Annotated in this window: 48 protein-coding genes and 1 other RNA gene (1 of these 49 running past the window's edge); 37 read left to right on the forward strand and 12 right to left on the reverse strand. The window is 54.4% G+C overall.

Annotated elements, in window-relative coordinates:
- The 11 genes from R6W86_RS08135 to R6W86_RS08185 form a co-directional block, all read left to right on the forward strand.
- A partial coding sequence (locus R6W86_RS08135) for a DUF3473 domain-containing protein (protein WP_410328862.1) occupies nt 1-492 on the forward strand: 492 nt, incomplete at its 5' end.
- A 20-nt stretch (nt 493-512) separates the two neighbouring features.
- Nucleotides 513-1,670, forward strand: coding sequence for a glycosyltransferase family 2 protein (locus R6W86_RS08140; RefSeq protein WP_410328863.1), 1,158 nt, complete (start codon nt 513-515; stop codon nt 1,668-1,670).
- 3 nt (nt 1,671-1,673) lie between these two features.
- Complete coding sequence (locus tag R6W86_RS08145; protein ID WP_410328976.1) at nt 1,674-2,351, forward strand: FkbM family methyltransferase; 678 nt, start codon at nt 1,674-1,676, stop codon at nt 2,349-2,351.
- 10 nt (nt 2,352-2,361) lie between these two features.
- On the forward strand, nt 2,362-3,492 hold the full coding sequence (locus R6W86_RS08150; RefSeq protein WP_410328864.1) for a glycosyltransferase: 1,131 nt from the start codon (nt 2,362-2,364) through the stop codon (nt 3,490-3,492).
- Nucleotides 3,489-4,604, forward strand: coding sequence for a glycosyltransferase family 4 protein (locus R6W86_RS08155; RefSeq protein ID WP_410328865.1), 1,116 nt, complete (start codon nt 3,489-3,491; stop codon nt 4,602-4,604). Before R6W86_RS08150 ends, R6W86_RS08155 begins: the two co-directional genes overlap by 4 nt.
- Entirely contained in the window at nt 4,601-5,947 is a 1,347-nt protein-coding gene (locus R6W86_RS08160) for a phenylacetate--CoA ligase family protein (protein WP_410328866.1), read from the forward strand. Before R6W86_RS08155 ends, R6W86_RS08160 begins: the two co-directional genes overlap by 4 nt.
- A complete protein-coding gene (locus tag R6W86_RS08165) occupies nt 5,944-6,618 on the forward strand; it encodes an N-acetyltransferase family protein (protein ID WP_410328867.1) in 675 nt (224 codons plus the stop codon). The genes R6W86_RS08160 and R6W86_RS08165 overlap by 4 nt, the downstream gene beginning before the upstream one ends.
- A 57-nt stretch (nt 6,619-6,675) precedes the next feature.
- Nucleotides 6,676-7,647: a polysaccharide deacetylase family protein gene (locus R6W86_RS08170; protein ID WP_410328868.1), complete on the forward strand. Its 972-nt coding sequence runs from the start codon at nt 6,676-6,678 to the stop codon at nt 7,645-7,647.
- A gap of 48 nt (nt 7,648-7,695) precedes the next feature.
- The gene (locus R6W86_RS08175) at nt 7,696-8,583 is read left to right on the forward strand and encodes a glycosyltransferase family 2 protein (protein WP_410328869.1); all 888 of its coding nucleotides are present in this window, start codon (nt 7,696-7,698) and stop codon (nt 8,581-8,583) included.
- A gap of 621 nt (nt 8,584-9,204) precedes the next feature.
- Entirely contained in the window at nt 9,205-10,470 is a 1,266-nt protein-coding gene (locus R6W86_RS08180) for a CoF synthetase (protein ID WP_410328870.1), read from the forward strand.
- The gene (locus R6W86_RS08185) at nt 10,463-11,578 is read left to right on the forward strand and encodes a CapA family protein (protein ID WP_410328871.1); all 1,116 of its coding nucleotides are present in this window, start codon (nt 10,463-10,465) and stop codon (nt 11,576-11,578) included. The genes R6W86_RS08180 and R6W86_RS08185 overlap by 8 nt, the downstream gene beginning before the upstream one ends.
- Before the next feature lie 4 nt (nt 11,579-11,582).
- Here the strand turns inward: R6W86_RS08185 and R6W86_RS08190 are convergent, their stop codons facing one another.
- The gene (locus R6W86_RS08190) at nt 11,583-12,701 is read right to left on the reverse strand and encodes a glycosyltransferase family 4 protein (protein WP_410328872.1); all 1,119 of its coding nucleotides are present in this window, start codon (nt 12,699-12,701) and stop codon (nt 11,583-11,585) included.
- A 196-nt stretch (nt 12,702-12,897) separates the two neighbouring features.
- Nucleotides 12,898-13,941, reverse strand: a complete 1,044-nt coding sequence (locus R6W86_RS08195; protein WP_410328873.1) for a hypothetical protein — start codon at nt 13,939-13,941, stop codon at nt 12,898-12,900.
- A gap of 999 nt (nt 13,942-14,940) precedes the next feature.
- On the opposite strand from R6W86_RS08195, the gene R6W86_RS08200 reads away from it, so the two are divergent.
- The 5 genes from R6W86_RS08200 to R6W86_RS08220 are packed head-to-tail and all read left to right on the forward strand — an operon-like array spanning nt 14,941 to nt 20,478.
- Complete coding sequence (locus tag R6W86_RS08200) at nt 14,941-16,089, forward strand: glycosyltransferase family 4 protein (RefSeq protein ID WP_410328874.1); 1,149 nt, start codon at nt 14,941-14,943, stop codon at nt 16,087-16,089.
- On the forward strand, nt 16,086-17,444 hold the full coding sequence (locus R6W86_RS08205) for an O-antigen ligase family protein (protein WP_410328875.1): 1,359 nt from the start codon (nt 16,086-16,088) through the stop codon (nt 17,442-17,444). Before R6W86_RS08200 ends, R6W86_RS08205 begins: the two co-directional genes overlap by 4 nt.
- A gap of 58 nt (nt 17,445-17,502) precedes the next feature.
- Nucleotides 17,503-18,474, forward strand: a complete 972-nt coding sequence (locus tag R6W86_RS08210; RefSeq protein ID WP_410328876.1) for a glycosyltransferase family 2 protein — start codon at nt 17,503-17,505, stop codon at nt 18,472-18,474.
- A gap of 36 nt (nt 18,475-18,510) precedes the next feature.
- Nucleotides 18,511-19,488 (forward strand): glycosyltransferase family 2 protein, encoded by a 978-nt coding sequence (locus tag R6W86_RS08215; RefSeq protein WP_410328877.1) that lies wholly within the window; start codon nt 18,511-18,513, stop codon nt 19,486-19,488.
- Between the two features lie 48 nt (nt 19,489-19,536).
- The gene (locus R6W86_RS08220) at nt 19,537-20,478 is read left to right on the forward strand and encodes a glycosyltransferase (protein ID WP_410328878.1); all 942 of its coding nucleotides are present in this window, start codon (nt 19,537-19,539) and stop codon (nt 20,476-20,478) included.
- Here R6W86_RS08220 and R6W86_RS08225 read toward each other — a convergent pair whose 3' ends face one another.
- A complete protein-coding gene (locus tag R6W86_RS08225; RefSeq protein ID WP_410328879.1) occupies nt 20,479-22,005 on the reverse strand; it encodes a lipopolysaccharide biosynthesis protein in 1,527 nt (508 codons plus the stop codon).
- A gap of 134 nt (nt 22,006-22,139) precedes the next feature.
- The gene (locus R6W86_RS08230; RefSeq protein ID WP_410328880.1) at nt 22,140-26,699 is read right to left on the reverse strand and encodes a kelch repeat-containing protein; all 4,560 of its coding nucleotides are present in this window, start codon (nt 26,697-26,699) and stop codon (nt 22,140-22,142) included.
- A 109-nt stretch (nt 26,700-26,808) separates the two neighbouring features.
- Between R6W86_RS08230 and R6W86_RS08235 the strand changes: the two genes are divergently transcribed.
- Together R6W86_RS08235 and xrt are read left to right on the forward strand one after the other, a co-directional pair.
- Entirely contained in the window at nt 26,809-27,759 is a 951-nt protein-coding gene (locus tag R6W86_RS08235) for a GNAT family N-acetyltransferase (RefSeq protein ID WP_410328881.1), read from the forward strand.
- 11 nt (nt 27,760-27,770) lie between these two features.
- Nucleotides 27,771-29,318, forward strand: coding sequence for an exosortase (gene xrt / locus R6W86_RS08240; RefSeq protein WP_410328882.1), 1,548 nt, complete (start codon nt 27,771-27,773; stop codon nt 29,316-29,318).
- Nucleotides 29,319-29,335: 17 nt separating this feature from the next.
- Here the strand turns inward: xrt and R6W86_RS08245 are convergent, their stop codons facing one another.
- The 7 genes from R6W86_RS08245 to R6W86_RS08275 form a co-directional block, all read right to left on the reverse strand.
- Nucleotides 29,336-31,339 carry a PA14 domain-containing protein gene (locus tag R6W86_RS08245; RefSeq protein WP_410328883.1) on the reverse strand — a complete coding sequence of 668 codons (2,004 nt, stop codon included), beginning with the start codon at nt 31,337-31,339 and terminating at the stop codon, nt 29,336-29,338.
- 119 nt (nt 31,340-31,458) lie between these two features.
- Nucleotides 31,459-34,140, reverse strand: a complete 2,682-nt coding sequence (locus R6W86_RS08250; RefSeq protein ID WP_410328884.1) for a tetratricopeptide repeat protein — start codon at nt 34,138-34,140, stop codon at nt 31,459-31,461.
- Nucleotides 34,141-34,184: 44 nt separating this feature from the next.
- Nucleotides 34,185-35,564 carry a PEP-CTERM-box response regulator transcription factor gene (gene prsR / locus R6W86_RS08255; protein ID WP_410328885.1) on the reverse strand — a complete coding sequence of 460 codons (1,380 nt, stop codon included), beginning with the start codon at nt 35,562-35,564 and terminating at the stop codon, nt 34,185-34,187.
- Between the two features lie 128 nt (nt 35,565-35,692).
- Nucleotides 35,693-37,828: an XrtA/PEP-CTERM system histidine kinase PrsK gene (gene prsK, locus R6W86_RS08260; RefSeq protein WP_410328886.1), complete on the reverse strand. Its 2,136-nt coding sequence runs from the start codon at nt 37,826-37,828 to the stop codon at nt 35,693-35,695.
- A gap of 48 nt (nt 37,829-37,876) precedes the next feature.
- Nucleotides 37,877-38,824, reverse strand: coding sequence for an SDR family oxidoreductase (locus R6W86_RS08265; RefSeq protein WP_410328887.1), 948 nt, complete (start codon nt 38,822-38,824; stop codon nt 37,877-37,879).
- Nucleotides 38,824-39,639, reverse strand: a complete 816-nt coding sequence (locus R6W86_RS08270; RefSeq protein WP_410328888.1) for a lysophospholipid acyltransferase family protein — start codon at nt 39,637-39,639, stop codon at nt 38,824-38,826. The genes R6W86_RS08265 and R6W86_RS08270 overlap by 1 nt, the downstream gene beginning before the upstream one ends.
- Nucleotides 39,640-39,652: 13 nt before the next feature.
- Nucleotides 39,653-40,573 carry a D-hexose-6-phosphate mutarotase gene (locus R6W86_RS08275; RefSeq protein ID WP_410328889.1) on the reverse strand — a complete coding sequence of 307 codons (921 nt, stop codon included), beginning with the start codon at nt 40,571-40,573 and terminating at the stop codon, nt 39,653-39,655.
- Between the two features lie 118 nt (nt 40,574-40,691).
- On the opposite strand from R6W86_RS08275, the gene R6W86_RS08280 reads away from it, so the two are divergent.
- From R6W86_RS08280 to R6W86_RS08370, 19 genes are all read left to right on the forward strand, one after another.
- Complete coding sequence (locus tag R6W86_RS08280; RefSeq protein ID WP_410328890.1) at nt 40,692-41,441, forward strand: 2OG-Fe(II) oxygenase; 750 nt, start codon at nt 40,692-40,694, stop codon at nt 41,439-41,441.
- Nucleotides 41,442-41,539: 98 nt separating this feature from the next.
- An RNA gene (ffs, locus tag R6W86_RS08285) (signal recognition particle sRNA small type) lies at nt 41,540-41,636 on the forward strand.
- A 150-nt stretch (nt 41,637-41,786) separates the two neighbouring features.
- Nucleotides 41,787-43,625 carry a DNA polymerase III subunit gamma/tau gene (gene dnaX / locus R6W86_RS08290; protein ID WP_410328891.1) on the forward strand — a complete coding sequence of 613 codons (1,839 nt, stop codon included), beginning with the start codon at nt 41,787-41,789 and terminating at the stop codon, nt 43,623-43,625.
- A 3-nt stretch (nt 43,626-43,628) separates the two neighbouring features.
- A complete protein-coding gene (locus tag R6W86_RS08295) occupies nt 43,629-43,952 on the forward strand; it encodes a YbaB/EbfC family nucleoid-associated protein (protein ID WP_410328892.1) in 324 nt (107 codons plus the stop codon).
- Between the two features lie 32 nt (nt 43,953-43,984).
- Nucleotides 43,985-44,587, forward strand: a complete 603-nt coding sequence (recR, locus tag R6W86_RS08300) for a recombination mediator RecR (protein ID WP_410328893.1) — start codon at nt 43,985-43,987, stop codon at nt 44,585-44,587.
- 17 nt (nt 44,588-44,604) lie between these two features.
- Nucleotides 44,605-45,756, forward strand: coding sequence for a ribonuclease D (locus R6W86_RS08305; protein ID WP_410328894.1), 1,152 nt, complete (start codon nt 44,605-44,607; stop codon nt 45,754-45,756).
- Nucleotides 45,753-46,046 (forward strand): YcgL domain-containing protein, encoded by a 294-nt coding sequence (locus R6W86_RS08310; RefSeq protein WP_410328895.1) that lies wholly within the window; start codon nt 45,753-45,755, stop codon nt 46,044-46,046. The genes R6W86_RS08305 and R6W86_RS08310 overlap by 4 nt, the downstream gene beginning before the upstream one ends.
- Nucleotides 46,043-46,489, forward strand: a complete 447-nt coding sequence (locus R6W86_RS08315; protein WP_410328896.1) for a YcgN family cysteine cluster protein — start codon at nt 46,043-46,045, stop codon at nt 46,487-46,489. Before R6W86_RS08310 ends, R6W86_RS08315 begins: the two co-directional genes overlap by 4 nt.
- Complete coding sequence (locus R6W86_RS08320; RefSeq protein WP_410328897.1) at nt 46,489-46,833, forward strand: hypothetical protein; 345 nt, start codon at nt 46,489-46,491, stop codon at nt 46,831-46,833. Before R6W86_RS08315 ends, R6W86_RS08320 begins: the two co-directional genes overlap by 1 nt.
- A gap of 59 nt (nt 46,834-46,892) precedes the next feature.
- Nucleotides 46,893-47,735 (forward strand): AAA family ATPase, encoded by an 843-nt coding sequence (locus tag R6W86_RS08325; protein WP_410328898.1) that lies wholly within the window; start codon nt 46,893-46,895, stop codon nt 47,733-47,735.
- A 22-nt stretch (nt 47,736-47,757) separates the two neighbouring features.
- Complete coding sequence (locus tag R6W86_RS08330) at nt 47,758-48,936, forward strand: vWA domain-containing protein (RefSeq protein WP_410328899.1); 1,179 nt, start codon at nt 47,758-47,760, stop codon at nt 48,934-48,936.
- A gap of 421 nt (nt 48,937-49,357) precedes the next feature.
- Entirely contained in the window at nt 49,358-51,007 is a 1,650-nt protein-coding gene (locus R6W86_RS08335) for a tetratricopeptide repeat protein (protein WP_410328900.1), read from the forward strand.
- The gene (locus R6W86_RS08340; protein WP_410328901.1) at nt 51,004-53,811 is read left to right on the forward strand and encodes a tetratricopeptide repeat protein; all 2,808 of its coding nucleotides are present in this window, start codon (nt 51,004-51,006) and stop codon (nt 53,809-53,811) included. Before R6W86_RS08335 ends, R6W86_RS08340 begins: the two co-directional genes overlap by 4 nt.
- Complete coding sequence (locus R6W86_RS08345; RefSeq protein WP_410328902.1) at nt 53,804-54,280, forward strand: tetratricopeptide repeat protein; 477 nt, start codon at nt 53,804-53,806, stop codon at nt 54,278-54,280. Before R6W86_RS08340 ends, R6W86_RS08345 begins: the two co-directional genes overlap by 8 nt.
- Nucleotides 54,280-54,609: a hypothetical protein gene (locus tag R6W86_RS08350; protein WP_410328903.1), complete on the forward strand. Its 330-nt coding sequence runs from the start codon at nt 54,280-54,282 to the stop codon at nt 54,607-54,609. Before R6W86_RS08345 ends, R6W86_RS08350 begins: the two co-directional genes overlap by 1 nt.
- 27 nt (nt 54,610-54,636) lie before the next feature.
- Entirely contained in the window at nt 54,637-55,293 is a 657-nt protein-coding gene (locus R6W86_RS08355; protein ID WP_410328904.1) for a MotA/TolQ/ExbB proton channel family protein, read from the forward strand.
- 43 nt (nt 55,294-55,336) lie between these two features.
- Nucleotides 55,337-55,867 carry an ExbD/TolR family protein gene (locus R6W86_RS08360; RefSeq protein ID WP_410328905.1) on the forward strand — a complete coding sequence of 177 codons (531 nt, stop codon included), beginning with the start codon at nt 55,337-55,339 and terminating at the stop codon, nt 55,865-55,867.
- A complete protein-coding gene (locus R6W86_RS08365; protein ID WP_410328906.1) occupies nt 55,864-56,352 on the forward strand; it encodes an ExbD/TolR family protein in 489 nt (162 codons plus the stop codon). Before R6W86_RS08360 ends, R6W86_RS08365 begins: the two co-directional genes overlap by 4 nt.
- Nucleotides 56,345-57,379 (forward strand): AgmX/PglI C-terminal domain-containing protein, encoded by a 1,035-nt coding sequence (locus R6W86_RS08370; RefSeq protein ID WP_410328907.1) that lies wholly within the window; start codon nt 56,345-56,347, stop codon nt 57,377-57,379. The genes R6W86_RS08365 and R6W86_RS08370 overlap by 8 nt, the downstream gene beginning before the upstream one ends.
- A gap of 46 nt (nt 57,380-57,425) precedes the next feature.
- Here R6W86_RS08370 and R6W86_RS08375 read toward each other — a convergent pair whose 3' ends face one another.
- Nucleotides 57,426-57,671, reverse strand: partial view of a MaoC/PaaZ C-terminal domain-containing protein gene (locus R6W86_RS08375; RefSeq protein ID WP_410328908.1) — the 3' portion only. 240 nt of this gene lie beyond the right edge of the window; 246 of the gene's 486 nt are visible here — the last part of the coding sequence; its start codon lies beyond the right edge, outside the window; the stop codon is at nt 57,426-57,428.

Consider the following 57,671-nt stretch of genomic DNA (forward strand, 5'->3'; position numbering starts at 1 on the left):
TCCATCTTTCCGGTACACCATGACCGCTATGGCATGCCGGACGCCCCCCGCTGGCCTTACCGCCTGAAGACCGATAACGGTCATGAACTGGCGGAATTTCCCCTGAGCACCCTGAAACTTCCCGGCTATACCCTGCCGATCGCCGGTGGCGGGTATTTCCGGCTGTTTCCCTACTGGTTCAGCCAATGGGGGCTCGGCTCGATCAATCGCCAGGGGCGGCCATTTGTGTTTTACCTGCACCCCTGGGAGGTGGACCCGGAGCAACCGCGGCTCGAGGTCAAATGGCTGTCCAGGTTCCGGCACTACAACAACCTGGATGTCTGCGAGGCACGCCTGAACAGGCTGTTGCAGCGGTTCGATTTTGCGCCCATGGGCGAAGTATTGCGGGAAGCAGGAGTGCTTGAGCCAGCCAGTCTGAACCCCGCAATGCCAATAAACGCTGACGGCCAGGAACAGGCTCTCAGCGCTCAGAAATTCGTAAGGACGTTATAGAACGTCAGGGAAGATTAATCATGCTCTACTTGCTGTTCTGGTTGTCGTTGCTGTTACTCGGATATATCTATCTCGGGTATCCGATGGTGGCAAAACTGATGGCGAACACGGTTGCAGCACCGGTTCGCAAAGACGTCCGTGAAAGGCCGACCGTGTCTGTACTGATTGCCGCCTACAACGAGGCGGCGGATATCGAGGCGACCCTGCGAAACAAGCTTGCCCTCGATTACCCCGCAGACCGGCTGGAAATCCTCGTCATCTCGGATGAATCCGACGATGGCACAGACGATATCGTCCGCCGCGTGGCCGCGGAGGCGAACGTGCCTGTCCGCCTGTTCCGTCAGACTCCCCGCCAGGGCAAAACCGCCGGTCTCAATACGCTGGTCGCCCACGCCACCGGCGAAATCCTCCTGTTCTCCGATGCCAACTCCCAATGGGAGCCGGGTGCGCTTCGGCACCTCGTCAGCAACTTTCACGATCCCGATGTCGGTTACGTCACCGGCAAGATGGTGTACGTGAATGACGACGGTTCCATGGTGGGTGACGGTTGCAGCGTTTACATGAAATACGAGAACTGGCTGCGGGAGCAGGAGACCCTCACCGGATCCATCGTGGGTGTGGACGGCGGAATCGATGCCATGCGCAAGGCGCTCTACCAACCCCTGCGCCCCGACCAGCTGCCGGACTTCGTGCAGCCACTGAAAGTCGTGAAGCAGGGCTACCGCGTGGTGTTCGAACCCCGGGCACTGTTGAAAGAGCCGGTACTCAACGACAGCAGCAGCGAGTTCAGCATGCGGGTGCGGGTCAGCCTGAGGGCTTTATGGGCGCTCAAAGACATGGCGACCCTGATGAATCCGCTGCGTTATGGCTTCTTCGCCATTCAGCTGATCTCCCACAAGCTGCTGCGTTACCTGGCTTTCCTGCCACTTGCAATCTTTACATTGGCAACACTGCTCCTGATGCCAAAGGGCGGAATCTACCCGCTGGCATTTCTGGGACTGGTGGCGCTTTACGGGCTGGCCTGGATCGGCCGGAAGAATGAGAGCGAGGGCCGCAATTTTGGGCCGCTTTACTCTGTGCCTTACTACTTCCTGCTGCTGAATGTGGCATCGCTCAAGGCGGTGATGGCGTTTTTGCGGGGGGAGAAGCGGGTGGTCTGGAAGCCGAGGAAGGGGTAGTTGATGGGAGTGATCAGGGAACAAGCAAAGCGTCTGCCCAAGGGGATAGTACGCCTTTTAAAGATCAACTATTACCGCAGACAGATCCGAAAGGGGGAATTTCGTTCGGAAGAGCGGGAGTACGACGTCCTGAAAAACATAATCCCGGCAGGGGCTAAAGTGGTCGATATCGGTGCCAACGTCGGTTATTACACGCTTCTCTTTTCCAGCTTGGTTGGCTCAAAGGGGCGCGTAATTGCGTTTGAACCAATACCGGAAACATTTGATCTGCTGTCGAACAATGTGACGGCCAGTGCCGCTCAGAACGTCACGTTGATTAACGGCGCCGTATCAACTGATACACAAGAAGTGGACTTCACAATACCGGAAGAGAATCTCTTCCAATCTCATATGGTTCCGGAAGGTGAAATTCATGTGATGTCGTTTCCCTTAAGCAGTTTTCTGCCGAAAAGCTGGAGCCTCGACTTTCTGAAGATTGATGCTGAAGGTTGTGATGAAGAAATAATCAAGAGTTCGATTGGGGTCATTAACTCCCATCGCCCCTTTGTGATGGCTGAGCTGGCACAAGAGAAAGCCAAGGGTCTGGTTGGAGTGCTAGAGAATTACAGCCTCAGGTTTATCGAGGGGTCTCACAACAAGTTCTTTGTTCCCAATGAAAAGCTGGACTTGTTTCCTCTGTAGGACCGTAAAGTTGGAACTCAAAGTGTTGCACCTTATCGACAGTGGCGGGCTCTACGGGGCAGAGAAGATGCTGCTCACCTTGGCCGAGGAACAATTGAACCGTGGCATGTCCCCGCTGATTCTGAGTGCTGGGGAGAAAGGCCAGTCTGAAAAGCCACTTGAAAGCGAAGCACGGGCGCGAGGTATTCCAATTGTCAGCTGGCGCATGAAATCGGGTTTTAACCTGACAGGCGCCAGACAGATCTGGCGTTGGGCGCAGGATGAGGGCTTTGACCTGATGCACTCCCACGGATACAAGTTCAACGTGCTGATGGGGCTTTGGCCCGAATCGATCCGGAAGATTCCTCTGATTACTACCCTACACGGGTATGTCCGGGCACCACGCTTTACCAAATCCTGGCTTTATGAGGGGGTGGACCGACTGGCACTTGGGCGGATGCGGCAGGTTGTGCTTGTATCTGAATCCATGAAAACCCAGGTTCCCGGAGCGATAGGGCGCTCTCTCAAGGCTGCCGTAATCCCGAATGGTCTGGACGCAAGGCGCATCCTGGCGGATGCAGAGGCGGCAGTCCCCGAAAATATTCAGGACTTCGCCAAGACTCACAGCCCTTTGCTGCTGGGGGTCGGCCGGCTGGCAAGAGAGAAAGGGTTTGACTGCCTGATCAAAGCATTCTCAGAGGTGAAACGTTTTTTTCCCTCTGCTGGATTACTGCTGATCGGTGAGGGTTCGCAACGGGCTTTACTGGAACGGCAGACCCATGAGCTTGGCCTGGACGACGCGGTAATGATGCCGGGATATCTAGGTAATGTTCCCGGCATCATGAAGCGTTCAGATGTGCTTTGCATGCCCTCACTCACCGAGGGCTTGCCAATTACATTGCTGGAAGCAATGACCGTGGGCTTGCCAATCGTCGCCTCCAATGTAGGGGAGATCAGTGAAGTCCTTGGTGCCGGCAAAGGTGGCAGAGTTATCCGTGCGGAAACTCCGGGTTCGTTGGCGAATGAGGTGATTTCCGTATTAAAGGAGCCGGAGCAGAGCGCAGACAGGGCGCAATGGTCCAGGCAACGGATTGAAAAGGACTACTCCAGTCATGCCATGGCAGAAAAGTATCTGCAGGTCTATCAGAGGGCTGTGGCATGAAGCTCTGCATTGTGATGGATCGATATGAAAACCCTTACGCGGGTACTGAAAGTCAGGTATTCAAGCTCGTTGAAGGTCTCACCCAACGGGGATGGACCATACGGTTCGCGGTCTTCAGAGCGAGTAAATACAGCGGAAGTGATGCATTTCCCGTTGCGATTGAGGAGCTTGATATTGGACGCATTTCAGATCCCCGCAGCTGGTGGGCGGTTTATCGTTATGGACGCACGCTGGCCAATGACGGATTCGGGGTTGTCCATGTCTTCTTTAACGATGCCTCGGTTGTTTGCCCTCCAATGATGCGACTGGCTGGACTGAAGACCCTGATCTCGCGCCGGGACATGGGGTTTTGGTACTCCGGTGTTTACCTGCGGGCCCTGCGCCTGACCGACCGGTTTGCCCAGGGAGTAGTCTGCAACAGCAAGGCGGTGGCTCACATTACCGCAAAGGTTGAAGGGGTTCCCGAATCCAAGCTTCATGTCATCTACAACGGATACCCCGAGGGAACCGAAGAATGTAGTGCGAGTGGAGACGAGCCCAATACTCAGCACAACCGGAAACAACCGCTCATCATTGGCATAGTTGCCAACCTGCGGCCAATCAAACGGATTGAAGACCTGATTGAAGCGGTTTCGCGAATTCACCATTCCGGCAGAAATGTTGAGCTTCGCATCGTCGGAGGCGGCGATCAAGCTGCCTATCGTCAAAGAGTCGAGAAGCTGGGTATTGCTGAACGAGTCAAATTTCTTGGTAGTCAGCCTGATTCTGAGCGCCATATCCAGGACTTTGATATCGCCGTTTTATGCTCCGAAACCGAAGGTTTCTCCAATTCCATCATCGAGTACATGCGTTGCGGAAAGCCCGTGGTATGCACCGATACGGGCGGCAACCCGGAAATCATTGAGGATGGAGTTAATGGCTATCTGGTTGGCGTCGGGGATGTAGCTTTATTGGCTGACCGGCTCGAAGCCCTGATCGATGATCCGGACAGGCGATTGGCGATGGGACGATCAAACAAAGAGCAAATGGCCAGGCGCTATTCACTGGAAAGCATGCTTAACCAACACATTCGTTTGTACCACCAGATTGAACCAGGGATGGCGGAAGCATGATGGAGTCACTTTCCCGGCACGTTTTTTATCCCCTGTGGGACTTGAAAGACCGAAGCCAGCGGTTGAAGGAATGGCAAGCACTCGAGGAGCAGCAATGGTGGCCAACCGATCGACTAAGAATGCTGCAATGGGAACGATTACAAAAGCTACTGGCACACGCGGCCGAACACAGTCCTTTTTACAGGGATGTATTCAGTAAATACGAAATAGCACCAGCCAGTATTCAGAGTGAAAACGACCTGCTCAGGATTCCGGTAACGACCAAATCGGACATTCGCAACAACCTGGAGCGTTTCATCAGTGACCAGATTGATCGAAACGAACTGGTGAGCGCAAAAACCGGTGGATCAACCGGCGTCTCCCTCCAGCTATATTTCGATGAAGCCTGCCAGGAGCGACGAAACGCAGCCCAGTTAATGGCAGACCGTTGGTCCGGATGGGATCTGGGAATGAAGAAAGCCGCAATTTGGGGTAACCCTCCGGTGCCGTCAACGATGAAACAGAAAATACGCCATCATCTTCTGGACCGAACAATCTACCTGGACACCATGAACCTGAACGAAACTTCCATGGGCGATTTCGTTGAGCGGTGGCGTGCGGAACAGCCCGGTGCAATCTTCGGGCATGCCCATTCGATTTTTATTTTTGCCTGCTACCTGCGCGATCAGGGCATAACCGACCTTGGACCCAAGGGAATTGTGGCCACCTCAATGATGTTGCTGGACCATGAGCGCAAGGTGATTGAACAGGTGTTCGACTGCGCGGTTACCAATCGTTATGGCTGTGAAGAGGTGGGGCTTATCGCGTGTGAATGTGAGCGACATGAAGGAATGCACCTCAATATTCCTCATGTGTACGTGGAGTTTTTGGACGGAGAGAACAAACCCGTCAAACCGGGCGAGCCAGGGAAAATCGTGGTGACGGATCTTAATAACTTTGCGATGCCCCTGATTCGGTACCGAGTGGAGGATGTTGGGGTATACCGCGAGAGGCCTTGTAGTTGTGGACGTGGGCTTCCGATCCTGGAGCGCCTTGAGGGAAGGGTGGCAGATTTTCTTAAGCTTCCTGATGGGGGGCAGGTTGCCGGCATATCATTGGTGGAACGAACTCTTACGAAGGTCCCCGGCATTGAGCAGATGCAGCTAATCCAGGAAGCCGAAGATCAAATCATTATTAATCGAGTTAAGGGTGTCGATTTTACACAGGAAACTGATCGACAGCTGATCAATTCAATGAGGGAAGTATTTGATGAGCGGGTGACGCTAAAGGTGAATGACATCCTGTATATCCCGCAAGAGCCGTCGGGCAAGTATCGATTTTCTATTTGCAGGGTTCAATCATGAACCACGGCGACAAGGTTTGTGCTGACAACAATGGAAGTTCCGAACCGGTGTCTTTAATTGAAAAAGTCGCAAGGCGGTATCGGAGTGATGGACTTTCCGGCGTGAGCTGGATTGCAGTCAAGCGCCTAACTTGCCGGTGGCCAGTACTGTTCTTCTACACCTTTACGGCACCAAATGCCACGCTGACGAATATCAGAGCCAACAACAGATTTGAGTTTGAGGTTTCTTCCGAGGTTCCTTGCGAGAAACACCTCAACCAGTTGGGGCGGACAAGAGTCTTGTTCGATCGGCGTCTCGGTCAGGGGCATAGGTACGTAATCGCTTTCGATGGCGATAACGCCGTAGGCTTGTTGTGGGCGCATGATGGCGATGTTCATTTTGAACAGCAGTACGGATTTAATGTCCCGTTTGGCCGGGACCAGCTGTTTTATTACGACAGCCTGACTCTCCCGGAATGGCGCTGCCAGGGCGTACTTCAAGGAATGCTGGGGGCTCTCGCCAAACATACAATTCAACAGGATGGCAAAGCAGAACTAGCCGCCATCATTGAAACTTCAAACCTTGGTTCTCGGCGCGCCCATGAAAAGCTAGGTTTCAGCAAGCGGCAATTGAACATGTATTGCGGGGCACTCAGTAGGTATCGACCTTTTGTCCTTTGGAGGCGCAAATGAGCAGATGTTTTCCCTGGTGGAACTTCGCGCAATGGGCCGAAGGAGTCAACTAACATCATGAACATCAACACGTTGATCTACCGTATGATAAAGCCGCTTGGAGGCCTGCAGGTGGCTAAGCTGCTAACAGCGAACCACCCGAGAATATTTATGTATCACCGAGTCAACCCGGATGGGTGGGGTGGCGCTATTACCTGCGAAACATTCCGTGAACAGGTAAAGACCATCAAGCGTGATTTCAACCCACTGCCTCTTTCTGAGTTGTTAACCCCCATGATTCAGGGCCGCAGTAGGCGAAACGCAGTTGTCATTACCTTCGATGATGGCTACTACGACTTTTACGATTACGCCTTTCCGATCCTTGCAGAAGAGCAGGTCCCAGTAACGATCTTTGTGGCAACAGGCTTCATTGACGGCGAGGTATGGTTATGGCCTGACCAGATTGCCTTTCTATTGGAGCGTGCGGAGTTGGACACAATCCCGATTGAGGGCCTGGGCGAGGTGTCCATCAAGCCGCAGTGGCAAAGCGCCTGGCATCAGATCGCAGACCATTGTTTAAAGTTGCCGAATCGCGAAAGGTTACGATTGATTGATGAATTGCCTGGGAAATTGAATGTGGATTTACCTAAATCACCTCCACCCTCTTGCAGGCCTCTGACCTGGCAACAATTACGACAAATGCAGGAAACTGGCATTTTAGAAGTTGGGAGCCACTCTCATACGCACCCCGTAATGTCCCGGCTCAATGGCGACGAGCTGGCACGCGAGATAACCCTACCTAAATGTCGGTTAGCAACTGAACTTGGGCAAACCAAGCCACTTTTCTGCTATCCAAATGGCCAAGCATCAGATTACACCCCAGAAGTAAAAGAGGCGCTCAAGCTAGGAGGTTATCAATTCGGAGTAGTAGCGCACCCCGGAAAGAAGGCTATTCAGGATGCTTTTGAGATCAAGCGGTATCCGGCAAGCAGGTCTACGATGACCTTTGAAAAAGCACTTTATGGCCTAACCTGGTTGGCCATGCGTTAGGGTCAGTTATGAACGAGTTTATTCTGAAAGGAGCCAAAGAGATTGCGTGTGGAAAGTGAACCTCTGGTTAGCGTAGTTATTGCAACCTATAACATGGGGCAGTATTTGCCTTTGGCAGTGGAATCAGTGCTGAATCAGGATTGGTCGAACCTCGAGCTAATTGTGGTTGATGACGGATCGACGGATGACACTCCGGTTTTTATGCGTAAATTCGCAATAGATTCCCGTGTCAATTACATCAGAACCGAAAACCAAGGTCAGCCGAAGGCCAAGAACAGGGGAATCTCTGAAGCCAAAGGAGAGTTTATAGGGTTCTGTGATGCCGATGATATTTGGCAACCTCAGAAGCTGAGCATGCAGGTGCCGCATTTTATCGATCCGACTGTAGGAGTTGTGTACAGCGAAGTTTCCTACATTGACCAGTTTGGCGAACCAATTTCTCAATCAACTCATGAACACCGTCATGAAGGAAAAATAACTGATAGTTTATTGATAAAAAATTTCATACCTTTCGGAACGGCTGTAATTAGGAAAGAATGTATCGAAAAGAATGGGACTTTTGACGAAGAGCTACCAATGGGAATCGACTGGGATCTTTGGCTGCGGTATTCCGTAAACTGGGATTTCAAGTATGAGCCTGCTAAAACTTATGTATACCGAGTCTGGCCAGGGCAGATGTCCAAAAATTATCGTGGTCGTTATGACAATGCATTCAAAATCCTACGGAATTTTTTAGAAAAGTTCCCCAATAATACTCCGGACTACGTAGTCTCTCGGGCGTGGGCCGACATGTATGTGAGTAGAGGATTGGCAATCGCCAGAGCCGAAAGAACCTTCGTTGAGCCCTTGCGGGATATTGTAACTGGTTTAGGGCAGGATGTCGGTTACGGACGGGCGTGGCGATCCCTTATTAAATTACTCTTGCGGAGGTTCTAACTGACTCCTTACAAGGGACGAAGGTCAAAGCACGTTAGGTTAAATGCGTTAAATATTTAGGGCTATTAAAATTATTCTCAAATCAACGGTCAGAAGCAGCGCGTATGTGATGATGCCTACTATCTTGGCATTCAAAAAAGGGAAGAATATAAAAACCGCAGAAACGTTTCTTGGTTTATCGTTCAGATCCCTTGCTCGCGGAGTAAGCTGTGGAGGCCGCCAACCTGAAAGCTGACCAAATCAACACCGGTGTTCTTGAAAAAATTGAACATTCATTCGGCCCATAGAACGGGTCTTCGGTCATGGCAAGGTCCGCTATCGTGGCCTTGAAAAGTACACCAAACGCTTGAACTTGCAGGCTAAATTCAGCAATCTGTTGATCGGTGAAAAACTTGTTGGCATAGGTCCAGTGCGTCTCTTTTCAGCAGAGACGACGGGAAACGCACAAAAAAACAAAACAAACCAAACAAGAGTGACTATCATGCCAATATTTCGTTTTAATTATTGTTTTTTTGACCTTAATGATAGTTCAGGTGGAAATCAGTCGTTAAACAGATCGTCCTTAAAGTTGCATTCAGTTTATATGTGAATCAAAAGATAATTGGTATCAAGGGTTGGTTTGTGGGAAAGTTACTTCGAAATTTAAGATACTATCTTGCAAGAATTACGTATAAGGTCATGGGGCTGAATATTAAATATTATCTTAAGATTGTCGATCAATATTGGAGCATGAATGAAGAAGCCAGACACGAAATCCTTAACCAAGAGCTGATCTCGAAGGCAAACCAAGAAAATTTAACTAATAATATTTTAAGACTGGAAGATATAAGATCTTTTCCTGTAATGGGCAAGGAAGCATTTTCGAAACGGGACCTATCTTCAAGGAGGTTTTTAAGAATGGGGTTTTCACGACATACGTCAGGAACTACAGGAAAACCTACTTTCATTACACTTTCTAATGATGAACTTGAGAGAATGTTGGCCGTCAGGGAATATTGCTTCAATCATCATGGAATAAGCTTGGGTCTCAGAGAAGCACGAATATGGGGTCGAGGAAACTCCGATATTAAAGGAAAACTAAAGAATTTTTTATTGAATCGTAAATTATTCACGCCTGAGGGGGAATGCTCACATCAGGTTGTGAAAAGATTGATAGCATCGTGTCCAGACTATGTTTATGGGTACTCCTCATTAGTTATAGAGGCGTCCAAGGCGTTATCTGAATTGAGGTTGATTCCAAAGGGAATAAAATGTGTTATTTGCACGGCCGAAAATATAACTCCGTTTCAAAAAGCTATGGTTTCAGAAGCGTTTAATTGTCCTGTACTTGAGGAATATGGGTCTACAGAATTCGACGTCATGGCATTTGAATGTAGAATGGGACACCGGCATCTCGTGAATCCATGGCTTGTGATAGAAGAATCTGATGATGGATGCCTAGTTACAGACATATCCAGGTCATCACAAAGACTTGTTAGATACAAATTGGGCGACATAATAAAATTACAGTCTGCAAACTGTGGAATTTTTGGAAGTAAAACAGTGATTACTGAAATTGAGGGTCGTTCAGTCAATCAATTTGTGTTTTCTAAAAACGGAGGGCGATTTCATAGTGTTGAGTTCGCGTATATTTTAGATAGTTATCTCAGAGAGAGAAATGAAAATTTTTGTTTCCAGATCATTCAGGAAAAAGCCGGAAAAGTATTAATAACTACGGATCCTTCGCCGAAGCTTGGTACTGAGGACCTTTGTATTTATCTGAAAAAAGCTCTCTATGACAAGGTCAACTTAGAGATTGACGCAGAGTATATATTTGATCTTGACGAAAATATCGTTGCTAATAAAAAGAGCTATTTTATTCAGCGTCTGGCGCAAAAAAATGACTGACAAAGCCATATCTGAAAGCACCTTGAAAATTTCTGCGGTAGGCGATATTTCTTTAGGTGATCACCCCGTTTGTGTTGGGCACGGAATGCGAAGTATTTTTTCTCGACATTTAGACGACGTGCTTTCAGAGGTGTCCCGTCACTTGAGGAAATCCGAGATAACTATTGGTAATCTAGAAACTGTTACTTCAGACAAAGGACTAAAAAAATATTGGCTTCCATCTTACGAGATGCGTGGAAATCCCGCGCATCTTAGTTTGTTAAAAAAAGCTGGTATTAATCTACTGGGTTTAGCAAATAATCATTCCATGCAGCATGGAGTTGACGCATTTAATGATATGTTGATTGAGCTTGAGGATTCTGGAATTCCCTCAATTGGTGTTGATGATAGCAACGGTATAACTAAACCTTATAAACATAAACATATCGATGGAAATGAAAGCTTCATTTTTGCAGTATCTACACGACCGGAAGAGTGGGCAGACGGGCCTGTTCCCTATAGTTTGCGCTCGGATCCGAAGTTACTATTAGAGGAAGTTAAAAAATTACGAGCGAGCTGTTCCGGATTTTTGATATGCTCAATTCACTGGGGATTGGAGTTCCTCGACTATCCGAGTTTAGACCAAGTTCAGTTAGCGCACAGCCTTGTTGATAATGGTGTAGACGTGGTCTTTGGTCATCATTCGCATGTTTTACAGCCAGTGGAACGTTATAAAAATGGTTTAATTTTTTACTCGTTGGGGAATTTTATCTTTGATCTCTGGTCTAGAAAGACCAAGTACTCGATTATAGCGAATGTTGAACTTACCAAAAACGATGAGCCCAGATTTGATTATGTTCCGGTAATTGTAAATGAAAGTGGTTGTGTCCGGCCTGCATCACGGAATGAATCAAAAACTATCGATGGGCTTTTATCATGGCAACGTTATCTGGATAACGATTATATGCATTTATCTAAAGAAGAGTATACGCAACAATACCGTAATGAAGAAAATAAATTCAGATATTCAAGCTACCGTTATTTCATTAGGAACTCTTATAGATATCCATTAATATTCCTATTTCAGTCAGTGTTTAGAACATTGATTAGGAGGTTGTCCGGAAATTAACGGCTTACTGAACTGCTCTGATTAGGCGTTCCATATCATTTTGCCAATTATACTTTTCTAAGATCGCCTGATAGCCTTTCTGTCCTAAGTCGTCTCTTACCTTAAAATCTCTAAGTTGAGCTAATTTCAAAGCAATATCGACAGGATCCTGATCTTTACAGACGATTCCACAACCGGTTTCGTTTATTATACGTTCGATGGGAATTACCGGCGTCGCTAAGACTGGTATACCGGCAAGCATATAATCAAATATTTTATTTGGTATAGTGTTATTCCAGTGGCCACAAACTCTGTAAGTTAGCGCACCAACATTTGATTCTTGCATTAACTTATCGACGTGGCTTTGGTCCAGCCATCCATGAATTTTTACGGATGATGTTACGTTTAATTGCTCGCATAGTTCTATTAGGTTGTTCTTCTCGCTACCCGTACCGACAATATCTACTTGAATATCATCGGAGGAATGTCCATTTTTTATAAATTCTGATACTGCTCGAATAAGAATGTCCAGGCCACGAAGCTTTGTTAGAAAGCCAACGTAAACGATCTTCAGGCTTGTTCCTGAGTGTTGGTGTAAAATTCCTTGGAATTTATTTAAAGATGGGGTGTTACTAACAATTGTGACCCTATCTACGGGCGCTCCAATTTTGGCTGCTCTAGTCTTGGACTCTTCAATCATGACTAGTGTTTGATCAACGTTTTTCAGTGACGATTTTTCATACCTAGCTGCGAGCTTAGGATTCTTGAGTAGTCTTTCCAAAAAAGAGGACTTAGAAAATTGCTGAGATGATGCATACATCTCAGGATAGCATTCAGCCATATCAAAAATTAACTTTGCCTTTACTAATTTGGCTACAATGATTCCCGAATATACTAAAGGAAGATCCCTAACAACGATAATCCCTCCTTCTAGATTTCGGCTATTTTTATATATTGAGTATATCCAAACCGGGTTAAACCATACTGGAAAGTTAACCAGTTTTTGCATGAAGAGTGGCAACAAATGTGTTCTTGGTAGGCGAGAAACAATTATATTATCTATAACTTCATGCTCTTCGTTCTGATTTTTATTCTGACACGTAATCGTAACGCCGTACCCATTTTCAGATAAGGCTTTCGCCAATTTTTCGACTCTTACGTCCCATGGGTAATCCTCCTTGTAAACGATATTGCATCTCATCTTTCCGCGTCTTTCCCTTTATATCTAGCTGAAGAAATAGGTGTGATTCGCCTAGGTAAGTTAACCAAGAAGCTATTGAATTGTAGCCAAAAAATCTGATAATCGCCAAAATTATGATTCGTGTAAAGATCTTGGCGCACTATTCTATAGTGATGGATTGAACTTGGCTTGGGCATTTTTCGCAAAGCTGGTATCCATTAGCATTCACGCTTCCATTATTATCAATTACGTAGAGATATAGGGAAGAGCTGGCCTTATGAGCGTATAGATTAAAGGTTACATCAATTGACTGATCAGACCACGAATTTACATTCAGAACCTCACGATGGCTAGTTGGGTCCCAAGTAGGCGAGTCCGATATTTCAACCCTGGCTTGGGTTTCTGAAACGTAAATGTCAGTCATTCGAAACGAATAGTTTGGATAATTATCCTTTATACTGGGGTCAAATCCAACGAGAGCAACAGTTAAACCGCGGTATGTTGGTGATTTTTTGAAATCGTTGAGCTTATGCTTCACATCACCGTTAAGGCTCGCTGTTATCGCGCCTGCGTCAGCATCCGCGTAGATTTCAAGGCGGTTCCAGGTTCCTGGATCTGGCTGGGTAGTAGCCCAACTTGTAGGAGGAATATATCCCAAGTCAAGAGCATCGTAGATCATATGCATTTGGGTCCACGAAATACGCGTATTGTTCCCGCTGGAGTCATCCCAGATTCGCAAGAACTTGTTTGAACCCCCTTGGTCAACGGTTTGTGAAGGTTTATACCACCATGACACATAAAGAGTTTTGGTTTCAGTATCTTGCATGGATCGTGGCCACCCGAGGTAGGACTTTACTCTTCCCTCATATACCGCTTTACTATCCGGTGTGCGAAGATCACCGTTACGGGCAATAGTTATTGGGTTACCATAAATACTGGTGTTATGAGTCCACGGACCTCTATCTTCTGGGATAACTGAGCCATCTGATAATGTGCTAAACTCTGATTGGTTGTCGACATGATCGTAAAGGGCAGGAATAGCATTGGCCGACGAGAAATTATTACCGGAAATTGAGAGCTTAGCACCGTTTAGGAGTTGCCCTTTTACGGATTGTATCTGAGGCTCCGCCAAACATATAGAACTTGCTCCAGCACAAATAACAGAGAGCAACAATTGTCGTGTGAAATTACGTTTAAGGGTCATAGACCACCTCAGTATATCGCGTAAATGTGGAAAAGGGTATTGATCTAAACTCCTAACGGTCTCTGATCAAGTTTACACGAAAGGGATGAGTATTTTTTGATTCTTTAGGCATAAGAAGGACCAGTTATAGTATTATCCGGATAATAGAGACGCTGAATAAGGCTAAAATATCAGTGATAACAGGCTTAACGTCAACTAACAAAGAATTCATGTCAACCGAGTATCAGGAGCCTTTGCCGAAGCCGATAAGCACAACGCGAAGCTGAAAATTCGACTCGGGCTTTTCTTGGTGCTGTTGGGCCGGCAGGGTCCCTGGCGGTGGTTGGAAGAAAAGGTCGCGGATCTTGGTCTCTCTTGTACGTTGAGGTTTCTTGGTGTGACTCCATAAGAGATAAAACCCGTGCAGTGTTTATGAGGAAGGGGTGAGAGGCCACCTCAGCTTGCCGCATGGGACCGTGACACCCAACTTTGGTCTCTTTTTTTATGTTGTATTGGTCAGGGTCCGCCCTACTGTTTTGCTGGGTGCATGGAAGATTACGCCCTGATTACTTAAGAAGGTAGTAGTGGTGATCTGATGACCGTTTTCGCACTGAGTTCCTCCACAGCCAAAATCGTTCAGGGTCATCAGGAAATTCATCAAGCGGAGATGTTCAATCACTGGCACTCCGGTATGAAGCCGAGCATTGGTCGAAGGCCCGCTAAGGTGGATTTATGGAATCTTCACATAGGCTGCCGAGGTTCGTTTTATCGAATCCTAAGGAAATCAATGCACTACGAAGCTCAGTGTGTCATCGATGATGCAGGCTATCTGGCTTAGGGGTATTGAGTGTGTTTTCATCAAAAATAGCAGAGAATGATCAAAGATCACAGTAATCAAGGGTGATGCCGTTCGGGTTTTCATGTTTTGCGGCTTAGACTGTATCGGAGGCAAGTGGGGCCATTCCGTTTTATAATTGGAAAGGTTTAAATCGGGTTAGGATATACAGGGATGGGTATTTAATGGGTAAGCATAGGATCGCGGAAAGACAAACTGAACAGCGCCACATACTCTTGGTGGTACGCTGGCCCGTTGGTGGTATAAGAACCTTTTTAAAGTATGTTATTTCTGGTTTCCCGTCTGACGCCTATCATTTTTCTGTGTTAGGAATATCAAACGAGGGTATGAGTGTTCTCAGGTCCGAGCTTGGTGATCGAGTGGATAGTTGGACCTTGGTCCCGTCCGGCGGAAATGAAGCTCTTAACATTGCGAAGGCCGTTCTGAGGCTTAATCGGAAACAACATTTCGATGCGATTCATGCGCACGGATATACATCTGCCGTTGCCTGCATCCCAACTGGCTTGAGCTCTCGAACCGCCATAATTTGTACCTCACATGACATACTTAATGAGGGCCAATTCAAGGGTCCTGGAGGCTTGATTCGGCGAATCGGGCTTGCGGTAGCGCTCGGAAGATGTAGGTTAGTCCATTCGGTGTCGAAAGATGCCGAATCGAATCTTTTGTCCTATTTTCCGTTCCTTAGGAAAAAAAGCCTTACCATCAGAAATGGTATCGATATTTTTCCCTTCCGGAGTTCAAAGCCAACTGACCTTCACCGGCAATTTCGATTGGATTCATCGGCTAAGCTCATCGGTTTTTTTGGTAGATTCATGAGCCAGAAGGGGTTCAAATATCTGGTTTCCGCAATTGATTACCTCAGAAGTGATAAGGATTCGCCGGATATCCATGTCGTGTGCTACGGGTCCGGCGCGTTCATTAGAGAAGAGCAATGCGAGATAAATCGTGCTGGGCTGGAATCATACTTTACATTTGTTCCTTTCGCCCCGGATGTCTCTGGAGCAATAAAAGGCTGTGACGTGGTGGTTATGCCATCATTATGGGAAGCGTGTCCGCTTCAACCAATGGAAGCTCTCTGCTCAGGAGTGCCGTTTGTAGGCAGCAACTGTATCGGACTTCGAGAGGTTTTGGAGAAAACTCCTGCAATACAGGTCACGACGGGTGATGCGATTAGCTTGGCTCAGGGAATTCTCCGGGGTCTCGAAATGGGGAGGGAACCTTTTGAGAAGTTTGCCCCAGCGGCTGCAGAGAGGTTCGATGTTAGAAAAACGGCGGCGGAAGTCTACGAACTTTATGAAAAGGTGATTGGATGAGCTCTTTCGGTTTGGTCTCCGCAGTTTCCTCTAATGCTAAGGTGAATGAGAAGGACACTCAGGTTGCGTTTGTTTTATTTTCACTCTACCTAGTTAGCTTCTTTCTACGGTTGCCAGCGCGAATGCCGGTTCTAGGTGAAATTCGGTTTGATCTTATACTGGTGGCAGCAATTTCATATTTCATTTTGACTGCTAAATCAACAAAAACTACAAGGCTGGATTCTGCTTCGCAATACCTTCTTGCGATCTTTGTGTACTCTATTGTCACGTTACCATTGGTTGAGTGGCCTGGGTCGGTAATAAACAATGGTATGGTTGCGTTTATCAAGGGGGCTATATTTTATTTCTTTACCATTAATTTGGTTGTTAATAGTGCTAGATTGAAAATAATTCTGTCAATTTTTGTCGGATGTAATCTTCTAAGAATAATAGAACCGCTGCTCCTAAATATAACAACGGGCTACTTGGGATCTACTACACACTTGGGAGGCGGAGATTTTGCGGGCCGACTGGCGGGAGCCCCAGCGGACGTAATCAACCCAAATGGGCTAGCTTTTGTGATTGCTACTGTAATCCCGTTTCTTCACTACGTTTTTGCGCCGACCAATAAGAAAGCATTTTTCATTTATCTTCTTTTAGTTCCCTTATTGCTTTACACGATGGGCTTGACACTGTCCAGATCGGGAATATTGGCTTTGGCGATAATTGCGTTTGGTATTTGGTGGAAGAGCACTCATAAATTTTTGTTGTTGTTGCTGGGAACTATTGGTCTGACAGTTATTTTTCTGAACCTTACTGATGTCCAGAAAGATCGGTATCTGTCTATAGTCAGTGACGATACACGCCAATCTTATTCAGCGCAGGGCCGGATTGAGGGCTGGGCGGAAGATTTCAAGGTCGCATTGAATCGCCCGATCATTGGACATGGACTAGGTACGTCGCGGGAAGCTAACTGGAACGTGGCCGGAAAAGATCAGATTTCACATATCTTGTGGATGGAGATATGGCAGGAGATTGGCCTTATAGGGTTGGTATTATTCATTCTCTACCTTTCGGCAATGATCAGAAATTTTCGTGAAGCGTCAAAACTCATAAAGGGCAGACTTTCCAGCGATGATTTTCTATATCGAAGTTGCCAAGCAATGCAGGTGTGGTTGCTCATGAATCTCTTGTTTAGCTTGGCTAGTTATGGTCTTAAAAGCTACGAATGGTATCTGTTTGGTGGGTTGTCAGTTGTTCTGTTGAAAGCGGTTCAGTCGCGGGTCTCTGAAAGTAATATTGGGGAGGACCACAAGAAAATTTCAGCCGAGTCTTCCCGGCGCTTCGGTTTGGCCCGTGGAATAAACCGGTTTTAATAAAGGGGCTGTTACTGCCTTGCCGGCTTAAGGAATTTAATCGAAGGATCGTGATTGGATGAGAGCAAGCATAATTATTCCCACTTACAATTCTGGAGAATTGCTCGCCGGAACTTTGCAATCTGTCGCATCAGAGATTTCTGCAGATGACGAAGTCATTATTGTCGATGACGGTTCGTCTGATAACACAGCGGAACTGGTGGCTGAGTTTCTCGATGATCCTAGGTTCCGGTATTTTTACCAGCCTGCTAGTGGTGGGCCGTCCGCTCCAAGAAATAGAGGTGTTTCATTCGCACGCTCAGAAGTTCTTTGTTTCTTTGACTCAGATGACATCATGTTACCGGGAAAGCTTTCAGAAACTATCAAGGCTTTCGAGTCATTTCCAGAAGCCGGACTTGTTTTTACTAACTTCGGTACGATTGGTGAAAGTGGGCAAATACTGAAACATCGCTTTCTGGATAATTACGAATTGATCCAAAAAATTCGTACGGTAAATAAAGGTCATTTTTTTCTCATCGATGGACTTGATGCCTGTTTGCATCTCGCTCGGGAAAACTTTATTGGAACCTCCGGAGTTGCGATTAGATCGAGTGTATTTTCAGAAATTGGAGGCTTCGATGAGTCACTAAAAAACGGTGACGACAAAGATATGTGGTTCCGAATCACCAGGAAGTATCCGATCGTTTTTCTGGACATGGAATACCACCTCTATAGGATCCGGGAAAATAGCATTTCGCGGGGAGGGGCGCTGAAGCGTGCTGATGCAAGGATCAGGGTGCTCGAAAAACAGCTCCGAGATCCTGTAAGTGAAGCTTTTGCGAAGGATATTCGTCATCAGATAGCACTGAACTATTCCTCGATGGCGTATGAATTGTTTTCGAGGGGTGATATGCGGGCGTCACGGGGAGCCTTGGTACGAGGTCTCAACCATAGTCTGCAGCTCCGTTTTCTTTCGCTCTATCTCAAATCGTTGCTGGGTCGGCGTGGTGTGGCTGTAATCAGATCGCTGAAACACCGTCTAGGGATGTGACAAGCAGTCTCCGAGACAACTACGAAAGGACGCAAAATGGAACTCTCAGTTGTTGTTCCTGCATATAACGCCTCCGAGTCCATTGGCTCAACTCTCAACGCGGTCCTTGATGTTGAGGGAGTAGAGCTGGAGGTCATCGTAGTCGACGATGGCTCCACCGATGAGTTGTCGATTGTGATCGAACACTTTGTCAAGGATAGCAGGGTGTCTCTAATTCGACAGAAAAACTCCGGTGGGCCTGCATCGCCACGAAACAAAGGCGTTGCGGCCTCCTCTGGCGAATACATACTGTTTCTTGATGCCGATGACATAGTCATTTCGGAAGAAATAGAGGCAGTGCTTCATGCCTTATCGCGCAACCCTGAATCGGTAATGATCTGCAGCAATTTCCACGTTGCCGACGAGAATCTCGATATTCGCATCGAAAGGAATATAGACCGGTATGAGACGCTCCAAGTTTTAATAACAAAGCCCGTTGCCCCAAATACCTGGCAACTGTCCAGCGAAGATGCCCTCGCTACACTCCTCCAAACCAACTTCGTTGGTACATCAAGCGTGATTGCACGCCGCTCCGCGCTAGAGGCAGCCGGCCCGTTTGATGAGTCTCTGAGGAACCTGGATGATCGGGATATGTGGATTCGACTCGCCCAGTTGGGACCCATTCTTTACCGCGATAAACCATTCTATTTATACCGCGATACCCCGGGTAGTGTTTCCAAGCAACGGGAATTGCAGCAATTCCGGGAGAGGGTTGTTGTTGCGGAGAAGGTTTTGCGCAGCTCGGAATCTCCGCGAATAAGGTCTTTAGCGAAAGCGTGGCGGGCACGGAGCCTTCTGAAGATTGGCTATATTCTATTTCATAATGAAGCCAGGCCGAATGCGGCCTTGGGCGCGTTTGCCTGGTCGTTTGTTTCCGAACCGAGTGGCGCTGCTTTGCGTGGCGTATTGAAATCCTTGCTTCCGCCACGGGTCTACCGAATGGTCAAGCTGCGGGCCGGTCAGCGCGGAAGATAGGACCTGGGTACTCGTATTAACGGATATTCGACAATCGGGGCATGTTTAGTGGACATTTCCGTGGTGTTGGCCACTTACAATCGGGATGAGATTCTTGCCAAGACCTTATTGAACTTTCAGAGTCTTAAAACTGATGGCTTGGCTTGGCAGGTTTTTGTGGTGGACAACGCTTGCCGGCCTGAGACGTTGAAACTGGTGTCCGGATTTTCTGAATCCCTTCCTGTCCGATACCTGGAAGAGGTCACTGCTGGCAAGAACAATGCGCTACTTCGGGCGATGCCGGAAGTTGAAGGGCAATTGGTTGTATTCACGGACGATGACGTTATAGCCGATCCCGACTGGTTGTTAAATCTCTGGTCCGGGGCGAAGAGGCTTCCGCAGTTCGATCTGTTTGGAGGGCGCATTCTGCCTTTGTTTCCGGAAGGCATGGAGCCGGAGGAGGGGATCGATCTGGAGAATGGTTTTACGCGTTCAGCGTATGTGATTGCGGACTGGGATTTGCCCGAGGGAGAAATTCGGCCGGGAAGAATCTGGGGCCCCAACATGGCTGTCAGGAAAAGGGTGTTTGATGCCGGGTATTCGTTCGATCCGTCGATCGGACCGTCCCAGAGTGCAAGCTACACAATGGGTAGTGAAACCGAATTTCTGCTCCGTGTTTCGGAAGCTGGCTTCCGAGGTGCGTACATACCCACCGCGTTGGTTCATCATCAGATCAGACCAAACCAGCTTTCCATCGATTGGCTCAGGGGGCGTGCCTATCGCCAGGGGAAAGGGAAGGCCGCCCTATATGGGGAGTTCGACGGTTACAAACACTGGTTCGGTGTGCCCAGGTTTCTTTTTCGGAAGCTTGTAACCCTGTTTACGAAAACACAGCTTTGTAAACTTTTGGGTGATAGCAGCCGCTATTACCGAAATGCGATCGAGTTGGGCATGTTTCAGGGGATTTTCGCGTACTACCGGGAGAAGAATCGCCCGAAGGATCTCCGGTAATCAGGGCTGGGTCTGTTTTCTCAAGCCGATACCGGACAAGAGTAGATTACGTTCCTCGTGATCCAGCAGGAGCAGGTAGGCAAAGATCGCATAACTGCAGCCAAAGGTTCCGGTGAACAGAAGGAATTCCATCAAGCCCGGGTCTCCGGCAGCAAAGCTGATGCCGAGATACCACAACAGTCCGAATACAGTGATTTTTGCGACTAAAGGTAGAACAGTTTGGTACAGCAACGTGACGGGCACGTTGCTGTGACGCGAGACAAGGAGGGGAATGATGAACGGTCGAGTCACCAGGAAGGGTAAGCCGATGGCTATGGAAGCCGCAAGAAGAGGCTTCTCCATCAGATGGATCAGTATTGGAATCAGAATCAGGGAAGCCGCCGTTTCAGTAGCAGAAACATAGGCCTGATACCGGTGTTTGGCGATGGCAAACAACACATTACTGTATGGGGCGGTAATAAATACAAGCAGTTTGGCTGAGAGCAGTACAACCAGAACAAGATACGCTTCGGCGCTTTGGAAGTCGCTCCCCATCCACAGGCGAATAAGGTGGTTTCCAAACAGGTAGGCTCCGATAAGTAAGCCGCCAGCAACCATCGTGTTGAGGCGCAAAAACATTCGCACCTTGCGAGCCAGTTCAGTGTCGTCCTCGCGCGCAACCGCTTCGGCATACAGTGGTAATGTAAATCCGAATGCTTTGTACAGTAGCTGGTTGGAATATTCCACCAGCCGGACTCCCACGTAATAGACAGTCAGCAAGGCAGGTGTGGTAAACGCCGCGACCATCCAGACATCCCCTCGTTCCTTTAAAAGCCGTGACAGGTCCACAATAAAAGCCCAGGCACTGAAACTGAAGATTTCTTTAACGGTAGCCTTATCAATGAGCCGGGGCTGGAGACGTACGTCGGGTTCCAGGTAATGTGCGATGAAGCGAAATACCAGGTTGGAGAAGAATGACGAGGACAGCTGTACCAGCGCAATGGCAATCAGCTGATATCCCTCAAACAGCAACCAGACAATGAACAGGGTGCTGACTACCTTGAACGCAATTCGGGAGTAGGAGAGAAGATCCTGCCTGAGATGATAACCAGCAATGCCCGCGTAGCTCTTGAACGGAAATTCGACGGCGACATTGAGCCCGACAATCAGGATCAGAATCTGCACCAGCCGTGTGTTTTCAGGAGACTCGACGAAAAACGTTGCACTAAGTGCGATGACGACGGCGGTAAGAATAATAATTAAAGACAGGGCAGAATAGATGGCGAAAGCGGTGGACATCACCTGGCTTGCGCGCCGCCGGTCTTTTCGTGACAGCGCAAAGGCAATGTAACGGGTAACACTTGAAGACATCCCGATATCGAAAAGATAGAGGGATCCGACTATGCTCCCGATTACAATCCAGATGCCGTAGAGGTTTTCGCCCAGAATACGGATCATCAGCGGCATCATGATCAGGCCGGTGATGATGGCAACAACCGTTTCCAGTGTCCGGGCGAGGGAACTGGCGACGAACCGCTTGGCGCGCATCAGATACTATCCATGTGAAGGTGTCCTGGCGGTGAGTATAGCTCACAAGCCCGGCCGGACGCGTGTAAAGTTCCAAAGAAAAGGGGCTGACCTTCGTCAGCCCCTGATTGCGGCTTTTCAAACAGCTGTGCCGGTCAGAACTGCAAGGCCTCATGACTGCTGGTGTAGGAGTTCCCTGTCTGAACGCCTCCGCCAACGATGTGGACTTTATTGCTGATCGTTGCTGTTGCAGCGCCATGTTTGGGTGTAGGCACTTTGGTCAGGCTGCGCCAACTGTTGCTGGCGGGGTCGTACTCTTCGTTTTGCTCGAAGACCCCGGAAATACTATTGGGATTAGCTTCGCCACCCATGACCTGAACTTTGCCGTTAGCCGTTCCAACACTCATGGCCCGCCTGCCCGTTGGCATTGGAGTCATGTACTGCCAGGTATTGCTGGACGTGCTGTACTTCTCGACAGAAGAGAGTGCCGGCTCCGGGGCAGAACCGTCAGAATTGCGCACCCGTCCACCAAATACATACAGCTCGCCATTCAACACCGCTGAGCCAGGGTTGTCGCGGCGGGTTTGCAGGCCCGCTGCACTCTGCCAGGTCCCGTTGCCCGGATTGAAGACTTCGACTGTGGGCAGGGATACGCCGTTATTGTCCATGCCGCCTGCCACGTAGATCAGTCCGTTCACGGCCTGTGCGGTTGCGCCGCCGCGGGCGGTCGGCATTGCCGGCAGGGTCTGCCAACTGTTGCTCGCCGGGTTATAGACTGCCGCATTGCTGACCGCTCCTGAGAAGGGCGCGGTGGAGCCGCCAAACACATAGATCAGCCCGTTATGTGCGACGACAGCCGGATTTTCAACCCCCGGGCCAGGCAGGTCAGCGCCCTGGCTCCAGCTATCCGAGTTCGCGTCATAGATAAAGAGAGTGGTCAGGTGACCGCTGGCATTCTTACCGCCGACCATGTACATCCTGTCGTTGATCGAAGCGCCACTGGCGTCAAGTATGCTGATCGGGCTGGGCGCCAGGGTAAGCCAGCATCCCAGGCTTACCGGGCTGAGCGATGTTAGCTTGCCGCCGCCGAACTGACCTACGAAAATGGTGCCGTCGGGGCGACTGGTCATTGGCAACGGATCATTGAAGCCAGTCACCAGGGGCTCCCCTTCGATGACGCCATCGCCGGTTTCATTAAGGCGTACCCGGAAAATGTCATCACCAATGGAATAGTTGGTGATCAACAGTTGTCCGTTAAGGTAGTCGCCAACACATCCTTGAGGGCCGCTGTACTCGATAATAGCGTTGGAGGATTTATGGTCGCCCAGATCGAAGAGGGCTGGTTCATAATTGGGCAACGGAGCGACATTCTGGTAGCTGCCATCTTTGAACACACACTCGTCACGGTACGGGTTGGGGTGGCCGTAATATTTGCCTTCCTGAATCAGCAGTAACAGGTCTGGTTGTGCGCCGGGGTTATGTCCGCCATTCAGGTAACTGGCGGTATTTGCGAGCCCGGTACAGACTGGCTCGGGTTTTGGCGGATAGGTGCCGGTAACACCAAGGCCGTTGTCTGTGGCGTACATCTTGCCGTTGGAGTGAAACACAAAGTCGTAGCTGTTTCTCAAACCAGTGGCGTAAGGCACCACGTCACAGGGAGGCGGGCCGTACATGTTCGCGGTATTCGCACAAGTGCCATCGAACGATGCGGCGAAGACATCGGCTACTACGATAGCTGCGCTGAGTGGCTGCTCGGCCCGGTCTCCGAATTCGGACGCCGAGCTGTTCGGCGCGCCTGCACCAGTGTTGCCCCCGACCGCAATGTACAAACGGTTGTCGTCGCCAAAATGGATGGAGTTGATGGAATGGTTCGCGATTGCGCGGGGAAGGCCGGTGATTCGGTGTTCCACGTTCGCAAAGTTTGTGCCGCTGAGGCGGGTGACCATGCCGGAGTTAACTTCTCCGTTATCAACGGAAGGGCTTGAGTGAGCTACCCAGAGATCCATGTTTCCGGCTGTTGCACCCGGTGACACGGTGATACCCAGGGTGAGGCGTGGCCCTACACTGTTAATCAGGGATTCAATAACCTGATCGCCCACTACATTCATGTCGGCATCAAAGGTCAGGGCACGGATGGTACCGAACAGTTCCGTTACGTAAAGCCGGTCATCGGGACCCCATACCATGGAGGTGGGGTAATCGATATTGTAATCCTTGCGCAGGAATTCCACTGCGGATTCGGGCGAAAGGGGGCCTCCTCCGGCTTCCATGGTGAACTCATCGAACAGGTAGGTTATCGGGCTCGAACCGTTACGGTGAGTTGCAAAAATACCAGTGAAGCTGCGGGTACCAATCTCCGGATCTATTCCTGCGGCATCGAAGCTGAAGAATTCGTCCGGGGGCGACACGGTTCCTGCCTGCTTGGTGGTTCCACCTTCGACCTTGTAGGTCAGATCCACAGTCCGGTTGTAGGGATTTACAATCATCGAGAGTGTGACGTCTGCTCCAGCAAGACCAGCTACGGTGATGTTCTTTTCTGTCGCGAGGCTTCCTGCGAGCTCCAGAAGGTAGTGGATCTTGAGTCCCTGGGGAGTCGATATGACCACCAATTTCACATAATTGTCCTGATTGTTTCCGAACCAGAGTCCGGCTTGTTCGTAATTGCCGCTCCCGGTCGGAACATTCAGGATTTCAGTGGAAATCTGTGTGATCTGGTTCGGTGCTGCGAAACCTACTCCGAGGGCATTGGCCTGGCTGTTTATATTTCTGAACGAAATGCCGGAGGTAGTGGTGTACTTCAAAACACCTTCGAAAAAGCTCATTTCGAGGTTGCCCGGTATATACCCGGACCCACTGGCCGGTTCATCGAGCCATGTAAACCCGGTTCCCCAGCCATTGGAATCCGGGTAGTAACCCTGACCTTCGGTGAAGGTGAGCTGATAGGGCAGATCAATGCGCACGTCGCTGCATGGTACCGGTGCGCACTTGTCATCACTTGACAGGATCATGGTTACCGGAACATTGATCGCTGATCCACTGCTCGGTGTGAGTGTGATCGTAGCGTCGAAGCTACCGGTCGTATGGCCTGAGCTGTCGACCTGTACATTGAGATTCTCAGGTGTGGTCCCGCTGGTGGGGGAGACAGCCAGCCAGGGCATATTAGTACTCACAGTAAAATCCTGATTCTCATTGGCGCTGTGACTCACGCTCAGAGTCTGGCTGGATATTGGAGAGTCAGGCTGACCGTTGAATACCAGCGAGGTCGGGTTGGTCAGAATGCCCTGAGAGCCTGAGGTAACAGTCAGCGCATAGGTGAGCTCTCCCGCAGTGTACCCGGAGGCACTGGCTGTGAGCTTTCCGGTGTAGGTGCCCGCGGCGAGCCCGGCCGGATCCGCAGTAACAGTAATCGTTGCCGGAGTCGTAGCGGAATTGCCCGTGGCAGACAACCAGCCAGCGCTCGATGAAATTGAGAAACTGGCGGAGGAGTTATCGCTCGCGGTCAGACTGACACTTGTCGTAATGGGGTCCGGATTATCCACATGTCGGGATCCGGAAAGGCTGGCATTACTGAAGGAAAGTGCCGCCCTATCGTTGGCGACAGTGAAGAACTCAGTCACTTCGTGAATGCTACCGTCACTTTCGCTCACTACCGCTGTGACCGTATGGCTGCCTTCACTGAGCACCAAGGTGTCATAAGGATAGGCTGAGTCGTCTGGTGCTGTGCCCGCCATGTCGTAGGGAGGCAGATTTTCAGTCTGGTTGGGGGAGCCTGATTTCTGAGGGTTGTCGATGTAAAACCTGACCTGAGACATGCCACTTTGCTGAGGCACGAAGACATAGATATCCCCTGCGACAGTCAAGCCGTTAAGCCCGGAAGCACCGGAGCGGTCAGGCGAGGTGCTGATCATCAGCGAATAAGCACTGGTTGAGGGTTGTACCACTGTCAGGTCGACCGTCAGGTAAGCTGTAGCAATGCCGGTACCGGTAGCCTCTACCGTCGCTGTATACTGGCCGGCGCTCAATCCGTCCGGGTTTGCGGTGATGGTAAGGGTTTTGGGTACAGTGCCGGTGGTGGGTTGAACGGTTAGCCAATTGGCATTATCCGAGATAAAGAACGTCTCACCACCCGATGTTGATGAGGACAGACCCACCTGTAATGTTTCTGAACCGCTGCCCGCCTCCAGCGCGAAATCCAGATTCGTCTGGCTGAAGGAGAAGGCTGGCGCCGAGTTGTTGACTGTAAAAGTTGCTGACAGTAATTCGCTGGTGCCATCGGTGTACGTGGTCCGCGCATAAACGCTGTGTTGACCGTCTGGAATGGAGTTGGTATCGAACGGGAGTGCCGTGAGGTCGGCCGCTGTCCTGTTGAAGTCAAATGGCTTCAGCCTCTCCGTCACTCGTGGGGACGCTGGAGGCGGATTATCCAGGTAAAAATCAACTTGCTTTATCCCGGTTTCCGGTGCCACAAAAATGTACACCAGATCATTGAGTTGGGCGCCGCTGAGCGCAATGGGAGCGGTCCGCTCCGCAGATGTGCTCACCAACAAATTCGGTGCTGCCTGAACGGCGAATGCAGCCAGAAAAAAACACGCTGCCAGAATGAAACGCAGGGTATAACGAAGCCGGATATCACGCATGCCTGGTGCCTCCCTCAAGACTTTTTGTAATTCCTTTTTTCCCTTGGGACGGGAGCATCTTTCCTGCCAGTCAAGCACTTCAGGACTTAATACAATGTGATATGCTCAACCGTAATCCGCGTTCAGCGGTGGCTTGTAAGGTTTATTGACAGGCTATGTCAGCGCTTTACTCAAGGACGACGCAAACATGAATCTCTTTCTGACCAGAGCCTGGCAGGATGCCTGGTGGAAGCACTGGGGAGTGACCCCGGGTTTCGAACTCGTGAGTGAAGGCCGGGGTTGCTCGGGGCTCTACCTGCACCGCTACAAGTACAAGGGCGTTTTGCCCATAAGCTGCCTGCAGTTCATCGGCACGAACTATCGCCGGCTATCCACGCCCCGCACTGAGTACAACAGCCTTCCCACTGCTACTCCCGCTGCAATATTTTCCGTGGATTGGAGTGAAGCGGTGCTCGCTGACATGCCAGAGGACTCACCGGCGGTCCGCGCTCTTTTAGATTTGGCTGAAGAACGCCAGTGCCTGGTTCGGCGAGTTGGCGGAGATGTTGCCTACTCTATTGAGACGAATGGCCTTTTCAGCGACTACCTGGCGAGGCTTGGCAGTGGTACACGTTTAAGGCTGTACAACCGTCGTTCGGTCCTGGAGCAGGTTGGCGGTGTGACCATCGGGAACTGGTGGCCCGACAAACCTGTCTCATTTTTTGAATTGTTGAATGATTTCCATCGTGACCGCTGGGATCAGCCCTGTTTCAACGAGACCAGTCTGTCATTTCATCAGGAGTTTCTGAAGAATATTGTTCATGAGGGCGGCAGGCCGGAACTGTCGGTGATTTGCGTTTCGGGCAGACCGGTTTCTGTGCTCTACAATGTTCTGTATAGAAATGTGGCATATAACCTGCAGGCCGGGTTTGTGGAGAATTTCCATAAAAAGCTGGCCTTGGGTACCCTGCATCTTGGGTACAGTATCGAAGCGTCGTTCGACAACGGCGACGTTGAAGCTTTTGATCTGCTGGCGGGCGGAGGAAAAAATGAAGACTATAAGGCGAAACTCGCAACCGATCGAACACCCCTGGTATCGCTGATGCTGGTGCGCAGCCGGCTTTTCAAACTGCTATATCGTATCAAGGACTCGAGGTAGAGAATCCGGACATGGATCGTTCCACACTCCAAAGGCATTCCCCATGGCTATTGCCGGTCGTTCTCCTGGCCGGAGTCGGGATTGCTGTCTGGCCAGCTCTCCAGGTGCTGTTCAGCCGCTGGCAGAAGTTCGATGAATCCTATTCCCACGGCTTTCTTGTTCTGGTCGTTTGCGTGGTGCTCTCGGTGCGTAAATGGCGGATTGTTCGCCCGGTCAATGGGTTTTATCCGGCCTGGTTGTTTCCTCTTGCCCTGGCAGCCGCCGTCTACCTGGCTGGCAGTGTCCTGTTTGTCGAGGCTTTCCAGCAGATAGCGATGGTTCCGTTGTTCCTCAGTTTGCTGTTGTTGATTTGGGGCTGGAGACAGGCGTCCGCGTTCTTCCTGCCCGTTGGCTTGCTGATCTTCGCTATTCCGGTGTGGGATTACCTGTCCTGGCCTTTGCAACTGATTACCGTCGCGGTGAATCAACTACTGTTGTCGGCACTCGGCATCGATTTCACCGTTGAAGGCGTGTTTGTCTACTTTCCGGGGGTGGGGGCCTTTGAGATCGCTCATGGTTGTTCCGGGCTGCGTTATCTCCTGGTTGGCCTGACGATTTCCACCATTTACGCAGAACTCAGCTATCAGCGCCTGACAGAACGGGTGATTCTCCTGGTTGCAGGGGCGTTGCTGGCCATGGTTGCGAACTGGATCCGGGTGTTTGTGATTATCTATGTTGGTTATGAATCCAACATGACTTCCTCGCTGATCTGGGAGCATGACTATTTCGGCTGGTGGGTCTTTGCAGGAACACTCGTCCCGTTGTTTGTGCTGGCAAGGTATCTGGAACACAGGCAAGAGCAGAGGCCCGCAAGCCCGGCCGGAACGGTTCTTCCCGGGAACAATGGGGGTATGAAAGCCTGGTTTTCACTGATTCCCGCTTTGGCGTTTGTAACCCTTGCATGGGCGGTCGAATCCTCAACTGCAGAAGCAGATTATACGGGCTCTGATCGGCATGGCTTTGAACTTCTTCCGTCGGAACAATGGTTACCCCTGTTTAGCGGTTCACTCGGGGGGTGGCAGCCGGTCACTCAGCAGCCGGACCTGGAATCGACCGGGGTTTTTGTTGAGCGGGACGAATTGCAGCCTGGACAAGCCCAGCCTGAATACTATGTCGGTCTCTTCACCTATAACCAGCAACGCCCCGGTAGCGAAGTCGTCCAGTATGCGAATCGCCTTTATGATGCCGATCTCCTGCTTCCCCAGCAGACCTTCACTGTTCCGGCCGGGAGTGGCACAACGTTGAGTGGACTTGCACTTAAGTACAGGCAAAGCGAATCCAGAGTCTATCTTGCCTATGGCTATTACGTGGAAAGTTTCTGGCAGGACGATGAGCTGAGAGCCAAACTTGCTCAGTTACCCGGGATCTTCAATAACCGGTCTGACGCATCACTGCTCGTGATTGGCGTCCGGTGCGACGCCTGTGACGGAAAGGCCAGCCTGGAGCGGCTGGCCCCCCTGGTCCGCGAGCGGGTCGAGAACCGTCTGGATGAACGGTTCGGGACGGCCGGGACCAACTGACACAACAGAGGCTTCAATTACGGGACCTCAGCGGAAACCGGTTCAGAGGGTGCACTGCTCAGTCCGTTGGTATCCACCACCCGAATGGTGAAGTACCACAGTCCTGAGGTCAGGTTACTGAACGTGTAGTTGTCCTCGCTACCACCAACGTTGATGCTCTGATCCAGGTTGGTAACCTCCTGGCCATAGTTGATGACGTAGTAGTCAATCTCGGAGAGAGCAATCGAACTACCGTCCATTCGGGTTGAAGGAGGCGTCCAGGTCAGTGTGACAGTGCCCCCGGTTTCCGATGGCGCGGGCTCACTTGTTTCCGGAGCCGTGGTTTGTGATGAATCGCCCGAAACACTCGTTAGCGTGTACGGGTCGAGCCCGCTTTCGTAAGCCTCGATATTGCTGATACCCGAATCGTTGTTCACGCCGTCGGCATCAGGTACCCAGGCATTCAGGCCATACTGCAGCTCCCAGGTGTCCGGGATGCCATCGTTGTCGGAATCCAGGGAAGCCATTTGGGTCATATCTGGCGAGATGATAGTACTGGCGGTGTCGACGTTGGAATTGGTACTGAGATTTCGAACACTATACTGCGCAACGGCCGTGCCTGTGCCCTCATAGTACTCGATGGTAAGTCTCAGCTCCTCGCCAGCGTTCAGTGACCGGTTATAGGTAAAGGTAGTGGGAGCATGGGACGACCAGTCGTTAATTACGAGTTCCCCGTTCGCATAGAGGCGGACACCGTCATTGGTGCGCACTGAGAATTCATACTCATTGGTTCCACTGGAGTGAGGTGCCGTAAAGATACCGCTCCAGCGGACGGAGAAGTTGTCAGCGGGGCTTTCCGGTATCGGAGCGCCGTTGCCCCAGTTGAAATCGACGGTTTCATCGACTTGTACTGCGAGTAAGCGTTCTAAATTGGTGCCGGAAAAATATTGCCCTGTAAAACCGGTTACGTATGCGATTTCATCAGTCTCTGGCGTTGTGTCGGGCTCCGGTTCCGGGGCAGGGCTGTCACCCGGATCATTCAGCTCTGTTCCGGCAACGTATTCTTCCAGGTTGGTGTAGCCATCATTGTCGAGGTCCTCGGAGGCATCAGCCGGATCCAGTGGGTCCAGCCCATAGGCATACTCCACGCCATCGGGAATCCCATCGTTATCGGAATCCGGGTTCCCCTCGGCTGTGCCAATCAGGAATTCGTCCGCCGCGGACAGTAAATCCTGGTCCGGGTCGCTGGTGGCGTCAGAAGGATCATTCGGATCGAGGCCATGCACGATTTCCCAGTTGTCATATAGCCCATCCTGGTCCTGATCCAGGGGAGGGAAAGATGGATTGAATGCAAGTCCCTCAGAGCCGTCCACGAATCCAACACGATAGCCAAAATTATAGGCTTCCTGGCTAGTCTGACCTGTATCCATCGTCGGTTGTGCCCAGCTGTATATGTAGTCGCTGCCAATTATTTGCTGCGAAATCCCCGGCCCTTCCCAGGCAACAGCGAAGTGGTCACTACCCAAACCTTCTTTCTGCAGAACCTCAAAATAATACCTCTGGCCAGATTCCAGAGTGACATAGCTGGATGTTTGTGAGGAGTATTTGGTGAATTGGTTGACGCTGGTCCAGCCGGGAACCAATGCGTTCAGGGTAGCGTCATCCGGAGATTCCGAAGTGCTGAGCCAGAATTCGGCTTTGTCATTTGCGCTCAGGAAGAATCGATATTGCCCGGACGAGGGAGGACTGATGAACCCCCTGACGTAAGATCCATAGTCCTCAGCTCGGTTTTCCGGATCCTCCAGACTGGTCAGCACCGCGACCTCGTCCGGATTATCCGGAAATTTGGGAGACGACGTCATCGTCTCTATGTCGGTCCCGACGAGGTTGTCATAATACCTGACTTCAACCTGGCCGGGCTCACTGGTCTCCGGAACCGCAGCAGTAGGAGGAAGAGACTCTATGCCACGGTATTGCCAGCTCTGGCAGCCCGTCACGAGCAGAATGGTGCATCCCAGCCCAAGAACCTTGCTCACAGACATAGTCATCCACCTTCCTGGTTAATGAAACAGTCTGTTAAGTATGGTGCCCACGGGTTTACACGCCAGCGTGGGCTTGGAACATTTCGCTCTTTGTGCCTGAAGCTTATATCGCCAACTGCTTACAGCTTCTCCAGCAGGGCATCCGCCTTTTCTTGTTGGCCTGTGGCCTTGTAGGCTTCGGCCAGGTGCAAGGCAATCTGTTCTCCCGGTTCGAGCTCATAGGCCTTTTCGAGAATCGGGAGGCTATCCTCGTGGAATCCCTTGTTGAACAGGATCCAGCCATAGGTATCCGCGACTGAGCCGGATTGTGGTGCAAGTTTATAGGCACGTTCGGCCAGCGGCAGTGCATCCGGATGATCCGATTCGAAGTAAAGCCAGGCCAGATTGTTCAGGGCCAGAATGTTGTTGCTGTCCAGCTCAAGGGCCCTCCTGTACGCCTGTTTCGCCTTGTCTGGCTGTGCCTGATTCTGGGCGAAAAGGGCAAGAGTCAGGGGCAGGCGTGGATCGTTGGGCCAGGTTTCCATGGCCTGCTCAAGGGCAGTGATGGCAGCTTCCGGATCGCCCGCCTGGTTCAGTTCCCTGGCGTGGGCCAGTTCGGTTATCACGTGGCTCTGTTTTTCCAGCGCAAGCTGATACATGCGGGCTGCGGCCGTGTGATTACCCTGATTGGCAAGATATTCCGCTTCCACAACCAACGGGCGGTCGGACTCGGGGTGGGCCAGACGGGTCTCCTCGACGATCTTGCGCGCCTGTTCCGGCCGCCCCTGTCGGAAAGCGAGGCTGGCGGAGGCAACGGCTATGTCCAGGTGGTTCGGGAACAGTGCCCGGCCGCGATCCAGCAATTGTTGAGCTTCGGCTGTGTCGCCTTCTGCCATCTTCCGGGCGGCTGTGTCGTAGTAGAGCTTTGCCACCAGGGGTTCCGCTTCGGCAGGCTGGTTCTCGGCAGTGCGTTCTATCAGCTTGGCCGTCAGTTCGTCTGCCCTTGAACGGTTTTCGGCCATCAGGGCCTGCTCAAGCAGCACCATTCCCGGTGCGATGGCGTCCGAATGCTGTCCGAGAAGGTCTTCCATATAAGCTGCGAGCTCTTCCGGTGTGAGCAGTTCCGAGAGGCCTCTTATCGCATTGGTAGTGTCAGGTTCGATCGACAAGGCGTCCCGGTACAGGCCAATAGCACCGTCCCGGTCTTCCCGGAAAAGGGCTAGCCGGGCCAGTGCTACGAGGGGGGCGGCAGTACCGGGGGCAGCCTCCCGGGCCTGTTCGAAATAGCGCTCTGCTGTGTCGGGCTCTTCGTTTTGTAACGCCAGTTCCCCGCGAATCAGCAGGGCGCGGCTGTTTTCCGGCTGCTGTTTGATCCATTGCTCCGCTGCGCCGACAGCCTGGTCGAGTTGACCGTTGGATGCGTAGGCCTGCACCATCAGTTGCCAGGCATCGTCCCGGAGCTCAGGGACGTCGGTGAGCATCCGGATTTGCTCCAGGGCGTCCTCAGTCCGGCCTGCCTGAACGAGGTAGCGGACGTAGCGCAGTCTGAGGGCGTGATAGTCAGGTTTCTGGCTGAGAGCGGATTCGATAATCCGCTCTCCAGACTCCGTATCTCCGCTGGCGAGGGCAGTGATTCCCATCAGTGCCATCACGGATGGATCGCTCTCTTCCCCTTCCAGGTCGGCAATCGCTTCTCTGGCACCCTGGATGTCGTTCAGGCTCAGACGGGTGGCTGCGAGCAGTTTACTTGCCGCATCCAGTTCGCCCAGTTCTGCGATGGGTGCCAGCAGGGTCTCGGCTTCTTCCACGCGCCCCTGTCTAAGGCGAATCAAACCCAGTAACAGGGCACTTTGCTGGTGTTCCGGTGCCTGCGCCAGGATCTCTTCGAGATAGCCCGCAGCGGAATCCAGATCATTCTCTTCCAGAGCTGCCTGCGCCGCCGTCAGGTTGGCCCTGATGGTTCCCGGTGCCGATTTGGCAAGAATTTCCTCGTAAACGAAGGCTTCCCGGGCCTTGCCCTGCGCCCGGAGAACATTGATAAGAGAGGAGATGGTTTCGTATTTTCGGTAGGTCATTACGTCGTACTGGCCGATGTTCTCCAGAGCGCGGATATAGGCGGTTTCCGCCTCGCCCCACTGTTCGTTGGCATCCGCTATCCTGGCTTTCAGCAGCCAGAGTTCCGGGTGGCTCTCGTCGATCTTGCTGGCGGTATCCAGCATTTCGCTTGCCCGGTCCAAATCGCCGGACAACCAGGCAACCCGGGCCAGGCCAATAACGGGCATTATGGCGTTGCTATTGGCTTCACGGGCCTGCCGGTAAACCTCACCGGCCTTCTCGAGTTGCCCGGAATCAATCAGGATGCGGCCCCGCAGCAGGTTGGCCTCAAGCTGCTCTTCGTTACCCGGCGAGTCGAGCAGCTCCAATGTGGCAAGTGCCTGCTCGGGTTTGCCCTTCATTAAGAGGGCTTCTGCCCGGATGAGGTGGGCGCGGTTGCGTTCGGTGTTGTTCAGCGACTGTTCGGGAATGAGCTCCAGAAATTCATCCAACTGGCGCTCAGCGTTGGCTGCATCGCCTGCGATAAGCAGGTTGTTGATAATCAACAGATAGGGCTCGGACCTCTGCGGCTGAAGCTCAATGGCGCTTCGCGCCTCGAGTGTGCTGGCCTTGAGCTCCCCCTGTTTCTGGAAGAAGCGTGCCTGGTCAAGGTGACTTATGTATTGCAGCTCTTCCTGGGTCATCTCCGTGTCGCTGCCACAGCCCGTAATGCCCAGAATGATTGCGGTGGAGAGCAACGTTACCCGCAAAACCTCTGCTACTTTCATGTCTGAATTCCTTCGCGTGTTCCGAATTTTATTCTTGATGTGGTTCAGGCATTGCCAGCGAACTCGGATGTCTCGATCTTGTATTTGTCGGTCAGGTTATACAGCGTCGGACGCGTGATTCCGAGCAGGCGTGAGGCCTGAGCCATGTTGAAATTGCAGGATCTGAGGGCCTGGGTGATTGCCCGCCGCTCGGCGTTTTCCCGAACCTGCCGAAGGTTCAGCTGAGTATCCGAAGGGGTTTGCTCAGCGGGCAGGTCAAGATCCGCCGTGGTTACCCGTTTGCCATCGGCCATGATCGTTGCCCGCTTGACCTTGTTTATCATCTCCCGCACGTTGCCGGGCCAGGAATAGCCGGTGATGGCGTTGACGGCATCCTCGGTGAAGGTCAGGTTTGGCCGCTCCATTTGTTTGCCCAGGGATTTCAGGAGGGATTGGGCGATAACCAGTGAATCCCCGTCTCGCTCCCGCAGTGGAGGAATATCGAGAGTGATCTCACTGATGCGGTAATAGAGGTCTTCCCGGAAATCCCCGCTTCCAATCAGCTGGCGAACATCACGATGGGTGGCACACACCACACGTACATCCACCGGGATGGGCTTGACCGATCCGACCCGGTCGATTACCCGCTCCTGAAGGAACCGGAGCAGTTTGGCCTGCAACGCCATCGGCATGTCACCAATCTCGTCCAGGAACAGGGTGCCGCCGTTGGCACTCTCGATCTTGCCTTTCTTGCTCTGGGTTGCGCCGGTGAAGGAGCCTTTCTCGAAGCCGAACAACTCGCTTTCCAGCAGGTTCTCGGGGATGGCTGCGCAGTTGATCGCGGCAAAGGGCTTTTCTGCTCTATGGCTGAGATCATGGAGTCCACGGGCAAGAAGCTCCTTGCCGGTGCCGGTCTCGCCGGTGATCAGGGTAGTGACATCGGTGGGGGCAATTTTTTCAAGGGTCCGGCAGATAGTCGTCATCTGCGGGCTGGCGGCGACAATGCCTTTTATGCTGGTTCCGTTCTTGTGTTTGGAAAGGTCGCGGTTCTCCCGTTCGAGTTCCGCCAAACGGAACGCCCGATTCACCACAAAAGCAAGAATGTCGGCATCCAGTGGCTTCTGGTAAAAGTCCGAAGCGCCCATGCCGATAGCCCGGACAGCGTTCTCCTTGTCTTCCCGGCCGGTCACGACGATGATCTTGGTCAGAGGCGAAAGGCGGAGGATTTCCTCCAGCAGATGAAACCCTTCCGTGGCTCCACCAGGGTCAGGCGGCAGGCCCAGGTCCAGAGTAACGACTTCCGGTTCGAGTCGCCGAAGCGCTGTGAGGGCTGATTCGCGGTCCGAGGCGACTGCAACTTCCAAATCATCGCTGAAACACCAGCGCATCTGGCTTTGCAGGCCCGGGTCATCCTCTACGATCAGGAGTCGTTTGACTACAACCACAACACGTTCCTTGTCATGCTCGCTAAAATTTGCCGAAACGGAGTGTTTCGCAGTGTCCTTACACCTGATTCTTAACCGAACATTGACACTTTGCAATCGCTGTGTGCATTCATTTTTAAAACCGTCATTTAATTGACGTTCCGTGCAGGGTTTTCGGTGTTGAATTCTGGCAACTCCTTCTCTGGTGGCGCGGCACCATCTTTTTCCCTGGCTAATGGAATTCGAACGGAAAAACACGAGCCAACCCCAGGCTCACTGGTAACATCAATATTCCCACCGAGCTGCTTGATGTACTCCCTGGCCTGATAGGCCCCAATCCCCATCCCGGTGAGGCCCTTGGTGCTCTCGAATGGCTTGAACAGGGATGTGTTGATGAACTCCTCGCTCATACCATTGCCGCTGTCCTGGATAAACAGCACAACATTGCCCCGGGCTATCTTCAGGTTCAGGGTGATCTCCCCGTCCGGTGCTGTGGCATCTTGGGCGTTCTGGATCAGGTGGCCCAGGACACTGCGCAGTTGCTCGTAATCCGCACGGATCCTCGCACTTGGCAGGGTTCCTGTCAGCCTTGGAACGGGGCGCTGATGGCTGTGATGGTTGACTAGGCTGCGGGCAAGTTCGGCCAGGTCGATGTCCTGTAATTGTGGGTCCTCTACGCTGTCGGGTTTGCGGATATGGTCCACCAGGTTCGACATTTTTCGCACCGCGTGTTCGGTGGTGTTGATCATGTCATCAATGAACGCGGGATTATGCTTGTGCTTGGGTGCGTTTTTGACGAGGAGCGAGAGCTGGGCAATCACGGTTTTCAGGTCGTGAACCATGAAGGAAGACGCCTTGCTAACCGCTTCGAACTGCATGGCCTGGGACAGCCGATGTTGCGCGTCCGCCTGTGCCAGCAGGTTACAGGATTGCCGCGCTACCACCTTGATCAGGTCAAAGTTTTCCCAGTTCAGTTCCAGCCGGGTGAAGGGATGGCCCACCATAGCGATGCCATAGAGGTCGTTGTCCAGGTACAGGGGGATCACCAGCCACGCGTCCGGGCTCTGGGCAATGGCATCGGGTATTTCCAGCAGGTCATAGCTGACTGGGTCATTCCGGTACTCGTGAAGGTCGACAATCCATTCCCGTTGCCCGAACAGGCGAACCAGATCGGAATCCGCGTCGATCATCGTGTATCTGGGCATGGCCATGTTGACCGAGCCTTTGAGCGTGTAGGCCCCGTGTTCGTCACGGAGCCAGATGGCTCCCGCATTGCTTTCCACCAGCCCGGAAAGGATGTGAATGACGCGGATCGGCAGTGGAGGATCATCACCGAGATTGGCCATTTCCCGGGTCATCTTCAGCCATTCTTCCCTATAGTCGTACTTGTAGTCGAAGAAATTCTGGCTGATCCGTACCATCAGCCGTGCCCGGATCCGGCGGGACACCAACAGGGTGGCGAGGAAGGCCAGGGAGATGGTGAAAAACAGGACCCTCAGGGCATCGCCCCAGTCACCCCCGAGGATCTTGACGTAATACCCGCCGAGGGCCAGGAACAGCAGGTAGCCGCCGGCCAGGACCAGGGTGCCGGCATGGAACACCGCGGACCGGGATAGCTGGAAATCCACCGGTTGCTTTCGGGTGTTCAGTACGTTGACGGCAAACAGGGGCACCAGCAACGCATTGACCAGTCCTCGGGCGTTCCAGAAGGATTCCGATATCTGGCCGAACAGCAGCGCATCGGCGTACATAAAGAAGTCGAAGGCGAAGATGGTGGCAATGCCGATGCAAATGTACTTGATACTGGAGCGCCCGAAGTTCGGGGAATTGCGCCAGATCTGCTCGACCAGGGACAACCCCATGAGGGAGAGCGCAATCTGTCCGAGTACTTTTGTCTTGCCGTTCAGGACTTCCCAGCCGAAGGTAAATTCGAGGATTCCGAAAGCCAGCAGGGCAAAGATCAGCGTGAAGATCGAGGCACCGAGTATCCGCTTCATCTGCCCGTGAATGGTGCCCTGGCGGGACGCGTTGCGAAGCAGGGCGAACAGGAGGGTAATCCAGGCGCCATCCCGGAGTAGTTCAATAATATACCGGGGGATGAATCCCGGCATACCCCAGAGCGATTGCGACACCAGGGCGGTGGCCCAGATGGTGGTCGCCAGGGCGGCGACAAACAACGCCCTGTCCACGTCCCGCCTGAGATAGCGGGTCGCGACGAGAACGGTCAGCAGGCCAAAGGCAATGGCTGCTGCTCCGTGGCTGATCAGGCTGAGATCACTTAGCATCCCTTGCTTCCTGCATTGCTGCCTCGCTCCGTGACAGCAGGCCGGTAATTACACCGGTCGCTTGTTCTCCCGGTAGAACCGGAAAATTTCCTTCAGGGGTCGTTTCGGCTTGAAATCGAACTCCCTGGCAAACGCTCTGCCGTCGATAACGACAGGATACTTGAAAAAGGCGGTCAGGTACGAAGGGAAACTTTTCAGCTTCAGGGTTTTCAGAATCAGGTTCGGGACCACCGGCGGAATAGACGGAATCGGGATGCGCCGGCAACCGCAGAGTTTTAGTGCGTGCTGGTAGGCCACCCAGTCCTCTGGAGCCACGTTGAAGACTCCGCGAACCGGCTTCTTGTAGGCCCTGACGATGGCATCCGCCATGTCTTCGATATGGATGAATTGCATCATCGGCGAGAAGCCTGCGAGCACCGGAGCATTGTCGCTGGACAGCAGGGAGCTCATGGTGTTGCGCACCCCGGGGCCGACAATGTTGCAGGGGCGCAGGATGGTGATGTTCAGCTCCGGATAGCGCCACAGGTAAATGTTAGCCAGGTTCTCCAGCTCCACCGAATCCACCAGGTCCGCGCTCAGGCCGGCGGATTTCAGTGGTGCGGACTCGTCGATCAGAGCCGGGTTATAGGCCACGGCGCCATAGACGTGATAGGTGGAGAGCACCACAACCCGTTTGATGCCGTATTTATGGCTCAGGTCCAGCAGTTTCTGGGTGCCCAGCACATTGGCGTTGTACCGGCGCATCCGGGTCAGCTGGCTGGACTGGATCCGGCCCAGGTGGATGACGCCGTCAAATTCATAGCGGCGGAACAGGTCCTCGAATACGCGCTTGGTAAAGTCGATGCAGTAACTGGGAATGTCGTCTCCCAGGTAGACCTGTTCCCGGAAATCCACTGCAACGAGATCACAATGATCCCGCAGCTGGTTGATGACCCGCTGGGCCAAGGCGCCGGCAGCGCCGGTAACGAGGATGTGGGGTCTGCGTTGCTTGGTCATCAGAACAGCTTTTTCCTTTCGCTCAATCCCTTGTCGATGAGGCGGCTGATTTCCGCTTTCACCTGCTCGACCCGTTCGGTTACCAGCTCTTCCGGAATTTCCAGCTCATCAAAGTACATGGGCGGGCCAAAATTCAGGTGCACCTTCGTGGGCAGCACCACTGGCATGGCAACCGGTGCGTAGGGAATCCCCAGTGCTTTTGCCAGTGGCTTGATGTTGGCAATGGCCGGGATGGTCTCCTCACAGCCGACCACGCCCACGGGCACAATCGGTGCCTTGTATTTCATTGCCAGGTGCATGAAACCGTTGCCGAAGCGCTTGAGCTGGTAGCGGTCCCGGTAGAGCTTGCCCGAGCCCCGGATGCCCTCGGGGAACACGATGACGGCTTCGTTATTGGCGAGCATCTTGGCGCAGTTGACCGGGTCGCCGAGCACCGCGCCGAATTCGTTCAGCAGGTTACCCAGCCAGGGAACGGTGGGAAAGAACCGTTCGATCATGGCCCGGGGAATGCGGGGCTGTTGTTCGCGGGAGGCCACGGCATAGCCCACCAGGAGCCCGTCAATCGGGAGCTGGCCGCTGTGGTTGGCTATGATCAGCACCGGGCCCTCGGCAGGCACGTTCTCCACCCCGTGGGCCTCCACCCGAAAATATTTCTCGTATATTTGTCGGGTGAGGCTGAAACCGTATTTGATGACTTCATTGTTGTAGCCCCAGGGGTCATACCCCAGCGAGCCGATGGGCTTGCGGATCCGGTTGATGTGCTCGTCGATATCCGCGGTTATCAGTTTGGATTTCAGGTAACTCGCCAGGCTCATCCGTTCTCCCCGGTTATTTGCGTCCGATCAGCACACCCAGGGTGTGGCTCTGGCCGGTATTAAGCACTCTGTAGTCACTGGCTGCATTGGCGGTTTCGACACACAGCATGGCCTTCCAGGCCTCATCGGGAAAATCCGACAGCCGCGCCGCTTTTTCCGGGCCCGGATTCCAGATCACGGTGGAATCACTGCCCACAGAGGTCAGCTCCCGGCTGCCTGACGGAGTGACGATGGTCAGGGGTTCTCCGCTCTCGTAGATACGGTCGGTTTCCCCCTCGAAATACACCGGGCCTTCCTGATTCTTGTACTCCCAGTCATAGAGGGTGTCGATGTACTGACTGTAACCCAGGCCCAGTACCCTTGAACGCGTCACGTCCGAGGTTGGCAGGTAGGTGTGCAGGGCCTGGCTGAAGGCCAGGGCCTCTTCGCCCAGGTTGGTCGTGGTCAGCGCCAGCTGGCAGCCGCGTACTGAGAAATGAAAGGTGATCAGTGCCAGCGCGTGGCCGCTCCAGACGTCGGCGAAATCCTCGTTGGCGTCCAGGGAGAGGCTGATTTCCACTTCGTGGGCGTTTTCGCGTACGTCTTCGAGTTTCCATAACGCCGTGCGGGCAAAGCCGTGGGCGCTGTTGGTATGGATGCGCTTGCGGACGGCCGGCGGATTCTTTCCGGGATCGCCAAACCAGGGCCAGCATATCGGGATGCCACCGCGGATAGCCCGACCTGGCTCAAACCGGGCGTTCTTGCTGAGCCAGAGCCAGTCCGGCTCATCGCTTGGCATGAATTGCGTCAGGTGTGCCCCCTGGAGAAACAGGGTGGCGCGAAACAGTGGGTGATGGACCTCCAGGGCTTCCAGTTGGCCGATTGTTTTCCAGCGGGTGAAGGACCACTGGCCCGGAGAAAGGGATCGGGAGGGTCTGTGACTGCTTTCTGACATAGACGTATCGGGTTAGGTGACGGTTAAGTGTATCTGCTTATCATCAGAGTAAATTAAAACTGACCGCCCGGCGAGAATTGTGCCTAAAATAGCGCCGATTTCCCGAAGAGACCCGCCCATGGACAATCCCACGGTTACCCCGATCAGAGACCCCCTCTCGCGGACTGCAAGCCCTGAACTGGGTGTCGTTGCCGGCAGTGACATTACAGTCGTTGACGCAGGGCAGGCGCGTGTTACAGATGTCTCTGACGACTGGCTGGATAAGCTGGCGGACGGCCTGAGTGAACACGGCTGGATGTCCCTGGATGTCCGTGACCGGCTGGGACCTGCTCTGCTTGCGGCGCTGCGTGACGAAGTGGCCATTCTCGATCGCACCGATGCCATGAAAACGGCCGGCATAGGTCGTGGCTCGGACCTGGTCCGGGATCGCGCCGTGCGCCGTGACCGCATCGCCTGGTTGCAGGGGATTACGCCGCCCCAGGCGGAGCTCTTCCGTTTCCTGGATGCCATCCGCTGTGGTATGAACCAGCGCCTTTTCCTGGGCCTGAAACGGTTCGAGACCCACTATGCCACCTATCATCCGGGGGACTTCTACAAGAGGCATCTGGACAGCTTCCGTGGCCGTGCTTCCCGGGTGGTCAGCCTGGTTCTTTATCTGAATGAGGGCTGGGCCCCGGAGGATGGCGGAGCGTTACAGGTGTTCAACCGCGATAACGAGGACGAAGTCTGTGGCATGGTCGTTCCGGAAGCGGGCAGAATGGCCCTGTTCCTGAGCGAGGAAATTCCCCACGAGGTGCTGCCGGCAAATCGCATCCGGTACAGTCTGGCTTGCTGGTTCCGGCAGGATGAAGTGCCTTTGCCACTGTGAATTTCCGGGGTGCGCGATTTCCCGTTGTAGTCTGCAGGTCCATTTGCTAATATGCGCGCCGCTTTCGGGGAAACCCCGGAACGTCGTTATGGTGGCCCCATTGGTGCCTCCGCAACATGAAACCGTGAACCCGGTCAGGCCCGGAAGGGAGCAGCCGAAGCGGTGGAATTGTGTGCCGGAGATCTGCTGGTGGGGCCACCCCCAGTTTCCCCCTCCCGATGTGTTAATCCCCTGATTCCTCGCCCGTAATTGTGCTTCGGTCCCGGTGACAGAGTGCCAACTTTGCTTCTTATCAAAGCGGGTCCATGCTATGGTTAATCGCATTTTCACAGCAGTTGACGGAACATGAGCTACCAGGTACTTGCCCGAAAATGGCGCCCCCGCACCTTCGAGGACATGGTGGGCCAGGAACACGTGCTTCAGGCATTGATCCATGCCCTGGAAAACCAGCGTCTGCACCATGCCTACCTGTTTACCGGGACCCGCGGTGTAGGCAAGACCACCATCGGCCGTCTGCTGGCCCGCTGCCTCAATTGCGAAACCGGCGTAACCCCGAATCCTTGTGGTCAGTGCACCAGTTGCCAGGAGATCCAGGACGGCCGGTTTGTTGACCTGATCGAGATCGATGCGGCGTCCCGCACCGGCGTCGATGACATGCGGGAACTTACCGATAATGTCCAGTACGCGCCGACCCGTGGCCGCTACAAGGTGTACCTCATTGACGAGGTGCACATGCTTACCAACCAGTCCTTCAACGCGTTCCTGAAAACCCTGGAAGAGCCTCCGGAGCACGTGAAGTTCCTGCTGGCCACCACCGATCCCCAGAAGCTTCCGGTAACGGTGCTGTCCCGGTGTCTGCAGTTCAACCTCAAGCGCATGACCCCGGAGCACATTGCCGGTCATCTCAAGCACGTATTGACCGAAGAGGGGATTCCCTTCGAGGAACCGGCACTCTGGCTGCTGGCCCGTGCGGCCGATGGCAGTATGCGGGATGCCCTGAGCCTGACCGACCAGGCCATTGCCTTTGGTAACCAGAAGCTTGCCGCCAGTGACGTCAGCAACATGCTGGGCACCATTGACCAGCGGGATATCGAACGGATTGTTAACGCCCTGGTGGAACGTGACGGACCGGGTTTGCTCTCGGAAATTGCCCGGATCTCGGAATTCGCCCCGGATTACAGCGTGATCCTGGCGGACCTGCTGTCCCTGTTCCATCGGGTCACCATGGAGCAAGTGGTGCCGGGCAGTGCCGATAATGCCCTGGGTGATGCCAGCCAGGTCCAGGCACTGGCGCGGAAACTCAGCGCCGAGGATGCCCAGTTGTTCTATCAGGCCGCCCTGATGGGCCGAAAGGACCTGGATATCACGCCGGATGCCCGCATGGGCTTTGAAATGACCCTGCTGAGGATGCTGGCGTTCCGCCCGGGCACCGACCGGCGGGAACCGCCGACCGCGGGTTCCGGTGGTGACTCGGCCGCGGGGGAAACCCGGGATGAGCCCGGGCCTGCCGCTGCGCCGAAGGTATCGGAACCCGGGCCACAGGAGCAGGCAGCAGCCACACCCGCGCCCGAAGTGACTCCGGCCACAGCTCCGGAGCCGGACCCGGTTCCTCGGGCAGAGCCGGCACCTGTTTATGAGGAGCCGCCTCTGCCCGAGGAACCACCCGAGGTGGAGCCCGATTTCGGATACGCACCGGAGCCGCCTGAAGCAGGCCCCGAGCCGGTAGCGGAAGTCGAAACAAAACCGCAACCAGAACCTGAGCCCGCGCCCCAACCGGTTGTCGAAGAACAGAGTGGCGACTTCGTCTGGGAACGGGATTTCCGGGATCTTGGCATTGTTGGCATGCCCGGAAACCTGGCAAGCCAGACCGCTATGATTCGGGACGGCGATACAATCGTACTCACTATTGATGACGGCCATGCCCGTCTGCTCAATGCCCGGCACGAGGAAAAAATCGCCACTGCCTTGAGAAACCGCTTTGGCGACTCCATCGAGTTGCGCATAGAGCAGGGCGAACCCGGGCCGCATACGCCAGCCGCGTATGATGAGCGGCAACGCCAGGCACGCCAGCAGGCGGCGGAGGACGCCATCCGCAAGGATCCGGTGGTCCAGTCCATCGTTGAACGATTCGAGGCACGGATAGTCGAAGACAGTATCCGGCCCATCGAGACCAGCAGGAGATAGAACATGTTTAACGACATGGGCGATCTGATGAAAAAAGCCCAGCAAATGCAGGAAGAGATGAAGAAGGCTCAGGAAGAGATCGCCAAGGCCGAAGTGACTGGCGAGGCCGGAGCGGGCTTGGTGAAAGTCACCATGAACGGCCGCCACGATGTGAGCAGGGTTGAGATTGATCCCTCGCTCATTTCCGAAGAGAAAGAGATTCTTGAGGATCTTCTTGCCGCCGCGGTGAACGATGCCGTTCGCCGGGTCGAGGCCAACCAGAAAGAAAAGATGTCCGGAATGATGTCGGGAATGGGCATGCCCCCCGGTTTCAAGATGCCGTTCTGATCCGATCGTCTGTTGTATTCCGAGGATAGTTGATGGCTTTCAGTCCACTGGTTGATGAACTGGTCGAGTCCCTGCGGTGCCTTCCGGGGGTTGGTCAGAAAACGGCCCAGCGCATGGCTTTCCATCTTCTGGAGCGCGGCCGGTCAGGGGGCGCCCGTTTGTCCGAGGCCCTGCGCACGGCGATGGACGGTGTGCGTCGCTGCGACTCCTGCCAAAACTTCGCTGATACCGAGATCTGCGGGATCTGTGAGAACCCGACCCGCGAGAACGGCACCCTGTGCGTGGTGGAAAGCCCCTCCGATTTGCTGGCCATCGAGCAGGCCGGCGACTACAAGGGTGGTTACTTTGTACTGATGGGGCATCTGTCGCCCATCGACGGTGTTGGCCCCGAAGAAATTGGCATCGAACGCCTGCTCAAACGCGTCCAGGACGAAGGGGTGACTGAGCTGATTCTCGCCACCAACCCCACCGTCGAGGGCGAGGCGACGGCTCACTACATTGCCGACCGACTCGATGGCCGGAACATCCTCATCACCCGTCTGGCCCATGGTATCCCGGTCGGTGGCGAGCTCGGCTATGTTGACGGCTTCACACTGACCCACGCCTTCCGCGGTCGTAAACCACTCTCCGAATAGGCTACCCAGGCTTCCCTATGGCATCTTCTTTACCGGCCGTGGCCGCTCCCCCGGCCCCCGAGATCATTCACTGGATCGAGACTCCCCAGGAACTGGACAAATGGCTGGCGGCGGCATCGTCGGAGCAGCCGCTTGCGCTTGATACCGAGTTTGAGCGGGTCAACACGTTCTATCCCATCCCCGGGTTGGTACAGCTGGGCCTCGGTGATCAGTACTGCCTGGTCGATCCGGACGTGGCGGAGGCCTCTGTGGTGTTCCGCGAGGTGCTGGCGAACCCGGAGATCCCCAAGCTCCTGTACGCCATGAGCGAGGACCTGGAGTTGTTCCGCCACTGGCTCGGGATCGAACTGACAGGCGTGGTGGATCTCCAGATTGGAGCGGCCATGGCCGGCGCTGGTTTCTCCCTGGGCTATGCCCGCCTGGTCGAAACCCTGTTCGGGGAAACCCTGGATAAATCGGCTACCCGTTCTGACTGGCTGGCCCGTCCCCTGAGCGACGCGCAGCAGCGTTATGCTGTGGATGACATCCGGTTTCTCGAGCCCATGTACCGTTGGGTACTGGAATCCCTGAAGTCGCGCGACCTGGTCGAGGCACTGTTCGAGGAATCCCAGCGGTTTGCCTCCGAGCTTGCCGCCCAGGACAATCCGGAGCAGCACTATCTGAAATTGCGGGGCGGATGGGCCCTGAACCCGGAACAGCAAGCAGTTCTGAAGGAATTGGTGCGTTGGCGGGAACTGGAATGTCAGCGCCGTGACATGCCTCGTAACCGGGTGTTTGCCGATGCCCTGTTGATCCTGGTTGCCGAGCGGTTGCCGGAGTCGATGCGTGCGCTGGGTGACATCCAGGGCGTACCATCCGGAGCAGTGCGCCGTTATGGCGAAACCATACTCGAACTTGTCCGGGATGCCCGAGCTGCCGATAATGCCGGGTTTGAGCGGATTGCGCCACCACTGAGTCGTGATCAGCAGGCGAGTTTCAAACAGTTGAAGCGTACTGTCAGGAAGGTGGCGGAAGCTGCTGATATTCCGTTGGAACTGGTTGCTCCCAGAAAGCGTCTTGAGAAGTTGATGCAGGATGGAGAGCTGGATGGCAATCCGTTTTTCCAGGGCTGGCGCGAGGACTTGCTTGCCCCGGTTCGAAGCCAGATCGAGGACATACTGAAGCAATGAAAGAGCGGGAATTTATCTCCGTATTCAGAAGCAGCCGAAAGACGGACACCTACGTATTCGTGCGCCGTGGGCAGAACTGGGATGAGCTCCCCGAAGTCCTTCGCGGCATCTTCGGGGCGCCGATCCATTCCATGGACTTGCTGCTGACTCCGGACCGCAAGCTGGCCAGGGCCAACGGCAAACAGGTTCTGGAAGCCATCGAAGAAAAGGACTTCTACCTGCAGATGCCGGAAGAGCAGGAGGGCTACGTGGTCGAGTTCAAGCGCAAGCTGGAGCAACGCGACCAATGATTGCCCAGATCCCGTTCTGGCAACGTAAACGCCTGGACGAGATGACCTCGCAGGAGTGGGAATCCCTGTGCGATGGCTGTGGCAAATGCTGCCTGGCAAAGCTCGAGGATGAGGACACCGGCGAGGTCTACCATACCGATCTTGTATGCCAGTATATGGATCAGGACACCTGCCGGTGCACGGTGTATTCCGAGCGCTTGCAGAAAGTGCCCGGCTGCACCGTGATCACACCGGATACCGTCGGGGATTACTACTGGCTGCCCTATACCTGCGCCTATCGCTCGCTTGCCGAGGGCCGTGGGCTGGCGGCCTGGCATCCGCTAAGGAGTGGGGATCCGGAGTCCGTACACGAGGCCGGCATCTCTGTGCGCCACAGGGTGATTTCCGAAGAACAGGTCCCTGAAGAAGACTGGGAAGAACACATCATTCACTGGGTATTGTAATGTTAGACGCGGATACACAACTGGCCTACGGGATTTTTTGGGCCGCTTATGCCATTGCCTTCGTAATATTCTTCTACATGATGAAGCGGTTGTTCCGCTTCATTCCGCTGTATGGGCTTCGCACCCTGCTGTTGTCGGCGTTAATGGTGCTCCTGCTGACACCGGTCGAGTCGCCGGATGTGGCAGGCTGGTGGATGCCCGCCTGGCTCTATGGGGGGTACGAGTTGATCCTCGGCCACATGGAGACCGCCAGCATGGCGTGGTTCAACTTCGGCCTCGCGGGCCTGGTGATGTTGCTGGTATGGATCCTGGACCTGGTACGCTATCGCCTCGTCAAACGATGAGCGCTGCCTGGCCCGCTATTGATCAGAAACCTGAAAAGTAATCGACAGGAAGCGAGAGCATGAAGTTTACCGGTACCGAGAAGTATGTAGCCACCGATGACCTGCAAATGGCCGTCAATGCGGCGATTGGGCTCCAGAGACCATTGCTGATCAAGGGCGAGCCCGGCACCGGCAAGACATTGCTGGCGGAAGAGATGGCAGCGGCCCTGGGCATGAGGCTGATTCCCTGGCATATCAAATCCACCACCAAGGCCCAACAGGGTCTCTATGAATACGACGCGGTCTCCCGCCTCCGTGATTCCCAGCTGGGCGATGAGAAGGTCAAGGACATCAGTAACTACATCGTCAAGGGCAAGCTCTGGGACGCCTTCGAATCCGAGGAGCAGGTGGTATTGCTGATCGACGAGATCGACAAGGCCGATATCGAGTTCCCGAATGACCTGTTGCTCGAGCTCGATCGCATGGAGTTTTTCGTTTACGAGACCCAGCAGTTCGTCAAGGCGAAGCACCGTCCGATCGTGGTCATCACCAGTAACAACGAGAAGGAACTGCCGGATGCCTTCCTGCGCCGCTGTTTCTTCCATTACATCAGCTTTCCGGACCACGACACCATGCAGAATATCGTGGACGTGCACTTCCCGAACCTGCAGCAGGAGATTGTCCGGGACGCCCTGGAAGTCTTCTTCGATGTGCGCAAGGTGCCGGGCCTGAAGAAAAAGCCGTCCACCTCCGAGCTGATCGACTGGCTGAAGCTGCTGATGGCCGATGAACTGACTGCCAAGGCTCTGCAGGAGAAGGATACGGGAGCCGCGTTGCCGCCTTTGTATGGCGCCCTGGTGAAGAACGAGCAGGACGTGCACCTGTTGCAGAGGCTGGCTTTCATGGCACGCCGCCGCAACTGATTTCCGGCAAGAGTTCCGCTTTATGTTGATTGATTTCTTTCTCGAAGTGCGGCGAGCCAAGGTTTCCGCCAGCCTTCGCGAATTCCTCGATCTGCTGGAGGCCCTGCAGAATCGCCTGGCCTTCGCCGACATGGAGGAGTTCTATTACCTGGCGCGCCTGTGCCTGGTGAAGGACGAGCGCCACTTCGACAAGTTCGATCGTGCATTCCAGGCTTATTTTGAAGGCATCCAGAACCTGGATGATCTGCTGGAAGCCCTGATTCCCGACGATTGGCTCCGGGCAGAGTTCGAGAAGCACCTCAGCGATGAGGAAAAGGCGAAGATCGACTCCCTGGGTGGCCTGGAGGAGCTGATCGAAACCTTCAAGAAGCGCATGGAAGAGCAGCAGGAGCGCCACGCCGGGGGCAACAAATGGATCGGTACCGGCGGCACATCGCCCTTCGGTGCCAACGGCTACAACCCTGAAGGCTTCCGCATTGGCCAGAAGAACGGTCGCCAGGGGCGAGCGGTCAAGGTCTGGGAGAAGCGGGAATTCCGGGATCTGGACGACAGCATCACCCTGGGTATCCGCAACATCAAGGTGGCCCTGCGCCGATTGCGTAAATTCGCTCGTCAGGGCGCTGCAGACCAGCTGGATATGGACGATACCATCCGTTCCACCGCGCGGAACGCCGGTTACCTGGACCTCAAGATGGTGCCCGAGCGCCACAATGCGGTGAAGGTACTGATCTTCTTTGACGTGGGCGGATCCATGGACCCGCACATTCGTGTCTGTGAAGAGCTGTTCTCGGCGGCCCGGCTCGAGTTCAAGCACATGGAGTATTTCTACTTCCACAACTTCATTTATGAAAACGTGTGGAAGAACAACGTCCGGCGCATGAACGAAACCACCAGCACCTGGGATATCCTCCACAAGTACACGCCGGACTATAAAGTGATCTTTGTCGGCGATGCCACCATGGCGCCCTATGAAATCTCCCACCCTGGCGGCTCCATCGAACACTGGAACGAGGAAGCCGGTGCCACCTGGTTCCAGCGCGTGACCGATCACTTCCGCAAGGTGGTCTGGCTAAATCCGCTTCCGGAGAGTTACTGGGGAACGGGGGGTTCCCTTGGCATGACCCGGCAGCTGGTGAACGATCACATGTATCCGCTGACTATTGACGGCCTTGAGTCGGCGATGAGGCAGCTCAGCAAGTGAAACCGGGGTCCGGCGTGAAAATGGGGTCAGATGAAAGCTTTCATCAGACCCCAATATAAAAAAAGCCGATGCGGTTGAGAGCATCGGCAAAAGCTCGGCATATTTAGCGGGTTTACCTGGCCGGCACTCCCGCCCTCATAGTTAACGCAACTGCCAGGCCATCACAAAAAAACATCCTTAAAAACAACTTGTTAATAATTTCAGGTCGGTCTTTCGATACCGTATTACCGGCTCTTCCCCTCGTTTCTGTCAAAAAAACCGACATTTCCTGTTCTTGATTTGGTGATCTGGATACCGTTCTTGTCGGTTACCGGGTGTTACGCTCCTTGTCAGTTTGTAACGGAATGTTGCCGGAATTGTACGGGGCAGGAGAGGTATGTTCGGCTCACAAAAACCACATGGACGCCGACAGGATAGCTGGTTGACCGACGCCTTCATCAGTCTGGTGGCCGTGCTGTTTTTCTGTAACGGAACCGCCGCCTCAGCCCTGGATGACGACATTGCCGAGTTCACGGAAGATGCTGGCCGACACTCCGCAAACATCCAGGCCCTTGAGCGCAATCAACTTCAACCGCTTGGTACCCGGCTGGCAGTTTTCCTGACACTTGATCCCGGCGGCGGCCTCAATCTGAATTCGCTTGACCTGCTGGTCGATGGCCGGCCGGTTGCCTCGAAGCTTTACGCCCTGGACGAGCAATCCGCCCTGAACGCAGATGGCGCACATCAGCTTTATGTTGGGCACCTGGCGAAAGGCGACCACGAACTGGAGGCGGTCGTTACTGCCCGTTCGGCGGACGGAGATTTTGTCCGGCGAGAGGCTACCCACCTGTTTAACAAGCGATCCAGGGCTCTTGCCCTTCGGCTGAACCTGAGCGCCAGTACACCGGATTTCGAACCACGGGTCTCCTTTGTCGAAAAGCAGATTTCCGAGGAAGAAATTGCACTTAGTGATCTGGACGTCAACCACACTCCCGATCACGAAAGTCCGTTCTCCCATGCCGAGGCGCATCGCGAAGCCTGGTTCGAACTGGCGGAGAGCCACCGAAGGGCGGGCAGGCTCCAGAAGGCCGGAGAAGTCCTCGCAGCCATGCCGGAGGGGTATTGGTCGGCAGCGGGATACCTGAACCTCGCCAGTGACTTCGCAAGAGAGGATCTCGATCCCTCCAGGGCACTGGTGGCCCTGAGAGTGGCGATGGCCATGGCGAAGGCCGAGGGTGGCAACGAGCGCAGCCGCCACCTGCATGATCAGGCTCTGCTACGGGCGGGTTACCTTGCCTATCGCAACGGTGAATTCGAAAAGGCGATCGGCTTCCTTGAGTCGGTCTCACTCGATAGCCCCAGCACCCCGCAGGCACTTTACTTTCACGGGCTGGCACTGACCGAACGGGGCAATCACCGGTCCGCCATGCAGAGCTGGCACCGGGCCCGGAAGTTTCCGCTGGCCTATCCCGGCGTTGCCGAAGCCTGGATTGGAATGGGGCGGGGCTATGACCTTGCTGGTTATCTCGGTCAGGCCGGAGAAGCGTATCTCGCGGCCAATGCTGCCTACGAGAGCGAGAGGGTTGTGTTGCGGTCTCTCAGGGAACAGGTCCGCAACGAGGGCGCCTACGATAGCCTGGTGGCCGATGCCAAAGCCTCCGATCTGGAATGGTTCCTGGCTGATAGCCGTTCCATGCAGCAGCCCAGATTAGCTTATTTGGTGGAATTTCTGAAGCAGCCGGCGGCGCAGCAAGTTGTTGGTCGGGTTGCTGCGCTGGCTGCCCTGGAGAAACGACTGACAACTCATTCCCACGATCTTGAGGTGTTTGCCAGCGCCTTGGAGTCGGCTTCAGATTCGGCTCCGGAGTCCGCGGCAAGCAAGGTGGCTCAGCTCCAGCGGTCGAATGATCGTTTCCTCAAGCGCCTGGCGGATTTCCGAAACACCGCCGAGAACGAGCTCGACAAACAGGTGCTGGCCTTCCTTGATCACCAGGACCAGCGGATGGTTTTCGCCCTGAACAAGACCGAGCAGCAGATTGCTCACCTGTATGAGTATCTGGCCCTGGAAAGCCTGGGAGGGAGGGGCCAATGAACTTGCCGTCCCGACTGCTGTTCCTGGCCTTTGTGCTCGCAGCGCCCGTCGCAGCCCAGGAAAGCTTCCGCGTGGAACTGGGCCGCGATGGCAAAACCATCGGCGACATGCGCCCGGTGTTCCTGAAATTCGAAAGCCGGCCATTGCCTGCCATATCGCCCGCGGAAGTGGCCCGCCGTTACCAGCGATTGTTCGAAAACTCCGACGAGCCGGAAGTCCGTGTGGATGCCCTGAATCGGTTGACCAATATCCGGGATCGCTCGGGCCAGGAAGTGGGCTATTCGCCCGAGCAGGAGCCGGCAATCTACGAGGAAGTCCTGGGCAGCTACGAGACCATTTTTGCCCGAGGTTCTTTTTCCGGGCGCCTTGATGAACTGCTCTACCAGATGGCCAGGGCTCACGCGCTGACCGGTCAGGCCGGAGAATCCATTGACCGCCTGAAACAGCTGATTGCCCTTTACCCGGCGTCGTCACTGGTGCCGGAAGCAAGGTTCCGTATCGCGGAGGCAGCCTTCGCCAACGGGCAGTTCGTGGAAGCGGAAGCCGGCTACCGCGCGTTACTGGAAGGCGAGGGTGGCGAGGCTCTTAAAGCTAAGGCCCGATACATGCTTGGCTGGAGCCAGTTCAAGCAGGGGGAGCATACGTGGGATCGGGCCGCGGGTACTTTCCATACTGTCCTCGACGGATTCTTGCCCACTGCTGAAAGTATCCGGCAGGTACCCGAATCCTCGGTGGAGACGATTGACGATACCTTGAGAGTATTGGCACTGATGGCCTCCCGCACCCAGGGATTGGACACTCTGAGTCTGTGGTTCGACTCGGGCTCTGTCCGCCCCTGGGAACCGTTGGTCTTTGATCGGCTGGCGGATTTGTACGCGATTACGGGGAAGTACGAAGCCAGTGTGGCCGTAAACGAGGCTTTTTATCGTCGATACCCGCAACACGTCACGAGCCCCCGTTTCCTTGCACAGGTAGTCGAGGTCTGGCAGATGGCGGGTGACGACGGCAAAGTGCGCCAGGGCAGGTCGGGGTATGTTGCCGCCTATCGCCCGGACACTGCTTTCGCAAGGCTGGAACCGCGGGAGCAGTCGCGCTGGCGCGAATACGCCCGCTGGCTGGCCGATACCAGCTACGAGGCGGCAACCGGGCTTTCAGACAGAGGCGAGGTTGAAGCGTCCATCCCGCTATTTGCCGAGGCTGCGGGTTATTACAAGATGCTGGCACCAAGGGCCGCGAACGCCGGGCCGGTGTGGCGTCTGGCGGGCGATGCGCACCTCCAGGCCCGACAGCACGGTGAGGCACTGGAGAACTTCAGGACGGCAGCCTACCAAACCAGTAACTACAGTGAAGCAGCCGACGCAGGCTGGGCGGCGGTCATTTTGAAACGGGACCTGGTGATAAGCGAGGCTGACTCTGGATTGGAGGAATTGGCCAACGAAATCGACCAGTTTGCCTCCGCCTTCGAGACGGATGCGCGAGTGCCCGGTGCCCAGGCTGACCTCGCGTCCCGATGGCTGGAGGCCCGCAACTATAGCCAGGCCGCAGCCTATGCCGGTACGGTTCTGAAGCGCGGCGATGCCGCCACCGAACAGCGGTACGCGGCATGGCTGATCACAGCGCGAGTGCGCCAGGCCCGGAAAGAGTTCGGCCTGGCGGAACGGGCCTGGCGGCAGACCCTGAGGCTGATTGATTCCAGTGAACCCTATGTTCTGCCGCCAGATGATCGGAATCTGATCCTGAAACAACTGGCGACTGCAATCTATCGCCAGGGTGAGAGGGCGGCTGAAACCGGCAAGGTGGCAGAAGCCGTGGCCCATTTCCGGCGGGTGGGACAGGTCCTGCCGGACGCGAAAATTGCCATTCGGGGCCGGTTTGATGCCGCCAACACACTGTTGAAGGCGGCCGAGTGGCAGCCGGCGGTGAATGAGTTGCAGTGGTTCCGGCGCAATTACCCGGACCATCACCTGGCGCGGGGTATTGGCGAGAAACTGGTGTATGCCTACAGCCAATCCGGTCAGCCGGGCCGGGCGGCCGATGAGCTGCTCGCACTGGCCTCTGGCCAGGCCGATCCCTGGCCGGACAAACTGCGCGCCGCAGCCCTTTACCACGAGGCGGGCGATACCGGGCAACGGGATAAGCTCTACGCTGAGTACCTTGCCACCGGGCCGGTTCCGGCCAGTGCCGAGGATTACATCCAGCTCCAGACCATGCGCCAGCGGGTAATGGCTTCGGCCAGTGATCCGGATAAGGTTCGGGCCGCTATCGTGGAGGCAGAACTGGCCAGTGACTGGCACTCACCCGAGACACTGCAGTGGAGTGCCGCCAGTGCCATCGTTCTGGGCACCCGTGCGGCGGCGGCCTTCAATGAGATTCCTCTGAACCATCCGCTTGCCGAGTCCCTTGATCGAAAAAAAGGTGCGCTTGAAGCCGCGCGGGCCCGGTTTGCCCAGGCGGAGCGATTCGGTGGTGGAGCGGTGCTTTCCGAAATCCTTTTCCGTCGTGCCGAGCTATACCGCAAGCTGGCTCAGGACCTGATGGCCTCGGAGGTGCCGGCGGAGCTCAACGAGATGGAAGCGATGCAGTACCGGATGCTCCTGGAGGAGGAGGCCTATCCCTTTGAGGAGAAGGCCCTGAAACTGCACGCCGAAAACCATGGGCGCATTGCGGAGATCGGCTATGACGACTGGATCGGTCGAAGCCTGGAGGCGCTGGCGCGGATGCACCCGGGGCGCTACGAACGCTCAATGCGTTGGATGAGCGGGAATACCCCGGAAGCAAATACCGAAGGGGGCGATGATGTCTGATTTCCGCCTATACCGGTTGTTGGGTTTGCTTGGAGTTCTCTGGCTCTCCGGCTGTGCGGGTCCGGCAGTGGAGCCGGAAATCGCCGAACCTGGAATCAATCCCGCACTGGCCGCCGAGCATGCCAGACGAGCCATGAGCGCATGGGAACAGGGTGATCCCGAGGTAGCCGTTGAGGCATGGCGTCAGGCTGTAGCCCTCAACCCGGAAGACCCTGTGTCGGTGAACAATCTGGCTCTGGCCCTGAAAGAACAGAACCGGTTTGCCGAGTCGGCGGATCTGTTGGAGCGGGGTTTGGCCAGATCGCCCGAGGTAGCCCAGTTGCACTACAACCTGGCAGTGATCTCGGAACTCTATCTGCTGGAGCTGGACAAGGCGCTGGCTCACTACCGCGCTTACCAGGAGCTGGCGGGTGAGGAAAACGCTGAAGTGGACGGGTGGATTGCGGATCTTGAAAGGAGGCTCCAGTGATGAACCGGATTGCCTACCTGGCCAAAACGGCGGTCTTGCTGTTTGCGCTCGCCGCCAATGCTCTCGCCGGGGAAAACACAACGCCGGGGACGGAGCGTGTAACCCTGGAGATTGCCGGTATATCCGCCACCACCGGCGAGGATGAACCCCGAATTCTTTTCATTATGCCCTGGCAACCGCCAAGCCTGCCTCGCAGGCCCCGGGCAGAACTTGAAGACCGGGCCCCGGAACTGGAGCAGCCCCTGGATCCCATGGCGGTGGAACGCCATCGCGGGTTCCAGAACACCCTGGACCCCATGACCCTGGACCCACAAGGCATTCAGCCTTAACCGAGCAGTAAAAACGGGAGAACAACAATGCTGGAAACAATCGTTCGTTTTTTTCAGGAAGGCGGCCCCTTCATGTACCCGATTGCGGTGGTACTGGCTCTCGGGCTGGCAATCACCCTTGAGCGCTTCATCTTTCTGGCCTCGGTGGGTCGAAAAAACCGTGTCACGTTCGAGAAGGCCATCCTGCCGCTGTTACAGAAACGGGATTACCAGCGGGCGATGAAAGCCGCCAGCCACTCCAACAGCGCGATCGGCTCGATCATGGGGGCAGGCCTTGGTCGCCTGGTCAGCAACAGTCGCCGGGAGGATATCGAGTACGCCATGGAAGAAGGGCTGATGGAAGTCCTGCCCAGGCTGGAAAAACGCACCCAGTACCTGGCCACCCTGGCCAACATTGCGACCCTGCTGGGACTGTTAGGCACCATTATCGGTTTGATCTCTGCCTTCACGGCGGTAGCTGCCGCCGATCCGGCGCAGAAGGCCAGCCTGCTCTCCAAGAGTATCTCCGTTGCCATGAATACCACGGCTTTCGGCCTGATGTCGGCCATTCCGCTGCTGATGTTCCACGCCCTGCTGCAGACCCGTACCAACGAAATCGTGGACAGCTTCGAGATGGCGGGAGTCAAACTGTTGAACCTGGTCTCCGAGCCGGCACCGTCTGGCACCAGCGGCGCGGCGGCGTGAAGCCGGCCGCGGTCCCGCAACTGCACTGCGGAGGGAATAGATCATGAGACGTCGACATCGTCGGATGACGAGTTCTCCGGAACTTGATATCACCGCGTTCCTGAACCTGATGATCGTGCTCGTACCCGTGCTGCTGCTCGGCATGGTGTTCAGCCAGGTACGCATGATCGAGCTGAATTTTCCCGGGATGCAAGAGGGCGAACCGCTTGAGTCGGAGCAACTCGACCTGGTGGTCACCCTGATTCCCGGAGGCATCGAGGTGGCCGATTCAGAGCGCGGTCTGCTCCGGGTCTTACCCGCGACCGACGGCACCCAGGATTTTGATGGCCTGAGAAACCTGCTGCGGGGGATCAAGGCCAGGGTTCCCGACAAGACCGATGTCATTCTTGAAGTCGGCCCTGACATTGACTACCAGACCCTGGTCACCACCATGGATACCGTCCGCTCCTATCCCGCCGTGGTGGCCGCAAGTGTCGTGGACGGCGAGTTGTTTCCGGATATTTCCCTGATGGACGCGTCGGAGGATCGGGCGCTGGCTGATCTGGCGGCGCCTGCAGGCGGGGAGGGCGCATGAAAAGCTCCCATCGTTCCCGGCGGCTGCGCCGTCATTATGGCCGGATGCACAAGGCCGGTGGCCTGAACCTGGTGTCGCTCATGGATATCTTCACCATCCTGGTGTTCTTCCTGATGGTGAACTCCTCGGATGTAAAGGTGATGCAGAATTCCACCGACGTGCCGCTGCCGGTCTCCAGCGCCGAGCAGCAGGCAGTGGAGAACCTGACCGTTCAGGTCAACGGTCGATCGATCCTGGTGCAGGGCCGCGAAGTGGCGCGGCTGGATGGCATCGAGACCGGGGATCGTCACATCTCCGGCTTGTCCGAGGAACTGGCCTATCGCCGTGAACGCTTGCGGGAAATTCCGGAGCAGGGCCTGCCAATCACTATCATGGCTGGTCGGGAAACCGACTATCGTTTGCTGCGCAGGATCATGCAGACCTGCGTTGACCAGCAGTTCCGCCAGGTAAGACTGGCAGTGGAGCCGGAGGTGCGCAATGGCTAACGCTGCCGTGCTGCAGGATTGGCAGACCCCACGCCTGCCCTGGTCCCGGGCGCCGGGTGAGCACAAGCGGATTGTAGGGATTCTGGTCCTGACGGTGCTGGTGTTTTTACCACCGGCGCTGTTGATTCCGACCATGGAGCTGCCGGAACGGGAGCGGACGAAGGTGGAGCAGGTGCCGGCGAGGCTTGCCAGGTTGGTGGCGGCGCCGGAGGTGAAGAAGGGGTCAGAAGAACAAGTTCTTCAGACCCCGGAGTTGGAGCAGACCCCGGAGTCGCCGCCCGAGGTTGCGGATAAATCACAGGGGTCTGATGAAAGCCTTCATCTGACCCCAGCTTTACCTTCACCCCCCGAGGTTGCAGACACGGAAAAGGGGTCAGATGAACAAGTCCATCAGACCCCGCCCAATACCCCGGCAAAGCAAACCGTCGAGCAAGCCCGCGAGACCGCCTCCCGCTCAGGCCTGCTGGCCATGAAGGACCGGCTGGCTTCACTCCGGGAATCCCCGTCGGTGCAGGCCGCGGTTATGGCCGCCAACGTGGGATCGGAGCCCCAATCAGAATCACCAGAACCTGACCCGTCAGAAGTTCTGAAGGGCAGCGGAGGCATCGAAGCCGGAGAAAACCCGGTAGCAGAGGTCGCAGTGGCAGGGCACCAGGTCAAGAAAGTCGAGCCCAGGCCCGAACCGGCGGAACAAGCCGTCGCCCGGACCAGTAACGCTGCCGCGAAGCCCTCCGCGGGGGAACGGGCCATGAGCAACATCCGCAAGGTGTTCGATGCCCAGAAATCCGCCCTTTACTCCCTGTATAAGCGGGAGTTACGCCAGGACCCGACTTTGGAGGGCAAGGTCCTGCTTGAGCTGGTGATCGAGCCGGATGGGTCGGTGTCGGCCTGCGAGGTGGTGAGTTCGGAGCTGGAAAATCCGACTCTGGAGCAGCGTATCGCCATGCGCGTGCGCATGTTCAATTTCGGCGCCGACAGTGTCGAGCGGCGCAAGGTGCGGTTTCCGGTGGATTTCCTGCCTGGCTGAGTCCCGGCAGGAACCCTTGGTTCGCCGCAGCGGGCATGGTGCCCCTTTAGCGGTCGATGGTGATCTCGGGCAGGTTCGGCTTGTTCAGCTTCACCTTGTCTTTCGGAGCTATGACTTTGGCTTCGCCGACAACCACCTGTTGGTCGTTCTGGTTGCGCACATCGCACTCCACAACGACCCGGTTTTTTGGCTCCTTTCGCAGTACTTTCAGCTTCACCGTGATAGTGTCATCCAGCTTTATCGGCCGTTTGAAGGCAAGGTTCTGTTCCAGGTAGATGGTTCCGGGGCCCGG

It is taken from the genome of Marinobacter sp. (assembly GCF_046484525.1).
GTDB lineage: Bacteria > Pseudomonadota > Gammaproteobacteria > Pseudomonadales > Oleiphilaceae > Marinobacter.

What these genes read in the sequence shown, in the direction of transcription:
- R6W86_RS08140 (WP_410328863.1), top strand. Translation starts at nt 513, where the DNA reads ATGCTCTACTTGCTGTTCTGGTTGTCGTTGCTGTTACTCGGATATATC.
- R6W86_RS08145 (WP_410328976.1), top strand. Translation starts at nt 1,674, where the DNA reads ATGGGAGTGATCAGGGAACAAGCAAAGCGTCTGCCCAAGGGGATAGTA.
- R6W86_RS08155 (WP_410328865.1), top strand. Translation starts at nt 3,489, where the DNA reads ATGAAGCTCTGCATTGTGATGGATCGATATGAAAACCCTTACGCGGGT.
- R6W86_RS08160 (WP_410328866.1), top strand. Translation starts at nt 4,601, where the DNA reads ATGATGGAGTCACTTTCCCGGCACGTTTTTTATCCCCTGTGGGACTTG.
- R6W86_RS08165 (WP_410328867.1), top strand. Translation starts at nt 5,944, where the DNA reads ATGAACCACGGCGACAAGGTTTGTGCTGACAACAATGGAAGTTCCGAA.
- R6W86_RS08170 (WP_410328868.1), top strand. Translation starts at nt 6,676, where the DNA reads ATGAACATCAACACGTTGATCTACCGTATGATAAAGCCGCTTGGAGGC.
- R6W86_RS08185 (WP_410328871.1), top strand. Translation starts at nt 10,463, where the DNA reads ATGACTGACAAAGCCATATCTGAAAGCACCTTGAAAATTTCTGCGGTA.
- R6W86_RS08195 (WP_410328873.1), bottom strand. Translation starts at nt 13,941, where the DNA reads ATGACCCTTAAACGTAATTTCACACGACAATTGTTGCTCTCTGTTATT.
- R6W86_RS08200 (WP_410328874.1), top strand. Translation starts at nt 14,941, where the DNA reads ATGGGTAAGCATAGGATCGCGGAAAGACAAACTGAACAGCGCCACATA.
- R6W86_RS08205 (WP_410328875.1), top strand. Translation starts at nt 16,086, where the DNA reads ATGAGCTCTTTCGGTTTGGTCTCCGCAGTTTCCTCTAATGCTAAGGTG.
- R6W86_RS08210 (WP_410328876.1), top strand. Translation starts at nt 17,503, where the DNA reads ATGAGAGCAAGCATAATTATTCCCACTTACAATTCTGGAGAATTGCTC.
- R6W86_RS08215 (WP_410328877.1), top strand. Translation starts at nt 18,511, where the DNA reads ATGGAACTCTCAGTTGTTGTTCCTGCATATAACGCCTCCGAGTCCATT.
- R6W86_RS08225 (WP_410328879.1), bottom strand. Translation starts at nt 22,005, where the DNA reads ATGCGCGCCAAGCGGTTCGTCGCCAGTTCCCTCGCCCGGACACTGGAA.
- R6W86_RS08235 (WP_410328881.1), top strand. Translation starts at nt 26,809, where the DNA reads ATGAATCTCTTTCTGACCAGAGCCTGGCAGGATGCCTGGTGGAAGCAC.
- xrt (WP_410328882.1), top strand. Translation starts at nt 27,771, where the DNA reads ATGGATCGTTCCACACTCCAAAGGCATTCCCCATGGCTATTGCCGGTC.
- R6W86_RS08245 (WP_410328883.1), bottom strand. Translation starts at nt 31,339, where the DNA reads ATGTCTGTGAGCAAGGTTCTTGGGCTGGGATGCACCATTCTGCTCGTG.
- R6W86_RS08250 (WP_410328884.1), bottom strand. Translation starts at nt 34,140, where the DNA reads ATGAAAGTAGCAGAGGTTTTGCGGGTAACGTTGCTCTCCACCGCAATC.
- prsK (WP_410328886.1), bottom strand. Translation starts at nt 37,828, where the DNA reads ATGCTAAGTGATCTCAGCCTGATCAGCCACGGAGCAGCAGCCATTGCC.
- R6W86_RS08265 (WP_410328887.1), bottom strand. Translation starts at nt 38,824, where the DNA reads ATGACCAAGCAACGCAGACCCCACATCCTCGTTACCGGCGCTGCCGGC.
- R6W86_RS08270 (WP_410328888.1), bottom strand. Translation starts at nt 39,639, where the DNA reads ATGAGCCTGGCGAGTTACCTGAAATCCAAACTGATAACCGCGGATATC.
- R6W86_RS08275 (WP_410328889.1), bottom strand. Translation starts at nt 40,573, where the DNA reads ATGTCAGAAAGCAGTCACAGACCCTCCCGATCCCTTTCTCCGGGCCAG.
- R6W86_RS08280 (WP_410328890.1), top strand. Translation starts at nt 40,692, where the DNA reads ATGGACAATCCCACGGTTACCCCGATCAGAGACCCCCTCTCGCGGACT.
- dnaX (WP_410328891.1), top strand. Translation starts at nt 41,787, where the DNA reads ATGAGCTACCAGGTACTTGCCCGAAAATGGCGCCCCCGCACCTTCGAG.
- R6W86_RS08295 (WP_410328892.1), top strand. Translation starts at nt 43,629, where the DNA reads ATGTTTAACGACATGGGCGATCTGATGAAAAAAGCCCAGCAAATGCAG.
- recR (WP_410328893.1), top strand. Translation starts at nt 43,985, where the DNA reads ATGGCTTTCAGTCCACTGGTTGATGAACTGGTCGAGTCCCTGCGGTGC.
- R6W86_RS08305 (WP_410328894.1), top strand. Translation starts at nt 44,605, where the DNA reads ATGGCATCTTCTTTACCGGCCGTGGCCGCTCCCCCGGCCCCCGAGATC.
- R6W86_RS08310 (WP_410328895.1), top strand. Translation starts at nt 45,753, where the DNA reads ATGAAAGAGCGGGAATTTATCTCCGTATTCAGAAGCAGCCGAAAGACG.
- R6W86_RS08315 (WP_410328896.1), top strand. Translation starts at nt 46,043, where the DNA reads ATGATTGCCCAGATCCCGTTCTGGCAACGTAAACGCCTGGACGAGATG.
- R6W86_RS08320 (WP_410328897.1), top strand. Translation starts at nt 46,489, where the DNA reads ATGTTAGACGCGGATACACAACTGGCCTACGGGATTTTTTGGGCCGCT.
- R6W86_RS08325 (WP_410328898.1), top strand. Translation starts at nt 46,893, where the DNA reads ATGAAGTTTACCGGTACCGAGAAGTATGTAGCCACCGATGACCTGCAA.
- R6W86_RS08330 (WP_410328899.1), top strand. Translation starts at nt 47,758, where the DNA reads ATGTTGATTGATTTCTTTCTCGAAGTGCGGCGAGCCAAGGTTTCCGCC.
- R6W86_RS08340 (WP_410328901.1), top strand. Translation starts at nt 51,004, where the DNA reads ATGAACTTGCCGTCCCGACTGCTGTTCCTGGCCTTTGTGCTCGCAGCG.
- R6W86_RS08345 (WP_410328902.1), top strand. Translation starts at nt 53,804, where the DNA reads ATGTCTGATTTCCGCCTATACCGGTTGTTGGGTTTGCTTGGAGTTCTC.
- R6W86_RS08350 (WP_410328903.1), top strand. Translation starts at nt 54,280, where the DNA reads ATGAACCGGATTGCCTACCTGGCCAAAACGGCGGTCTTGCTGTTTGCG.
- R6W86_RS08355 (WP_410328904.1), top strand. Translation starts at nt 54,637, where the DNA reads ATGCTGGAAACAATCGTTCGTTTTTTTCAGGAAGGCGGCCCCTTCATG.
- R6W86_RS08360 (WP_410328905.1), top strand. Translation starts at nt 55,337, where the DNA reads ATGAGACGTCGACATCGTCGGATGACGAGTTCTCCGGAACTTGATATC.
- R6W86_RS08365 (WP_410328906.1), top strand. Translation starts at nt 55,864, where the DNA reads ATGAAAAGCTCCCATCGTTCCCGGCGGCTGCGCCGTCATTATGGCCGG.
- R6W86_RS08370 (WP_410328907.1), top strand. Translation starts at nt 56,345, where the DNA reads ATGGCTAACGCTGCCGTGCTGCAGGATTGGCAGACCCCACGCCTGCCC.